Raw genomic sequence first — 57,671 nt, 5'->3', positions numbered from 1 at the left:
TGATCAAGTAGTACAAATCTAAACCTGTTTGCGATCGCTTAATATATTTTTCTTCAGAGTGGCGTTGTCTTAAATCAGCACTGCGCCAAGCACTATTGAGTAAAACATCGTAAAGATAAATGTTTACTCCTGCTTCTGGTGTAGCATTATTCAGGCGATCGGGTCTCACAGTTGTCACCCGCGCACCATCTATATCTACTTGGACACTGGCTTGCAATGTTCTTTGTAGCGTTGCGGTGATGGTGGCTATGGCTAAATAGTTGCTCATTTTTATAGTGCTGAGTGCTGAGTGCTGAGTAAATGATTATGGTGTGATGTAATAAAGAAAGTGAGACATTAAAGTTTTTTGAAAGTAAAAAGTAATGATTTTAGTTGAATAATATTTAACAACTTGTCTCTCAACATTTTTCTGATAAACTCCCTTTTCTTACTTAATCAAATACTCAGCAATCAGCACTAAATTATGGACAAACTAAACCTAGTTTTAATGCTTTGACGATGGCTTGAGTGCGGCTGGTGACACTTAATTTTTCAAAGATAGCTGTTAAGTGGGCTTTAACTGTGGCGACTGTAATATATAGATTGCCAGCAATTTGTTCGTTAGAAGCACCTTGAACTAACCAATTTAAAACCTCTTGTTCTCTTTCTGTGAGATGAATACAACTATTACTAGAGTTTAATGAGTGTCCTGTGTAGTAGTGAAACAGTCTAAAAAAGGCAGTTGCTACATCTGGTGGTAAATAAACTTGATGATTAATCACAGTCGTAATTGCTTCACACAATTGAGTTGCTAATTGGTCTTTAAATACATAACCACAAGCACCAGCTTGCATGGCGCGAAATATCCATTCATCTTGTTGATGAGCCGATAAAATTAAGACTTTACCGTTATAAGATAATTCTCCCAGACGTTGCAGCGCTATAATGCCATCTTCTGGGGGTAATTCTAAATCTAGTAATATTAAAGCGGGGTGTTGTTCCGCAGTTAATTTCACTGCTTGCTCAACAGATGCGGCTTCTCCAATCACATTCAAACCCAGACTACTACTAGTTGTATAAAAATTTAATAAGGTGCGTATACCTTTACGAAAATGCGGTTCGTCATCGACGAGCAGAATAGAGATAACCTCTTTTTTAGTATTCATAGTAGATAGTGTGCCTGGTATATAAAAGAGAAGTCAGTAGCTAGAATTCAAAAGTCAGAACTTATCTGAATTTTGGCAGTTAAATTAAGTTGGTTGACAAGAACAGCAGAGCATATTTTGATTAAGCTCAGTAACCATTTAAAACTGTGAAAAAGCTGGCAGTATAAATCTTATTTCTTTTTACTTTTACCTTTTTACTTTTGCCTTTTATGCGGTAATGTAAAGGAAAATTGTGCGCCACCTTCTGGGAGATTTTCTACCCATAAGTTACCTTGATGTGCCAGGATAATTTTTTGGGCGATCGCTAGTCCTAAACCTGTACCACCTAAACGCCGAGAATAATAAGGCTTAAATATTTGCTTCAATTCCTCTGGGGCAATTCCGGAACCGCGATCGCAAATTTCAATTATCACTTCATTACTGTAGGCATACCAATTGCAAGTTATTGTCCCGCCACGAGGACTAAAATGAATTGCATTGGATAGTAAGTTATCAAATACCTGTTTCATCTGCCAGTGATCTACTGTCACATACACAGGTTTCTCAGGATAGTTAATGTTTAATTCTTTTTCTTTTAATAAATGCTGTAAAGTTTTAATACATTCACCAATAATTGTTTGCAAATTGTGTTTTTTAAATTTTAGATTTGCCCGTTGTCCACGGTAAAGTAAATCAGTTAATTTAGTGCTGAGTTCATCTACAGTTTGCCGAATTAATGTGGCTTGTTCTTGTAAATCACCCTGTGGTAATGCCAAGCGGAGATTTTCTGCATAGAGATTAATCAATGCTAAAGGATTCCGCAATTGATGTTCAGCTTGTCCGAGTGTTTGAGATAAAGCAGCAATTTCTTGTTGTTGGCGCGATCGCTCTCTATACATAGCTAAATAATTACTCAGTATTTGAGCATTACTCAGCAGTAATTGTTGCTGTTCAGCGGACAGTGATTTACTAGTACAAATCAATAAATAATCGGCTGTTGTCACACTATGTTTGCTAATTCGGCAAACATAGCTGTGATAAAAATCCGATGTTGTGAGTTCCGTAATTTTGAGAACGGGAAAATCCTCGCGCCACCAAGTTTCTGCTTGCAAAAATGTACAATCCGAGTTGAATTGTCCAGCCACAAAGTGGTTGGTTTGCCAAGCTTGTTCTGCTAAATATTCAGCCACTAAGTGACGTTTTCCTTTTTCCAAATCGTGATAAACAGTCCAGATAGCCACAGTCGGCAATAAGGCAGTTAATTGTTGAATAATTAGCTGACAAATTTGGTTAAAATCTGACTCTGGCAGCTTACTCTCTGAATTGTTTACCAACAAAGGTAGCGGAAATTGAGAGGTTAATTTTTGTGTAGCCACCCTCATCCTGTTTTACACTCCGAAACACTCTAACAGCGAAGAAGCATTATGGATGCTACTCAATCTCAGATATTTTCTACTGGGAGAAATTATGCTTCTTACTGTATAAATACGGACGAGTTTAGCTTACTCTACAGCTTTGGAATTTGGGGAATTTAAAACAATAATTTTACAATATCGACCAAAGTCTAATAACCGCCAGCCAGCTAGATCCCTAAGCTAGAAAGAGTTAGCCCAATAGTGGCAAATTAACCAGCAACCAAGCCTAATTCAAAGGTTTATTTTGTGCTGTCAGCCCTCTGCCTTCCGTAAGTTAGGTAGCAAAGTAGTCACTTTCTGCTGCCTACATCAGGAACTCTGGTAAGGACGCTTCAACCTCCATAGATTCATGCTGGCGGTAAAAATACACCCGCCAGACTGATTAAGGGAGCATTTCAGTCACCCTGCTGTTGTGTCTTATGATCCCAGCTGCTACCCAGACTTTAGCAAAAATTTTAGCTGGCGGGATTTCCCTGCTCAGTACAGAACAAATTGATTTCAACCACCCTGGTGTGGAACAGAATATCAACCCTAGGCTGAATTTATACTGTTACAACATTCAAGAAAGTGTTGACAAACAACAGTCCAATTGTCAGCAAGCCGCAGACAAAAGGAAATTAGTCTTATTCACACCGAGGTGGTTTGATGTCTCATTTTTGGTGAGTGCTTGGGATTTTACCAGTTTGGGTGAACAGCGTCTCTTGTCTGAGGCATTAATACTACTTTTGCATCATCACTCATTACGAGAGGAAGTGCTGGCTCCCACACTTCGCGGTCATGGCGAATTAGCAATGACCGTTTGTGCTATTCATCCTTTGGATGCTGCGGCTTTGTGGAATGCTCTAGGAGTACCATTACGTCCAGCTTTGTATGTGACATTAACAATTCCCTTGAACCTGGAAAGTTACTCTGTGACTGAGCCAAGGTCAACTGATTGTTCAAAACCAACTCAAAAAGTATGAAGTGTGAAGGCAAAAGGCAGGAGGCATGATTTTAACTTCATACTTCAAACTTCGCACTTCATACTTCAAATTTAGGAAAACCAAGTGTTATGCCAAGATTAGATTATTTTGCACCTGGTGTCTACGTTGAAGAAGTAGACCGAGGTAGTCGCCCAATAGAAGGGGTGAGTACCAATATCGCTGGCTTTATCGGGTTTACAGAAGATGTCCGTGGTGATGCGGAATTATTTAAACCGATGCTAGTGACATCGTGGAACGAGTACCTAGAATACTATGCTAAACAGGGTTCGGACGGTTTCACAGATTTTGATGCTTATTTACCCTTTGCGGTGAATGGTTGGTTTCTCAACGGTGGTGGACGTTGTTGGGTCGCTAGTATCGGCACAAAACTCCCTGGTTCTCAGCCACCACCACCAGAAGAAACTGCTTTAAAACTACGTACTACAGGGAATCGTCCCTCTTTAAGCTTTGTCCTGAAGCCTGCTGAGGGTGACGATGATGGTGGTGCAGAAGGCAGAATAAATGTTTCTGTCACTGAAAGTCAACCGCGTCCGCCAGAAAGCCCAGAAGCAGAACCACCAGCCAATACTGGGGAATTTTTCAAAGTCGTAATTAGCCGGAATGGGGAAATTCTGGAAGAATACGACAATCTTTCTATGAATCCCCAAGTGGAAGCACAGCTAGGTGCTTATGCGGTGACAGCTTTGCAAGAGTCGCAATTTGTGACTGTGGCTGACTTAGAAACACCGGGACAACCCCTGTCGCGTCGTCCTGCAAATGGTACTTATGAAGTTAGTCCCCCGCCAGTAGTTTCCACTCCTGACCGTTTTCCCAGAGATGTGCAAGGTGTACGAGACGATCGCACCGGGATGCAAGGTATCTTTGAAATTGACGAAGTTACCATGATTACTTTTCCTGACTTGATGCGGGCTTATCAAAACGGCATCTTGGATTTGGATCAGGTTCACGGCATCATGGAAGCGATGGTCAGTATGTGTGAAAATACTGCCCCTAACCGGATGGTAGTGTTAGACCCACCACCGTGTAAAGGTGGTGGTGCGCCTGTACCTCCTACCCAGGTGAAGCCCCAGCATATTGCTCAGTGGTTGAGTGCATTTAATCGGCGATCGCAATTTGCCGCCCTCTACTATCCTTGGATTAAAGTCCCCAACCCCCGTAACGGAGGGAGACCAATTTTGATTCCTCCCGCTGGTCATATGTTGGGCGTTTGGTGTCGTACCGACGAAACCCGTGGTGTATATAAAGCACCCGCTAACGATACGCCCAGAGGTGTTATTGGTTTAGCCTACGAAACCAACCTACGAGAACAAGAACTACTTAATCCATTAGGTATCAACTGTATTCGTACCTTCCCCAACCGTGGTATCCGCATTTGGGGCGCTCGCACTTTGGTAGAACCAGATAACGTGCAATGGCGTTATATCAGCGTTCGCCGCTTGATGAGCTATATCGAGAAGTCTGTAGAACTCGGTACGCAGTGGGTAGTATTTGAACCCAACGACCAAGATTTATGGGCGCGTGTCACCCGCACCGTGAGTAATTTCTTAGAAAGACTCTGGCGGGAAGGTGCTTTGTTTGGGGCTTCTGCCGCAGAGGCTTTTTACGTCAAGTGTGACGCGAGTATCAACACCCACGAAACCATGATGTTGGGTCGGTTGTATATCGAAGTTGGTGTATGTCCTGTGCGTCCAGCAGAATTTGTCATCTTCCGCTTTAGTCAATGGTCTCCTAACCAATAAGGGTTTAAGGGTGTAAGGAAAATGATGATGGTGTGATATTTCTACACCCTTCACATCTCTACACCCTTTCTAAAACAAAATTTCGAGATTTTTAGAAGCAAGGAGCTAAAAATATGCCTGATTTAAAACCGATTGCTGCCAGTAATTTTTACTTTGAAATTGATAGCATGACCGATATGGCTTTTAGCAAAATCGGTGGTGTTAAATTTGAAGCCAAAGTTCAAGGTCAAGATAAACCTTTAATGTCTACTAAAGGTGGAAATACTGTTAGACAAATTAACTCTGCCGGGTTTGAAGGACTATTCAATATTGAAGTCACAACTTTAATGAGTGGTGATAGTGATAGCACCAGCAAAAAAATGTATGATTGGTTCAAAAAATGTATGCCGAAAACTGAAAAAGGTGAAGGTAAATGGGCAGATAGCAAAAAAACTGGCTCTATAGTTGCCTACGATACTGATGGCAATGAGGTTATGCGTTGGGACTTAAAAGAAGCTTGGCCTTCTCAATATAAAATTGGAGATTTTGATGTTTCTGGCAATGGCTATGTTGAAGAAACTTACACCCTAACTTGTGAAAATATAAATCGTAAAAAATAAATTTTGCCTAGTTTTCTGGTTAATCAATCATTAAGTAGTTATCTGGAGGTTTGTTTATGCCAGAGTTTATTTCTAATGCCAAGTTTTACTTTGAGGCTGATGGCTTAACTGATATTCTGGTGCAGAAAATCAGTGGTATGCAAATGAAAATGGTCGTAGCTGGTGGAGATGCACCGATTGGTGTCACCAAAGATGGTAAAACTCAAACCAATGCTACTATCGGTGGCGTGGAATGCTCAGAAATTACCGTTGAATGTGTAGCAACGGCAGATTCTAAACAACTGCTTGATTGGTACAATAAATGTCATGCAGAAGCACTTTCTGGCGGTAAAGCCGAAGGACGCGCCAGCCGTAAATTAGCAAAACTTGCTATCTATGATGGAGATGGTAACGAAAAAGTTCAGTACGAATTTACGGATGTTTTCCCTACTAGCTATGGAACAGGAGATTTTACAGCAGGTAGTGGTGATTTGCTTACTGAAACAGTCACCATTGGTTTTACCTACTTTGAGAGGAAGAAATAAGTAGAAGTATGAAGTATGAAGTATGAAATTTTATCTTTCATTTTTTAGACTTCATACTTTTCTCTATCTGATTTTTTTTATATAGTAAATATAATGGCAGATTTTCCCGAAATTCTGACGAATAGCCGTTTTTATCTCGAACTAAAACTGACTGGTAGCCAAGAACCAGTAGATGGCTATTTTATGGAATGTCAAGGGTTTAAAATTAATCAGCAGGTAATAGAAGTTGCCGAAGTTACACCACAAACCTGGGGTAAGAATGGTAATACTAGTGGTAGAGTTGTCCGCACAAAAATTCCGGGCAATATATCTTATTCCAATATAGTTTTGCGCCGTGGTTTAACTATTTCTATGACAATGTGGAATTGGTTAGCTGCTGTGCAAGAAAGTAAATGGGGTGATGAAAGAAGGGATGGTTCTTTAGTTATTTATAATCAAGCAGCGACAGAACAATTTAGGTTAGAGTTTAAAAATGCTTGGCCTGCCAGTTATAAAATTAATGATGTGAATGCAGCTGGTAGCGAACACGAAATTGAAGAAATAGAAGTGGTTGTAGAAGAATTGAAACGAGTGAAAATAGCTTAGAATGTTGCAAACTGAATTTGAATTTACTTTACCGAAAGGATATTTGGATACAGATGGTAATTTACATCGTAAAGGAGTGATGCGTTTATCCAGAGCGATAGATGAAATTGTGCCTTTACGTGACCCGCGTGTAAAATCAAATCCAGCTTATGCGACAGTCATAATTTTATCTCGCGTGATTACTCATTTAGGTGCATTAGATGAGGTAACACCTGCGGTTGTGGAAAATTTTTTTGCTTGTGATTTAAGCTATTTACAAAACTTTTATCGCCACATTAATGAATTAGAAGAATTAGGGAGTGGAGAGTAGGAGTATAGAGGAGAATAACACATGACCAATATACAGACAGAATTTGACTTTATCCTCCCTAGAGGTTTATTAGATGCTGACGGAAATTTGCATCGCCAAGGTGTGATGCGTCTAGCGACAGCCAAAGATGAAATAATTGTGCAGAAAAATCGGGCTGCTCAGGAAAATACGGCTTACGCGGCGATCGCAATGCTATCACAAGTAATCACTCGTTTGGGCGACTTAACAGACATAACGCCTGGGTTACTAGAAAATCTTTTTTCACGAGATTTGGCATATTTGCGAGAGTTTTACAATCGAATTAATCAGCAAGGAGATGCTTATATTCCGGTGCAGTGTCCCCAATGTAATAATAACTTTCAAGTGGAGTTAGCTTTAGCGGGGGAATCATAAGCTACCCCTCAGACTTACTACACGAGGAGGTAGCCTGTATTGCGTTTCATTTCCACTGGAGTTTAGCAGATATTATCAATTTAGAACATTCTGACCGTCAGCATTGGGTCGAGGAAATCGGCAAAATGGTACAGCCAGAATAGCTGAGAAATGCTCTATCACATTAGCAAATTATTGGCTACATACTATAGGAAGATGCTCTGATATTCAACTCGTTCTAAATTAATTTTGGTGTGTCAAATAACTGCTTTCTACAGAGGTTTAGCACTGCGCTAAACCTTTTTTATAATTTATAGTTTTGTAAAAAAATAATTACTCTAGCACAAGCGCGATCGCAAGATAAATTTTATCATCGAAAGCTAAATATAATACACTGGGTTGTCATCTGAATTTTTTCTATCCTTCGATAGATAGGTGCAATCAATTATTTTCACAGTTAATATTTGGCCTCATAATGCCTGAAAAACGTGTATTCACCCTGGACGTAAATCCAGGGTTTTTCTCATTAATTAAAAAAATAAATATAGCAACAGCCAAGGTAATTAAAACATAAACACATCGTAAAACCTAGATAATATAAGATTTTTACTCCTGTCACCTGCTATATATAGCCATAAGATTTGATTTATAAATAGGGGTAGAACCTAGCATAGTTTCTGATTTTTATCCACAACTGAAAGGAAGATGAACTACATCTAATAAGGAGATAAATTATCTAGATATGGTAAACACCTGGTATATATAGGCTTGGACAATAAATGGCCAAGCCTTTTTCATCTTTTTGAGACAATAAATTTATATATAAAATTGCTATTAGTAAGCCCATATAGTCATATTTCTGTACTTAAAAATAATAGCCTAGATTTATAATAAATAGAAATCAAGAAGTATGCTTTTTGGCTACATCCTAAAGATAGATGAAGTATCTGAGTAGAAAGTAATAAATTAAATTTAGTACGTTGTTAAGCACAGCAATTTTTAAGGTTTGGCTAATGACCAAACCTTTTTTGTAATTAAAAAAATATAGGAATTTTGGCTGGATAATTTTGGTGATATATTTTTATTCCTAGATTATTTCAGAATTTAAAATATCATTTATATATCTGGCAATATCAGTTATTAAATCATTTGTATACATCCTTTAGGAAGATGAACTAAAGGATTACTTAGGATAAATTAAGCTTGGTGTAGTAAATGCTTGGTATACATAAAGGCTTGGTTAAACCAAGCCTTTTTTTGTACTCTTTCAAGAGTCTTATTATTACTAAATCTTATCTGTTCACTAATCGAATCCAAGTATATCTAAATGACAGCCCAAAAAAGTTTAAATGGGCTTTTTTGGTGTGCTTGAGATTATCAATACATAGGGGAAACTAGTAACGCTATGCAAAAGTTGAAAAGCTTATAGGGCAACCTTTTTGAGAATTTGCAATGAGTTGTTTATTTAAACCTCACTATACTAGCGATCGCCTCAAGTCTAAATCTATTTATATTAATTGCACTTAAAAAGTCTACCCAAATATTTTACATCAGTAATACTGGCTGAATTTACGAAAAACTCTTGAAATACTTACATTCCGACGCATCATCGTACGTGTTAGACAAAGAAGTCCGGCAAATAAACTGTTGAAGTTTCATTAAGAAGATTAATATTTCTGCTTTCCGTGGGAATCATATGGACAATTGCACTAACAGAGGCTAGAAGTGATTGCATCTAATGAATTTATGTGAATCTCCGGTAATCTTACTTAACTAAACATTACATTATATCTGGTTTGGGCAAAGCTGAGGTTTTTTAAGTGTAACTACTGAGAAAAATCTAGTTAAATTTTGCTAATTTAGCAGTATTCTTTCAGATTGGCTTATCTAAAAGTTGATTAAAGACAAGGGGATTGTTTTAATTTTTACTGTCTGTGAAGTTAATTTTCTTAATGCTGAAGAATTTCAAGGAGAGTAATTAATTTAACTTTTAATTGCCCGTATAAAAAAGATGTAAACATCAAAAATCCATAGCATCAAGTTACCTACGCCCAAAATTTATCTTAATTATTTGTAGTATATTTTACACAAAAAGCTAAGTCTTTCTGGGGATAGTAACTAAAATACGTACGAATTGATATGAAACGTCTTGAATTTAGCTGAAGTAAATGCAAAACCTAACTCCTATGAGTAGTCATCGGTTAATCCAAAAACTACATCCACTATCTTTATTAGCACAGTTAACTAGTCGGCGTGCTACGGGGTGCTTACGTGTATTTACTGGATCAACTTCATGGTCAATCCATCTAGAAGAAGGTAAACTTACTTATGCTTCTTCATCTGATAAGGTGTTTGAGCGACTTGATAATCAGTTGCGGCGCTTGAGTCTCAATATTCCCACACTCAATAGTGCTACTCGTGTGCAGATGCGACTGATGTTTGAACCAGCCAGTGAAAACCTGTCCATACCATATCCAGACTACCAAGCTATTTGTTGGTTGGTAGAGCAGCGTTACATCAGTTCTATGCAAGCAGCTACCTTAGTAGATGAATTAGCTAAAGAGGTGCTGGAGTCATTTTTAATTTTAAAAGAAGGAACCTACGAATTTTATCCTGATAGTTCATGGAATGAACTACCAAAATTCTGTCAGTTAGACTTGCGTTTACTAGTGGAATATTGTCAAAGACAATTACGTCATCGCTATCATATCCAGTCACCAGTTAATGTTACTAAAGGTTCTCCAGTTTTACCTGCAATTAATTCCCTATCTAATGGCAAGACGTTAAGCAAGAATAACAGTTTTGACTCTGGTGACAATAGCAATCACAAAAATTTTAAGCAATTAGAAAAAAATAGCTTATATACTGTTGCTTGCATTGACGATAGTCAAACTGTGTTAAATTCCATCAAGCTCTTTTTGGATGAAAGTACATTTTCAGTGGTGACAATTAATGATCCAGTTAAGGCATTAATGCAGATTCTCCGCAGTAAGCCTGACTTGATTTTACTAGATGTAGAAATGCCTAACTTAGATGGGTATGAACTTTGTTCATTATTACGCAGGCATTCAGCATTTAAAAATACACCCATCATTATGGTGACTGGTAGGACAGGATTTATTGATAGAGCTAAAGCCAAAATGGTCAGATCATCTGGGTATTTGACTAAGCCTTTTACTCAATCAGAATTACTGAAAATTGTGTTTAAACATATTAAATAATGTGGTCTTTAGCTCAAAAGGAGAATGAGGAGTGAGTCTGACTTTGGTTGGCACAATTTTAATTGTTGAAGATTCGCCCAGCGAATTAGAACTTATGAGCCATTATCTTAAAGAAAGTGGTTACAACGTGATTAAAGCAAGCGGTGCTAAAGAAGCTTTAGAACAAGCAGCTTTGCAAAATCCTGATGCAATTGTGACTGATGTTGTGATGCCGGGGATGAGTGGTTTTGAGTTATGTCGTTCACTAAAAAAAAATCCAGCAACTCAAAAGTTACCAATAGTTATTTGTAGCTCTAAAAATCTAGAAATTGATAGATTATGGGCTATGAAACAAGGTGCAGATGTTTATCTTACTAAACCATACACACGAGAACAGTTATTAAGAGCTATTAAATCAGTGGTGATTTAAATCAATGAATAATTCTAAAGTTATACTTGCTGAAAAACCTCTCCAAAATAACTTAGGAGATGGTTATCTGAAGTTTCAGCTAAATCAACAAACTGCTGCTATGTTGGCAATGAGTCACACTCAAGAAGCTGTGATTTTGCCTGTAGAAGCGATAACTCCGATGCCGAATATGCCTGGGTGTATCTTAGGATTAATGAATTGGCGTAGTCGGATAATTTGGGCAATTGATTTACCACGAATGCTCAATTTAGAAGCTATAGATACGCGAAGGCAGCAATATAATGTCATCGTTGTTAAGGTTGAATCACTGCTTTTAGGTTTAGTTGTTCAAGAAATTAAAGGGACAACTAAAATTATGCTTGATGATATTCATTCGCCCATTGGACAAGTAGCATCTAGTTTAGTTCCTTATTTGCGTGGATGCGTTGTGCAACAAGAAGAAATATTGCTGGTATTAGATGCACAAGCAATTGTGCAGTCTTCTATTCTCCGCAGTGATTAAGTTATTTGGAATACAGATAACTTTAGATATTTTTAATGTACCTATGCAGGAGAATTTCAGATGTTTAATAAAACTGACATGGCTAAGAGTGGGGATGGTAAAAATCGAGCTTCTTTGATTGCATCTACCAAAGTTTCTGAGAGTAAAGTTCCCGTAACAACTATTTCTAATGCAGCACAATCTGATGGTAAGATGCCGCATCATCTAGGTGGATATGTAAAACGGCTAAGTTTAGAAACAAAAGCCACAATTTTAGCGATCGCCATCAGTACTATACCAGCTTTATTCATTGGGGCGATCGCCTATACTTTGGCTAGTAAATCACTGACTAAGCAAATTACCCAATCGCAAACGGCTGAAGCTGTTGGCTTAACAGATAAAATTAACCGCTTTATGTCAGCAAGATATGGAGATATTCAAATACTTGCTAACTTGCCTTTATTTGTGAATAACAACTTCACAAGAAATACTAATACTCCCGAAAAGCAAGCATTACTAGATAAAATTCTGGCAGCTTATCAAACTTATAGTAGTATAGCTGTCTTGGATACTGACGGTAATGTGATCGTCCAATCTTCTGGGGAACCGTTAGATAACCAAAAGGCTAATAATTATTTCCAAGAAACTCTCCAAAAAGATGCTGCGGTTATTAGTCAACCCGAAAAATCTGCTGATATTTATCTAGCGGCACCAATTAAAGATACAGTCACAGGTAAAACGCTGGCAGTTATTAGAACCAGCCTACCGACTAAAGCTTTAGAAGAAACAATCAAAAACTATGCTGTTAACGGTTATCAATACACTTTACTAGATAATTCTGGCAAAGTTTTCTTAAGTTCACGCCCAGAACTATTAGGCAAAGAAGCAAAAGCTGAGTATCCTGGTTTAGCAAAAATTCTCACAACAAGCAATATTTCTACCCTAACAACTGTTCCCCAAAGTCATCATAAACGCCAATTAGTGAGTTACGTACCAGCACCAAAAATTGCCGGTTTAGCTAATTTAAATTGGCAGGTATTACTCACTACTGATGCGGCAATTTTATATGGCACTCAACGGCAATTGTTTTGGATAGTTACCATTGGGACAGGATTAATCGGATTGATTGTCGCAGCGATCGCCGCATGGTTAGCCAAGCGTACCACACTGCCGATCATCAATGCCACCGCTGCCGTCGCCAAACTAGGACAAGGTGAACTCAACACCCGCCTGGCATCAGAAAGAGAAGACGAGCTAGGTGTATTGAGTGCGAATATTAACAATATGGCTGCCCAATTTCAGGTATTAGTCGATGAACAAGCCGAAATTGCCCAAACTAAGACTATTATTCAACCAACTTCCAGCGATGAACGGCCAACGCAAGAAGCCCTACAACTGCAACTCTTAGAACTACTAAATGATATCGAAGGTGCAGCTAGAGGCGATTTAACAGTCCGCGCTGATGTGACAGATGGCGAAATTGGCACTGTTGCCGACTTTTTCAATTCTATTGTCGAAAATTTGCGGGATATTGTCACCCAAGTTAAGCAAGCAGCCACTCAGGTAAATACTGCCATTGGTTCTAACGAAACAGCTATCCGCCAACTGGCTGACGAAGCACTGGTACAAGCTGAGGAAATTAACCGCGCCCTGGATGCTGTTGATAACATGACTAGTTCCATGCAAGCAGTTGCGAATAGCGCTGAACAAGCTGCCACTGTAGCGAATAACGCTGCCCAAAACGCTTCTAAGAGTGAAGAGGCAATGTATTTAACAGTGCAGAACATCCTCTCTCTGCGGGAAACCGTTGGCGAAACAGCCCAGAAAGTCAAACGCTTGGGAGAATCTTCGCAGCAAATTTCCCGCGTGGTGTCCTTAATTAATCAAATTGCCATGCAAACCAACTTACTCGCCATTAACGCAGGGATAGAAGCCGCCCGTGCTGGTGAAGAAGGCCAAGGTTTTGCTGTGGTAGCCGAAGAAGTAGGTGAGTTAGCAGTCCGTAGTGCAGCTGCTACCCAAGAAATTGAACAAATTGTCGAGAACATTCAACGAGAAACTAGCGCTGTTGTCCAAGCGATGGAAATTGGTACTACCCAAGTAGGCGAAGGTGCGCGGGTAGTAGAAGAAGCCAAACAAAATCTCGGACAAATTTTCGATGTCTCTCGGCAAATTGATTCTTTAGTACAGTCTATTTCTTCTGCAACCGCATCTCAAGTGCAAACATCGCAAACTGTCAGCTTATTAATGAAAGAAATCGCTGCCATTTCTCAACGCACTAGAGATTCTTCCAGTGTAGTTTGCCAATCTCTCAAACAAACTGTAGAGATTTCTCATAAGTTGCAAGAGACTGTTGAGACTTTTAAAGTTAGTTAAATAACTGTCCAGTACTAAAAGTCAATAGTCCAATTTTGACTTTTAACTATTGACTCTTAATTAATAATAAAAACAATGTCACAAGATAAAGAATTAGAAATCCAGATGCAATTTCTGGAAGAAGCAACAGATTACCTGAATACTTTAGAAGGCGTATTGTTGGAAATCGATACCAGCCATCGCATAGATTTAGAAAAAATTAATGGCGCACTCCGCGCTGCCCACTCAATTAAAGGTGGTGCAGCAATGATGGGGTTTCGGGTGTTAAGTGATTTAGCACACCGTTTAGAAGATGCTTTTAAAGTATTAAAAACTAGAAAAAGTTCTCTAGAGATTGACCAACAGTTGCAAAGTTTATTGCTATCGGCAATTGACTGGATGCGTCAAATTGTCGATTTACTATCAACAGAAAGTGTCATTGAGGAACAGTGGTTAACCAGCTTTTGTTTTCCAGTTTTTGATGAACTCCATCAACGTTTGGGTGATCCTAGCCCTGAAGATGCGACAACTATGTTGTCACCAGAAGATGGACAAAATATTATTCCTTTATTATTTGAAACTGAAGTTGAAGGCTGCTTACAACGGTTAGAATCTGTGTTGGCTGATAGTCAACAACCTTGTTTGCAAGAAGAAGTAGTGATTATGGCCGCCGAGTTAGGCGGTTTGGGAGAAATGCTGCAATTAACAGCGTTTACTCAACTGTGTGATTCCATCAAACGCTGTGTTGAATTTGCTACACCAGAACGCGTTCCCGAAATTGCCCAAATTGCATTGCAAACATGGCGGCGATCGCAAGCTTTAGTGTTGACAAATCAATTAGATAGTTTACCTAGAGCCATTGAGTTGAGTGAAGCACCAATTACCTCAACAAATTATCATCAATTTGAGCAACTTTCAACCGCAGATGCGATCGCACAATTTCTCGCTACAGATAACGGTGTTAACCAAGAAGTAGAACTAGCAGAAATACCATTTATTAATCAAGAAGAAATAATCACTGTTAGTAATTTCATCCCCTTAGATGCAGAAATCAATCAAAATATTAGTCTGCCGGAAATTAACACAATTATTGCCGAACACAAAACTGAACCAATTAGTATTGGCAAAGACCGCGAACATTCCGAAAACTCAGTCCGCGTTCCTAGTAAACAACTAGAACAAATTAATGATTTATTTAGTGAATTGATAGTTCAAAGAAACGGTCTACATTCACAACTAGAAAAATTACGTAAGCTTTCACGGAATCTCAGCCAGAGGGTGCAAACTCTTGATCGAGAAAATCAAGAATTACGCATGGCATATAACAGAGTGATATCATCTAATGCGCGTCAGTATCAGATGGCATCATTGGACAACTCAGATACTAACTTAGGACAAGAACCCTCTGCTAATCAGCACTCACTAGATGAAATTAATTTGCGATCGCAAGATGTTATCGAAACGATTGTCCAGGTACAAGAAGTTTCCACAGATATTCAATTAAGTGTAGATGATGCCGATCAAATTGCTCGCAAATTAAACAAAACATCCAAGCAATTACAAACCAAGATTAATCAAGTGCGGATGCGGCCAATTTCCGAGTTAGTTGAGCGTTTTCCTAGAGCCATCCGCGATTTAAATGTGGAGTATGGCAAAAATGTCCAATTAAAAATTGAAGGTGGCAACACTTTAATTGAACGGAGTATTTTAGAAGCATTAAATGACCCTTTAATGCACTTATTAAGGAATGCTTTTGATCATGGCATTGAAGAATCAGCTACTCGTCACAGCTTAGGTAAACCAGAACAAGGATTAATCGAAATTCATGCCACTCACCGTAGTAATCGGACAATTATTACGATGCGGGACGATGGACAAGGTATTTCTTTAGAAAAAATTCGTTCTCGCGCCTTAGCAATGGGATTAGATAGTTCTTTATTAGAAAGTGCAAGTGATGATGAACTACTATCACTAATTTTTGAACCAGGGTTTAGCACCTCCGAAAAAGTCACCGCCTTATCTGGCCGTGGTGTGGGGATGGATGTGGTTCGCAACAACCTCAAACTGGTGCGCGGTGATATTACAGTTCATACAGAACCAGGAATTGGTACGACTTTCAGCCTATCAGTACCATTTACCCTTTCTGTGGCGAGAGTCCTGTTAGTCGAAACAAGTAAAATATTGCTGGCATTTCCCACAGATGTGGTTTCGGAAATATTTTTACTCCAAAGCGATCGCATTATCTCAATGGGCGGTAGCGAAGTCCTCAATTGGCAAGGTACAATGATACCGTTGATTCGCCTGGGACAGTATTTGGACTTTAATTGTCCGCGTTACGACAGCCCAGAACTGGAAACACCCGCAGCCATTAACGCTACTAGCGTGTTAATAGTTAAAGGCAACAATCAAACAGTCGCCGTCCAAGTAGACCGTTGTTGGGGTGAACAAGAAGTTGCTATCCGCCAAGTTGAAGGTAATATTTCCCTACCGGAAGGCTTTAGTAACTGCACAATTCTCGGTGATGGTCGAGTTGTCGCCTTAGTTAGTGCTAACGAATTATTATATTGGATTGCCACTAACCAAAACACTCCCAAAAACAATCAATTACCTTCGGTTAGATTAAAAACACCGTTCCTATTTGTTGATAGTGAAAAACTCGCAGCCTTACCTCCTAAACCAAAAGGCAAGATTTTAATTATTGATGACTCAATTAATGTTCGCCGCTTTTTGGCACTTACCTTAGAAAAAGGTGGCTACCAAGTAGAACAAGCCAAAGATGGCCAAGATGCCTTAGAAAAATTAGAAACAGGCTTGAAAATCTCTGCTGTAATTTGTGATATCGAAATGCCTCGTCTTGATGGTTATGGATTTTTAGGCAAAGTCAAAAACAACATTGATTGGAAAAATATCCCAGTTGCAATGCTAACTTCTCGCAGTAGCGATAAACACCGACAACTTGCTATTCAACTAGGTGCTAGAGCCTATTTTTCTAAACCATATAACGAGCAAGAATTACTCGGTACTCTAGAGCAACTCATTAGTAATGTCGCTGAAACAGCAGCTTCTAATTGAATACAACCTCAATAAATGCTTTGATTAATTCCCAGTCTCAAGCTGGGAGTTATTTTTTTGCTTTGAATATTTGTTTAACAATGGCGATCGCAACTATAGGAATCATATTTGATTTGGAGAAAAAACGTAAGTGTTCAGGAGTCAGAATTCAGGAGTCAGAAGGTTTAAAGAATCAGGAGAAAGATTTGATGAATTAATTTGCTCATCCTATAGATACTTCTAAATTCTGACTTCTGAGTGCTGAATTCTGACAAAAAAACTCAGTACACCTCTGTTACGTCTTTTCCTGTTCCCTATTCCCTTCCTACACAAGTAATTTCAATAATCAAGTCGGATTCCTATATAACGATATGATCAGTAAAATCAACTTCAGCATCGCCTGATAGTATAACTTCTACCCATTGCATAATCAGTCATAAGTAACCTGATAGATATATGTACAACTTAGCTAAAATTCTTATATTGGAGGATGTATCGAGCTTAATACCCCTTTAGCATTATTTTTAGCTGAAAAAAGTTAATTTAGTTACATTTTTCTAGGCTTAGTTAGTATACAGTTATTACCAACTTTACTGGTATTGCTTTTCAGGAGTATGATTTCTCAGATAGTTAGCATCATCCGAATCGTCGGCATCCCTGTATCTATGCTTACTTTGTCTTTACACAATATGTGCTAAAGTTTCTCAACTGCTGATGTTTAATTAAACTCTCCAAATTTAAATAGTTATGACAGAGCAATCAGATTTTCTATCTAATCTCTCTGACTTTCTTTATCCCCGTAGTTGCTATTACGGTCAGTTCAAGCCAGAATATTTAGTATTTAACGCCAACTTACAAGAATTCGCCCAAAGAGTCAGCTACATTAGTAACTTGCAAACGAATGGTAAACTTTCTCCCGAAGAAGCTTACCACCAAATCAAGGCTCTGTGGAAACAATTAAAACGTGCTAAAAAACAACTAGAAATTAGGACAGATGTCTTAGATTCTAACAATTCTTAATAATCGCACATCATGTTGAATAAAAAAACTTTGTGTTCTTGTGCGTTAAAAAGTTATTGTACTCGGCTTTACTCCAATGGGAGAACATCATGGAAATGGTTGTAGTCGATGTAACGATTTCCATCAGATGTGTGATGCAGTATATCTACAAAGCGATGATTCCATAAAATCTCGTTAGTACCATAGCTATGACGTGCATGAACAACTTGCGCCACTGTTTCATCAATGCCACTCAAAGATACCATCAATACACAGTTAGTTTGACTTAAAGATTCTGGTGTCATTCCATATAAAGGACTAGACTGATCAATTACATGGATTACTGACCAACTTAAGGCAAAACCAGGAGTTTGTTGTCGCAAAAGTTTGAGATCATAGATGCGACGCATAAAATCACCTTCTGCGGTAACTTCATCACGCATTAAATACACCCGCATCTGTGCTTCCAAAATTAAATTTCGTCGTTGGTTAGCAGTCCGAAACATGAGAGTCGGCTCACCATCATGGGGTACAATTACCGCCACACGACTAAAGATGACACGGGCTGTTGGACGAGAAAACCGCGCAAAGGCTAACCCTGTCATCACAGCAATTCCCATCACACCCGCGATCGCTTCTACCGTAACAATAATATTGGCATAAGTTGTTTTCGGATACATTGCCCCATAGCCAATTGATGCTAGGGTTTGCACACTAAAGAAAAACACATCTAAAAAAGAACCTGGACGAGCATTAGTAATGCAATCTCCCCCTAATAAATAAGCCAAAGCAAAAAGAGTATTAATAGCTACATAAAAAACAAAAATTAATAGTACAAATCCAGTCCAAGGGACTGTCAGGAGTAAATGGTAAGGATCACGCCAGTAGGAGTACCACAAACCTAAGCCCTTAATCTCGACATTACCATTGTTATACTTGAGGTGAATAATGGGTTCTGAATGCTTTCGTTGCTTTCGTGCAAATCTTTTGAGTTGAAATTTCATCGGGTGTAGCCAAAAGAACGGCGAATCATTGCTATAACTAAGTTTAATAGCCGCTATTATCTGATACATTACATTGGCTAAGTAATACTAGCTGCTTTGACACTACTTATGAATCGAAAGTCATAGATTACTGCGTTAGTTTTCTTTATTAATTTCCTCAGCTTGACAATTTTAATTCCTATTATCTAAGTAAGCTGATGGAAATAAACCAAAATATATTACGAAACATAAATAAGCTAGAAAATCTTACGAATTACATATGAAAAATGAAAAATAGCAGTCTTAACCAGAGAATGTGCAACTTTAACGCACACTAGCTTGTTAGCATTAAAAATGCTGTAGCTCTGGAAATAGAGTTAATTGGTTAGTAACCTAATCTATATAAATTTAATTTTGTCAATAGTATAAATTACAAATTATCTAAAAATTTAAACAACAACCTCATAATAGCAATGCCAAGAATCATAGATAACTATGATCTTTATCTAGACTAAGCCTGACAAATTTAACTTAGATAAATATGAATCTTGTAAATACTGAATTCCCATTTATGGTTTAGTGGATCTTACATAAAAATATATCAAGAATTGGTAAAGATTTTCAGAAACTCTCAGTATACTTACTATTAACAGCTAACCTTAACATTAAAAGGTTTTTGCTACTCAAATTTAATGGATACACAAAAAACTCAATCTTTCTTACCAGCACCTACGGGTAAGTTCCAAGTGCCTGAGTTTCCACCTAGTAAGTCGAGTGTTATTAACCAGCAGCTTCAGTTTTCCCTAGTAATTCCTACTTATAAAGAAAGTAAGAATGTTCGGAATGTTGTTATAAGATTGACGCAAATTCTAGACGAATTTATACCAGGAGACTACGAACTAATTATAGTAGACGATGATAGTCCAGACCGTACTTGGGAAGTAGCATTGTCTTTAGTCGAAGAATATCCTCAATTACAGGTAATGCGCCGTCAGCATGAACGAGGATTATCAACAGCAGTAATTCGTGGATGGCAAGTCGCCAGAGGTAACATTTTAGGTGTAATTGATGGAGATTTACAACATCCACCTCATGTATTAAAACAACTATTAAGCGAAATTTATCAGGGAGCAGATTTAGCCGCAGCCAGTCGTCATATAGAAGGCGGTGGTGTCAGTAGCTGGAGTTTTATTAGGCGCTTTTTATCGCGTGGCGCACAGTTATTGGGATTGCTCATTCTCCCTAAAGTATTAGGTAGAGTTTCTGATCCTATGAGTGGTTATTTTCTAGTACAGCGCAATTGTTTGGCAAGCGTCACTTTAGACCCTGTAGGATACAAAATTTTATTAGAAGTAATTGGCCGGGGTAAGATAGATAAGATTGCAGAAGTTGGTTATGTGTTCTGCGAACGCTATGAGGGTGAGAGCAAAGTTACTTGGAAGCAGTATGTAGATTACATACATCACTTAATACGGTTACGAATTTCCACAGGAAGAATTGGAAGAGTTAGTCAACGTTTTCCCCTTAGTAGATTTGTTCGCTTTGGTTTAGTGGGACTAAGCGGTGTGTTTGTCGATATGGTGATACTCTATCTACTAAGTGATCCAACAACACTAGCCTGGCCTTTAACACGTAGCAAAATCATTGCATCTGAATTTGCAATTTTCAATAATTTTTTGTGGAATGATGCCTGGACGTTTGCAGATGTGAGTATGCAACAACAAGAGTTGCATCAGCGTTTGAAGCGATTTTTGAAATTCAATATTATTTGCCTAGCAGGACTAGTATTGAATGTATTTTTCTTAAACTTAATATTTAATTTTCTCATTCCCAACCGCTACATAGCAAACCTAATTGCGATCGCAATTGCTACTATTTGGAACTTCTGGGTGAACTTGAAACTTAGCTGGCGAGTCACACAAGTTAAGTAAAAAACTTGTTTTAAGACTTCCCAAAATTAGATAAGTGTGTAGAAAGTAATTTTTTGTAATACAAATACCCACGAACATTACTCAAAAAATGAATTTTTATTCAGCTTCTATACGTTTTTTGATTATTTCCGTATTGGCTTTGGGATTATTCTTTCGCTTCGTAAATTTAGATAAAAAAGTTTATTCCTATGACGAAACCTTCTCATCATTAAGAATTTCTGGATATACAGAAGCAGAGATAGCGCAACAGGCATTTAATGGAAAAGAAATTAAAGCCAGTGATTTACAGAAATTCCAGCGTCCTAACCTCGAAAAAGATGTAATAGATACAGTTAAAGGACTAGCGCAAGAAGAGCCTCAACTCACACCCCTTTACTTTGCTATAGCTCGGTTATGGACAGGATTATTCGGTGGTTCTGTAGCTGTAACCAGAAGTTTATCTGCTGTCATTAGCTTGCTGGCGTTTCCCTGCGCTTACTGGTTATGTCGAGAGCTATTTGAATTACCACTAGTTAGCTGGATGGCAGTTTTACTGATGGCAGTATCTCCTTTGCATATATTATTTGCACAGGAATCACGTATGTATAGTTTATGGATAGTCACCACATTGCTATCTGGTGCTTGTCTTTTGCGAGCTATCAGACTTAATACCAAAACGAGTTGGGTAATTTATATAGTTACATTAGCATTAGGGTTATATTCTCATCTTTTAACTCTATTAACTGCTATTGGACATGGAATATACGTATTTCTAACTGAAAAATTCAAATTAACCAAAACAACAATTAGTTACTTACTAGCATTAGTAAGCGGAATACTACTTTTATCCCCTTGGATTTTTGTGATTGTTACAAGTACATCTGAGGTAGAAAGCAGGTTGGCTTGGGCAAATACAAGAAAAAGCTTGTTTTTTTTAGTTAGATCTTGGAGTTTTCAATCTAGCCGTCTTTTCTTTGATGTAAATGTTAATCGTGACTCAAACCCCTGGTTAATATTTTTAATCAGCCCAATAACTATATTGCTATTAATTCTTGTGGGCTATTCAGTTTATTTTCTTTACAAGAAATCTTCCAAATATTCATGGCTATTTGTGACAATCTCACTGTTCATTAATCCACTAATTTTCATTACTAAAGATTTATTACAAGGAGGCGTATCATCAACTTACATTAAGTATTTTACTCCTAGCCTTCTAGCTATTCAAATATCTGTTGCATATCTTCTAGCGATGAAAATTGCCGATGCTTCAGTTAGTTCGCTAATCCAAAAGTTTTGGCGGTCAGTTACGGCCGTTATACTGATATGTGGAATTTTTTCATGTGTACTTAGCTCTCAGGCAAGTAATTGGTGGAATAAAGGTGAAGGTGATAATAAATATAATATACAAGTAGCCCAAATAATTAACCAATCAGTTCAACCTTTAGTGATAGGTAGTGGTTTAACCCATAATGATAAGAGTTTTGTTGGCATTATGTTATCTCTTAGCCATCTGCTTGAACCGCAGGTCAGACTTAGACTTACAGTTGAGCCAAAAATTCCTCTAATACCTAATGATTCTAGTGATGTATTTATTTACAGGCCATCAACTTCACTACTGCGTAAGCTTCGAGATGAATATGAGATCAAGCCAGCTATAGAAAGTAAAGATGTTTGGCTCTGGCAACTAAAAAATTAACTTTACTAGGCAAAAAATCTGATTTATCAACTAATTAAAAATATGCTTGAGCATAGCAAAATACCTATCTTATCTTTAAGTAGAAATGACCAATTTATTTTGTTAATCAACCCAGCAAAACAATTATTTACTTGGCTGGCTAATTATCCCCATCTCTACATATATTGGCTCGACAATTTTTTTGATAATGGGCATTTGTCTAGTAAAATAATAAGCTCCTATCATGCAACAAGTACCACCAAATAATAGTGAATTTGCTACACCAATTTGACCAGCTAAGGCTCCAAAAAATAAGTTACCAAAAGGTAGAATACCTAAAAACCCAGTTGTAAATATACTAGTTACTCTGCCTCTTTTGTCTTCTTCTACTAAAACTAACTGCGTAAAATTATTAATAGAAGCTAGGGTAAGTGTATTAGTCATACCAATAATGAATATGAGTAATAAACAAACTTCTAATTTATTTAATCGGGAAAATATCATTAAAGATAATCCTAGAATAGTGGCTGAAAATGCCATAATTTTCACTAAAAATGGTGCTTTTTGCCCCGATATTAAATAAAGCCCTGCAACTATCGAACCTAATGCTGAAGCTGTCATTAAAAATCCCATTGTTTCAGCATTACCCTGCAATACCTCTTGGGCAAAAATAGGAATTAAGTTGACATGGGTCATAGCCATAAAGCAAATGATAATTTGCAGTACTAATGCATATTTAATTGGCAAAAATTGATAAGCAAAAATAAAGCCTTCTTTTAGATTTGTCCAAATTTGGGCTTTTTGGCTAAAAGACTGATTGGCAACTGGTTTAATATGAATAGTTAAAATTGCCGATAAAAAGGGTAAGTAACTAATAGCATCCATTAAAAAACAAGAAGCTGGGCCACTTCTGGCAATCATTACTCCTCCAATCATAGGGCTGACAAACTTCGCTGTATTAATTAAGAATGAGTGGGAAGCCATTGCACTATAAGTATCTGCTTTTTTCTCTACAAGTCGGGGGATGATTACTTGACGTGCAGGTAAATCGAAGGCTTTGACTATTCCCTGAAGTGTCCCAATAATAATAATCCAGGCAACATTGATGTTACTGTTAATAGTTAAATAAGTAAGTGTGGCAGATAGCAGAATAGATACTAACTGTGTAGTTAATAAAACATATCTTAAGTTCCAGCGATCTAATAAGACACCTACTAAGGGAGTAATAATTAGTCCCATCGCCTGATTCGTAAATCCAGCTACACCTACTAATACTGCTGAATTTGTTAATTGATAGACTAGCCATACTAAGGCAATTTGAGTCATCCAAGACCCGAAAAAAGATAGGCTTTCACCAATTACAAAGCAAGAAAAATTTGCAGATTTTAATGCAGGCGGAATTTTCAAAAAAGTAACTGAAAGTTTATCTTTCTGGTAGTTTTTTTTACTACTTCGTTGCATAACGATTTCCTGATAACCGGCTGTTAGTGTTTCAACAGATATGTATTGATAGCAGAATTAAGGAACCGGAATCTTTGGGGTTTCTAAATCCTAACTCTGCTTCGCCAATCTAATTAGTAAAGCTGAATATTAGTAATGCATAAATTTTGTATGCTTACTATTAGTCCAAAAAAAATATCCAGTTAAGTTATCTTCTAATAATTGAGATAAATAAGTCCTCCCAATTCTGTTATTGCATAGATATCTCCGCCAGTGTAAAGACTAGATATTAACAGTTTGCTTGGTACTAGATTTTCCATGATTTGGACGGTGAACAATATACAACGGTATCTCGCTTTATATACCGGAGTATGCATTTATGAGATTTACACAGATTTAGTAAAAAAACAAGGGCTAGAGAGAAGATATTTTTATTTTTTTGTGAAGTTATTGCTGTATCACAATTTGTCAAAATATGTAGTCAATTTAACGACACTTTAATAAAAAGTAGCATATACTCGGTGTTATAAGCCTCCGAGAAAGAAAAATAGCGGAGGATTTAAACCTAATCAGCAGGTAAATCCTATGCAAACAGTATGGGAATCAACAGAATTAGAATATGCCTTTCTGTTCACCTTAAGAAAGGTAAATTCAATTAATCCCGAAGGTTTTGAGCCATTTTTTCATAATTTGCCAGTTGATCCTTATATCAAGGGCAATTATCGTTTAAGAAGATTATCTCGCTTTACTGTGTCTGGAAATGAGTTAATTAAACTACCACACGGTTATCTCTTGCAAAGTAAGACTTATAACCCTTTAGTGGGAGATATTAAAAGAGAATTCTCGGAATTGGAAGATGGCATCATTGAGCTTGATATCTTTAAAAAGATGGTCTTAGCCTTTAGTGATTCTTGTAAGCTGCACCCAGAAGCAGAAATAGGCGTTCATCAAATTAGAACGATCTGTTCGGCTGAAAATATGGGTAATCCAGCACCTGAAGGTATCCATCAAGATGGTACTGATTTTATCGGCATATTCTCTGTTGCGCGAGAAAATATTCAAGGGGGCGAAACCCATTTATACACTGCGAAAAAAGAGAAGCCTGTTTTTAGCAAAGTCTTGAATTCTGGTGAACTGTTATTGGTTAACGACCACGAATTTTTCCATTTTACCACTCCCATTAAACCGCAAACTAATGGGTTAGGTATTAGAGATGTGTTTGTATTAACTTCGCCTAGTTTGTTAACCGAATAATTATTGCCAAAGTAAATTCATTTTATAGAGATGAAGCAGAGTTTGTTTATTTGTCCTTCCCAACATTAATTTATGGCAAATATGGGGAATTGACTATGTTCAATTCCCCATATTTTTTATTTGGATGTTGAATTGCTAAACCTACTTTAATTAATTGCGATCGCCTGCTAAACTGACTCTGCAATTTTAAAAAAATCTTTGTCGTTCTCGGCTCAGTTCCCAACCTCTTTTATCTCGGTTAATGCAAGTTAAGCCTGTCTTTCTGGATGTGCAAGTAAAACCTTGATAACGCAATATTTTACCATATTGTAAAACAGGACTATTTGCATCTGCTACTGTGTCACCATAACAACCCCGATAACCATTACCTCGCTGATTCAGATTAAATACATGACCCCAATCTAATTCACAGTCTTTGGGTTGAGGGGGGATTCTTCCAGTAATTTCTAAAACATCACAACGAATACTTTCATCTGCAATTAAACAGTGAATATTCCGAGAAGGTGTTTGAAATTGGGTTTCTGCTTGGGCGATCGCTGGGAAATATATGCAGGAAAATATAGTTGTTGTTAGGATGGTCAAAAGATTTTTGCGCTTCATAAAAAATGCCTTGTCAGAAAAAAGTTCTTGATAGCAAATTTGTCTCTTAAAGGCTGGTGCTACTTTTTCTAAATGCACACACTCCTTTGTCTAATTTGCCAGATTTAATTATATTCGTGATTATTAATACTAGCCAATACTTAGAATATCCGGTACAGATTAAAGCAATAAATCTTATAATACTTACTAGAAATTGCTTTTACGCTTTTAGTAAAAATCACTGCAAATCAGTAGCGGCAATTCATGTAACTTTTATAGCATAAAGTCGGATTTGTGAGAAATGAAGTAGAAGTTAGCAGCTAAGAATAACCGCTTGAGAGAGTTATGACTTAAACTCCCACCTCTACAAATTAGCAGCAAGAGCAAGGCAGAATAATTCCTATCTGTAATTTAGTGCATTGTCATCAGTTAAACTTTACTTATTCACATCATGAGTCCTGAAGACATCACTGCTCAAACTACTTCTGGAAACAACCATGACCAACCGATTCATCTCTCTGGGTCGATACAGCCGCATGGTTTATTACTCGCACTCAATGCTGAGTTAGAAATTTGGCAAGTTAGCAACAATACTCAGAACTATTTGGATAAACAACCCCAAGAGTTGCTTGGTAAACCATTGAGTTGTTTACTAGCTACTCAACAGGTAATAACTATTAAACAGTGCTTAGAGAAAAAAATTGGTAGTATTACAACTTTAAAAATACCAATCACAACTATTAATGGGGAACGATACTTTGATGGTATTGTTCATCGAACAAGCAATGCGATAATTTTGGAACTAGAGCCAAGAGACAGTGATGATGAGGTGAGTTTTTTAGGTTTTTATAGTTTGGTGAGTGAAGCGATCGCTCAATTGCAAAATACCTCAAACCTGGAAGAATTTTTGCATTTAGTTGCCTCAGAATACCGCAAAATCACCGCTTTTGACCGAGTAATGGTCTATCAATTTGATGAACAAGGTGCAGGTACGGTGGTTGCGGAAGTCAAGCGCGAAGATTTACCGCCTTATTTGGGGCTTCACTATCCTGCTATAGATATTCCTGAACCTGCAAGACAGCTATATATTCAGTGTTGGCAGCGATTTATCCCCAATTTCATCGCCCAACCTGTGGAGTTGGTTTCCCAAAATTCAACTGACTCAGCACCCGTTGATTTAAGCTGGGCTGTATTGCGGAGTGTTGACCCTTGCTGTGTTACATATCATCAAAATATGGGCGTAGCAGCTATTTTGGTGATTGCTTTAATTAAAAATCAGCAGTTATGGGGGTTAATTTCTTGTCATCATCAAACACCCAAATATCTAGCTTATGAAGTGCTGAAAATCTGCGAATTTTTAGGACAGATTGTCTCGTTAGAGTTAGGACACAAAGTTATTCACTCAGAATTAGACTATGAAGTCAGGCTGAAATCTCTCCAGGCGGAATTTGTTGAGTTAATTTCTCAAGCGGATAATTTTATTGATGCGTTAATTAAACCGCAACCGAGTTTATTAGCTCTAGTTAGTGCTACTGGGGCGGCGGTATGCCTAGATAATGAAGTTACCCTGGTGGGTGAAACACCAAATATAGAACAAGTGCGATCGCTAATTACTTGGGTAGACAGTCAAGTTAGCAATCGTATTTTTGCTACCGATTCTTTGCCAAAACAGTACCCAGAGGCGATTCAATTTAAAAATACCGCCAGTGGCTTACTATTGTTACGCATTTCCCAAATCCAGCGTTACTATATTCTCTGGTTTCGCCCGGAAGTTGTGCAAACTATTAATTGGGCTGGAAATCCCAACGAGTCAATACAGACAAATACAGATGGTAGCGTGATTTTTTGTCCGCGGACATCCTTTGAAAAATGGCAAGAAATAGTCCAGTTAACTTCTCTACCGTGGAAACAGTGTGAGATTGATAACGCCTTGGCTTTAAAAAATGCGATCGTCGGGATTGTCCTATCCAAAGCTGAGGAATTAGCCAAAATTAACCAAGAATTAGAACGGAGTAACCGCGAACTCGCCTCTTTTGCTTATGCGGCTTCTCACGACCTTAAAGAACCGTTGCGGGGCATTTATAACTTCTCGACAATTTTAATCGAAGATTATGCCCAAGTTCTTGATGAAGATGGGATTGACTACTTACAGACTGTACTTTCTTTGTCTGTGCGGATGGAAACTCTGATTAATTCCCTATTACGTCTCTCCCAATTAGGACAAACAGAACCCGATTTCCAACTGACAGATCTCAATGAATTACTCAACCAAGTGATTGATGTGATTAGTGCTAGTCGTCATAATGCTGAACTAAATATTCAGATTCCTCGCCCTTTACCAACAGTTCAGTGTGACGCGGTATTACTCAACGAGGTTTTTACTAATTTGATCATCAATGCCTTGAAATATAACGATAAACCAGAGCCATCAGTAGAAATTGGCTTTATCAGCGACAAAGAATCAGATAAACTCCCAAAATCTGCCTTATTGCCTGTCTTTTATGTTAAAGATAACGGTATTGGCATTCAAGCGCATCATTACCAAACCATCTTTCGCCTATTTAAACGGCTGCACTCTCAAGAAAAGTATGGCGGCGGAACGGGAGCCGGACTAGCCATTTCTAAAAAAATTGTTGAGTTACACAATGGTCAAATTTGGGTTGAATCCACTGTGAGTATAGGTTCTACCTTTTATTTCACCTTGGGGCAATAGTTTAAGATAATTAAAATTTTTTGTTACATTTTTTAAAATCTCTGATGACGAAAAAACTTAACAAACCTCTGTTGGTTGTTGAGGATAGCAATGAAGACTTTAAAATGTTGCAACGCCTGATGCGGCGGTTGGCTGTCCAGAACCCCATATACAGATGTACAAATGGGGACGAAGTTTTAGACTTGCTTTATCAAGAAGAAAGTTCGCAAAACCCTAACAGCATACCAACGCCTTCTGTCATCTTGCTTGACCTGAATTTACCAGGGATTGATGGCCGTGACATCCTCGAACGGCTCAAGCAAGATATATGTTTGAAGAAAATCCCTATTGTGGTTTTTACTACCTCATCCAACCCCAAAGATATTGAATTTTGCTACCAGAAGGGAGCCAATGGCTATTTAGTCAAGCCGATGGATGCTCAAGAACTACAAAAGACGGTTCAAGCATTCGTTGACTATTGGTTGGAAAGTAATACTGTACCGCCTGGGGATTAAAGGTAAGGGTGTAGGGGTTTAAGGGAAAGCTGTTGATATTTTTTCTAGCCCCTAACCCTTAAACTTTTAAATTTAATATTTTATTTATATTTTTGTAATGATTAATTAACAATTGCAGTAATGTATGGGATTGTGAGTGAAGGAGTGTAAACATTCTCCCCCATTCTGAATATGCCGGACACTTGGACGCTACTCATCATTGATGATTGTGCCGAGGATCGGAAAATCTATCGTCGATACTTATTAAAAGATCCTCAAAATTCATATCAAATATTCGAGGCAGATTCTGCGGAGGAAGGGTTGGCGTTGTGCCAATCAATACACTGCGATGTGATTCTACTGGATTTTTGCTTACCTGATATGAGTGGGCTAGATTTGCTTGAGCGTTTGAAAAAGCGTAAGGTTGAAGCTCCTGTTTCCATAATTATGTTGACAGGGCGTGGAGACGAAGCAGTTGCAGTACAAGCTATGAAACGAGGCGCTCATGATTATTTAGTTAAACAGCACCTCCAGTTAGATGTATTACAATTAGCAGTTCGCAATGCCATTAAACAATCTTGCCTAGAAGTTAAACTCAGCAAAACTCAAGAACGACAGCGTTTAATTGCGACGACAGCACTTCGTATTCGCCAGTCGCTGAATCTAGAAGAAATTCTGCATACGGCTGTTGTTGAAGTACAGCAACTTTTGAAGTGCGATCGCGTGATGGTCTATCAGTTCACTTCTGATATGGATGGTAAGATAGTCGCATCATCTGGAGAACCTGAGCAAATATGCAATAATCTCTGGGATACTTGCTATCAAGAAGAAAGCAGCTTTGTGACTACACAAGTAGCTCATAGTACTATCACGACTAAACAAAAAAACTTAGTCGTGGCTTACAGCGATCTTGGCGAAAATCATCGTTGGCGATGCAGACGCAGAATTTCCCATAACCATGAAGCAAGTTTGAGCCATTTGTGTTTCCAGACAAAAGAACAACTGAACCCTCAAGTAAATTTAGTAGTTCCCATTAATCTGAACCAAAACAATAACCCCAACCCAAAACTTTGGGGGTTTTTAATAGCCCAACCTATTTCTCAAGATAGACTATGGCCAGCTGATGAAGTAGAGATTCTCAATCAAGTATCAGTCCAATTAGCGATCGCTATTCAACAAGCAGAACTTTTGGCGATGACTCAAGCTGCACTGATAAAAGAAAAGGAACTCAACAAATTTAAATCTCAAATCGTCACCATAGTTTCTCACGAATACCGTACACCCTTAGCTTCCATCTTGGCGGCTGCATCAACAATTAAGCAACACGGCGCACAACTGAATGAGTCGAGAAAAAACCGCTTCTTACAAATCATTGAGCAAAAGACTAGGCATCTTTCCAAACTCGTGGATGATATGCTGTTAGTCCATCAATTAGAACTCGACAAAACCAAATTTAAGCCGCAGCAGCTAGATTTACTGCAATTTACTTCCGAGTTAATTGAAGATCAGCAAGAAGTATTAGGCGATCGCCATGAATTAATTTTACAGATTACAGGCAATCATCAAAGCTTTTGGGGCGATCGCGGACTTTTACGGCAAATACTATTGAATTTATTATCTAATGCCATCAAATATTCCCCAGAAGGCGGCAATATAGAAATTTATTTGAATGGTAAAGAATCAGAAATTCTCCTAGAAATTCAAGATAAAGGCATTGGTATTCCCTTAGCAGATCAAGAAAACCTGTTCAAATCCTTTAGTCGTGGAAGTAATGTTGACACCATACCAGGAACAGGTTTGGGTTTAGTCATTACTAAAGCTTGTGTAGAGTTACATGGCGGCAGTATTAGTTTATCTAGTCAAGAGGGACAGGGAACTAAAGTTACCGTTAGATTGCCAAAGCAGCATTCTAATTGTTGACATATTCCCTACCGAGTACACACAAAGATTCCTGTCGTTCCGCCTCAGAATTAATTTTGAGTCTCATAGCACTAGTTATCTCCAGATGACTCAACAAAAAATGTCTTACAGTCCACTTAAGTGGACTTATGCTATGAGCCTGGAACTTTAGTTCTAGGCGGGATGTGCCTAAACATGAAAATTCTTGACTTGTGTGTAGACTATAGGTGCTGAGTAGAGAAATATTAATCAGCACTTTTAAGAGTCTGTAACCCTTGAAACCCTTACAGATAGTACTTGTGTGTACAAAGTCGCAACCACGCTGGCGGTGTATTTTGCAATACTCATTAAAAATTGTGAATATTTATTAACTTATGTGATATTTTTGTAACAGGTCACAAAAGCTTGAACGTTCAAACGCTCTCGCCTGCGTCCTTTTGCTAGTTGTAAATACAATTAAGGTTAGGTGTGTAAATATGCCAATTACAATTGACTCGGCTCGTGGTATTTTTCCAGAAACCCTATCTGCTGATGCAGTACCAGCCACAATTGCGAGATTTAAGCAACTCAGTGCGGAAGATCAGCTGGCATGGACTTGGTTTGCTTATTTAGAAATGGGTAAAACAATTACTATTGCGGCTCCAGGCGCTGCTCGTATGCAGTTTGCCGAAGGAACTCTCGATCAAATTCGGAAAATGACTTTTCCTGAGCAAAGTCAGGTTATGTGCGATTTAGCCAACAATGCTGATACACCTATTTGTCGTACCTATGCTACTTGGTCGGCAAACATCAAACTAGGTTTCTGGTATCAACTTGGAGTATGGATGGATCAAGGTATTGTTGCACCAATTCCTGCTGGCTATCAACTTTCCGCCAATGCTTCGGCAGTACTGCAAGCAGTTAGAGAACTGGATCAGGGACAACAAATTACCGTCTTACGCAATTCTGTAGTTGATATGGGATTTGATCCAAACAAGTTGGGCGACTATACCAGAGTCGCTGAACCTGTTGTTGCGCCTAAAGATGTGTCGCAACGCACTCAAGTCACCATTGAAGGCCTGACAAATGCAACAGTGCTGAGTTATATGGACAACCTTAATGCCAATGATTTTGGGGCATTAATTGATTTGTTCGCACCTGATGCAGCTTTGCAACCTCCTTTCCAAAGACCAATCGTTGGCAGAGATGCTATTCTGCGATTTTTCAACGAAGAATGCCAAAACCTCAGCTTGCTTCCAGAAAGAGGCGTTGCTGAACCAGCAGAAGAGGGTTACACCCAAATCAAAGTTACAGGTAAAGTCCAAACTCCTTGGTTTGGTGCTGGTGTTGGGATGAATATGGCTTGGCGATTTTTAATTAATCCTAAAGGCAAAATTTTCTTTGTAGCAATTGATTTGTTGGCATCTCCTAAAGAACTATTAAATTTAGTTCGCTAGAAGAAGTACTTTTTAATAGCTATACCTTGAATGATGGTGTGAGCGCTCTCTAGTCAAGGGCGCTCCTATTTTTTGCAGCAAATGACCCATTGATAAAACAATTAAACGCATAAATTTTAAGGTTCGGAATGCAAGTGAGTGAAGTTGAATGGTCTAAGACCGAGGAAGAAATAGCGAAACAAGCTTTTGAAAAAGCATATCAGCGAGAAATTGAGGCTGTGATCCAAGAAGTTCAGCAAAGATCCAGTATAATGACCCAGGCTGATGAAATGTGGCAGTTACATGATTTCTTAAGCGCGAGAAGGCATGAAATAGATGGTAAATACGAATACAGATATTCAGTTCTCATCTTTGTCTTTGCTAGGTTGATCAAAGAGGGTTGGCTGCATCTTGATGAACTACAAGGACTGGAAAAAGATAAGTTAACCAAAGTAGCAGTTATGACTCGGATGTAAAAAGTGACCCAGCCGCATACTTGATAGCAGCAGACAGACAGAGATGTTTTCTGCTGCATTTCTTTTGTACCAGCACTTCGCTTTGATTAAATTCCGCAACACAGCTTTTAATATGGTGCAAGATAGAAGTTATGGTGGGCAGATTGCAACATACACCTATAAATTAGCAATTATGAGTAATCACGAACTCTACTTACAGGGGTTAGAAAAAGCCAAACAAAAAGATTATAGTGGGGCGATCGCAGATTTTAGCCAAGTAATACAGCTGATGCCATTCTATACTGAGGCTTATCTGCAAAGAGGTTTGGCATATTATGATTTAGGGCAGCTTCTCCCGGCAGTTTCTGATTATACCGAAGCCTTAAAAATTGATGCTAAATTCGTCGAAGCTTATTATAGTCGGGCATTGGCGCGAGTAGCGTTGAAAAATTTCCCTGGCGCGTTAGATGATGTAGAACGGGCGATTAATCTGCGTGGTAATTATGCCGCAGCTTATAATTTGCGGGGAATAGTGCGCCGCAAACAAGGATTTATTCAAGATGCGATCGCCAGTTTTAAACAAGCCGCAGAATTATATTTACAACAACAAGATAAAGAAAATTGTCGTCTCTGTCTAGAACAGATTAAACAGTTACAACCGCCAGCTAAAGCAGCCGTACAAGAGCAGAGTTCGGTAACTACACCTATCATCTCCACTAAAGATTATTTTACGCAACTATTAGACAAAGCCGAAAAGGGAGATACACGCGAGGCGATCGCAGATTTAAACTGGGTATTACAAGCAGATCCGCAAGATGCTCAAGCTTATTGCTGTCGGGGTGTGGTACGTTGCAAAATGGGGAATTACCGCGAGGCGATCGCCGATTTTAACCAAGCACTGTTACTCAACTTTCAAGATGCTATCGTCTATCGCAACCGAGGTAAAGCCCGTGCTTTGTTGGGAGATCATCAAGGTGCGATCGCCGATTTTAACCAAGCACTCAAAATACAACCCCAAGATACCTTGATATATGTTGCCAGAGGCAATGTCTATCGAGCAACGGGTAATTATCTAGGTGCAATTCAAGATTACACTCAAGCCCTACAAATTAATCCTCATGATGCCTCAGCTTATTACAATCGTGGCATTGCTCATACATTACTCGAAGAAATGCAAAGTGCTGTAGAAGATTATCAACGTGCAGCTAGTATTTATTGTGAACAAGAAGATTGGGATAATTATCAACAAGTTTTAAACAGTCTGCAAAAAATTCAGACAGCTTATCCTGAATCTAAAAAGCAAAAGTATAATTTATTACGCCAAAAACTTTTGCGCTTAGTTGGTGGTTATTGGGAAATTGCTCAACGATTAATTGACCAAAAACAAGATAATTATCCCGGAAGACCAGATGAATGGTATATGCAAAAAGTAATTGAAGATTTAGAACGCGATCGCGGTAGATAATACTAATTGTATACCGCCAGATTTTCAATTTAACGGGATATTAAAGCTAGTTATTCATTCACTATTCAGACAAAAATTAATTGAATAATTCTGGCAACTGACTACTAAATTCAATTTAGATAAATCAACAGCCAAAATTGAGTTAATTGATGAATAATCAACAATATCAAATTATCAAAAGACACAATATCAGGACTTATGTCTAAACATTTGCCCCCTTAGACTTGATTTTTCAGATGATGTAGATAAGAATAAATATTACTCTCATACAGAGTAAGCGATCTTGGTGATAACCTAACCTTATCCAATGTCCTTAGTCCGCTAACGCGGACTTTTTTTGTGCCAAAAATACTCTGATTATTACTCGATATAAATTCCGAAATCTCACATGAGTTATGTCCGAAAAATAATTTATAAATCTTGTTTCTGCTAATTAAATTGGCAAGTATGAAAAAGCTATTTGGTATATTTTTTGCTTATATAAGTAATACAAGGGGAGAAAGATGTGCGAGTGTATGGTCATAGTAGAAAGAGTATTTTTTTTATTTATTGTTAGTGTATAATTATCCCTTTGATATGCTCCTGTTTTGTACCATTTACAATAATCGTAGGGTAGCAATAGTTACAATGTAAAAATAACATTTTGATCGATTTTTCTGCCTTGCCTACCTAACTTGAATTACCATCAAATAGCTGATAATAAATATCAGTATAGGTAGTACTTGCCAGAATATAGAGTTCTAAAAAACACCAATTCTATTAAGTGAAGGCTACTATTAGCTTAAATATTTTTATACTTTTATGTATATAATTTTATGTAAAACCAGCAGATAGCATGATATTTGCTAGTTATGAGTGACAAGCTATGACTATCTATGATGTTCAGTCTCGTGGTCAATCTTCCACTTTAAACGCTGTATTCCAATCTTGTTCGCAAAAAACTAGTATTGCAGTCATTTTAATTGGCTGTTGTGTCATTGTGGGGTGGATCAAAGACATTACAGTTCTTAAGAGTATTGTGCCGGGATGGATAGCAATGAAAGCCAACACCGCTATCTGTTTAATTTTCGGAGGAACATCTTTATGGCTTTTCCAATGGACAACTTACATAACACGTCGAGTGGCTCAATTCTGCGCTTTCTTCGTGTTAGTAATTGGGCTGTTGACATTGATTCAGTATGCCTTCAAGGTAGACCTTGGGATTGATCAACTTTTATTTAAGACTAGCATCGACCCTTTAGGTGATGTAGCGCCTGGTCGGATGGCTGTTCATAGCGCCGTTATTTTCTTGCTGCTAGGCCTAAGCCTACTACTGTTAAATTTGGCACAACCCAAGCATATTGCAGCGCAGTTATGTGCAATAGTGGCATTTTTTATCGCCGACATGGGGCTATTAGGCTATGTGTATGGTAATGCTTATTTCTATAAATTTGGTTCCTTAACATCTATAGCAATACATACAGCAATTGCATTTATCTTACTCATTTGTGGCATTCTGTTTGCTTGTCCGAACCGTGGGTTAATGGCTGTAGTCAGCAGTAAAAATGCAGGTGGGATAATGGCAAGGAGTTTATTACCTGCTGCAATTATGTTTCCGCCAGTCATCTGCTGGCTAGTTCTGTCTGGGTATCGAAGGGATATTTATACTGCGGAATTTGGACTGTCTATTTTAAGTGTTTTGAATATTATTGTTTTTGCAGTACTGATTTGGGGAAATGCCCGATCGCTGAATATGATTGATCATCAGCGCAGGCGATCGCAAATAGCGCTAAAAAAAGCCAATGAAGAACTCGAAGAAAGAGTTATCTTCCGCACACATGAGTTATTAAGAACTCTGGAACAGTTACAAAGTGAAATTGCTGAACGTCAAACTATTGAACAAGCTCTATTTCAAGAAAAAGAACTAGCTTTAGTTACATTGCAATCAATTGGAGATGGAGTAATTACAACTGATGCCACGGGTTTGATTAAATATATTAACCCAGTTGCCGAGTTACTCACTGGCTGGAGTCTAAGCGAGGCAATGGGTATGCCTTTGGCAGAAGTTTTTCAGATTATTCATGAAAATACCCGCGAAGCCGTAGAAAACCCAGTAGAACAGGTGTTGAATTCTGGCGTGGTTGTTGGTTTAGCCAATCATACTGTGCTGATTACTCGCAATGGTAGAGAATTATCTATTGAAGACTCTGCCGCGCCAATTCTTACCAGAGAAGGGCAAATTGTTGGTGTTGTGCTTGTGTTTCATGATGTTACTCAAAGCCGCAACATGGCACGTTTATTATCCTGGCAGGCGAGGCATGATAGCTTGACAGGACTGGTTAACAGACGCGAATTTGAACAGCACCTTACCCAAGCTGTGACTAGCGCGGGGACTGGTGAAGAACAACACGCCTTATGTTATTTAGATTTAGATCAATTCAAAGTTATCAATGATACTTGTGGTCACGTTGCTGGCGACGAACTCTTATGTGAAATTGCTAATTTGTTTCAAACTCATATCCGTTCCTATGATACTCTTGCACGTTTAGGTGGGGATGAATTTGGCATTATCTTCAACAATTGTTCTTTAGAAGCAGCAGTATTTATTGCTAATACCTTACGAGAAAACACGCAAAAATTTCGCTTTGTCTGGAAACAGGATAAAGTTTTCAATCTCAGCATCAGCATTGGCTTAGTTGCTATCAACGCCGATACACCAAATATGAATAGTGCCTTAAGTGCTGCTGATGCAGCTTGTTATGTAGCAAAAAATCAAGGGCGTAATCGTGTACATATTTATCAAGCGGATGATCTGGAGTTAGCCAGGCAGCATGGTGAAATGCAATGGGTAGGAAGAATTACCCAAGCACTAGAAGACAATCGTTTTCGGCTCTATTACCAGTCCATCGTTCCCGTTACTCAACCCAAGTCGTTAACAGAACATTATGAAATCCTCTTACGCTTGATTGATGAAACTGGTAAGTTAGTCTCACCAATGGCATTTATTCCCGCTGCTGAACGCTACAATCTCATGCAAACTATTGACCGTTGGGTGATTAACACGTTTTTTACACATCTAAGACAATACGTAGATTTTCAACAACTTTATTGTCCATTACTAGAATACTCTCGTGGTTGTTTATATACCATCAACCTTTCTGGCGCTAGTATTAATGATGATCAATTTATTGATTTTGTTTGTGATCAGTTTACATTACACCAAATTCCCCCCGGCGCCATCTGCTTTGAAATTACCGAAACTGTCGCCATCAAAAACTTAAGTAAAGCGGCGGTATTTATTCGCACACTAAAAGATTTTGGTTGTTGCTTTGCTTTAGATGATTTTGGCAGTGGGATGTCTTCTTTTGCTTATCTCAAAAATTTACCAGTCGATTATTTAAAAATTGATGGCAGTTTTGTAAGGCATATTGTGGAAGAACCAATTGATTTGGCAATGGTAGATGCTATCAATAAAATTGGTCAGGTAATGGGAATTCAAACTATTGCTGAGTTTGTCGAAAACAACGACATTTTAAAAGTAATCCAAACTCTGGGGGTAAATTATGCCCAAGGTTATGGTGTTGCTAGACCGGCTCCTTTTGATTTATTTCAGCTAAATTATGATATGGCAATTCTATCCGAGTTGTGAAAAATATTCTTTTTAACGAACCGCAAAGGACGCAAAGAAAGAGAATTTCACAAATGATTTAGAATTGCTATAGCAATCTGATTTGATTTCTGAACTTACTCGTGAAGGTAGGGAACAGGGAACAGGGAACAGGGAATAGAAACTGTACTGAGTTTTTTCAAATATCAAATATGAGTCCTATATAGGGATTAGAAACTAGTATTATTACTCAGCACTTTGTTATAAATTCTGCTCGCAATTGATTAACAACGCGATCTAAACCTACAGAATGCGCTGCTTTAAATAAAATGCGATCGCCTGCTTGCATAAATGTTTTGAGTCGCGCGACTAAATCACCGTGACTAACAAAGCATTCTGAAGGTATTCCTTCAGCACTTTTGGCGATCGCTTCGGCATCTTGTCCATCTACTAAAACTAGCAACCCGTCCAAATTCAAGTTACGCACAGTTTCGCCAACTTTTTGGTGTAATTGCGGCGATCGCTCTCCTAATTCTTTCATTGCTCCCAATACGGCAATTTTACGCTTTCCGGGAGTGTCTGCTAATAATTGCAAAGCGGCTAACATTGCTTCTGGTGCAGCATTGTATGTTTCATCTAAGAATACAACATCATTGGGTAAAGCATAACGTTGCGATCGCCCAGTCGGCATATCCACTGTCACACCATTAGTTAAGGTAGACCAATCAATTCCCAATACCTTGGCCACAGCTAAAGCGGCTAAAAAATTTGTGGCATTATGGCGACCAACTAAAGGCAAAGGTAATTTCAGTCCGGCAACTTCTATAGTTTCACTATCAATTAAATTTCCTGAGATGTCACCACCAGATAAACCATAGGTTAAAATTTCACCCGACCAAACTTTTTTCGCTGTGTCGATTAATAAAGGATTGTCGTAATTGAGAATTGCCACATTATCTTGGGGCATTTCGGCTAATAATTCACATTTAGCCTCAGCGATCGCTATTTCTGAACCTAACAACTCAATATGCGCCGTCCCCACGTTAGTAATTACGCCAATAGTTGGGCGGACAATATGTGTTAGTTCGGCAATTTGTCCTCTACCCCGCATTGCCATTTCAATCACAGCAGAATTATGGGCTTGATCTAATTCCAAAAGAGTTTTCGGTACACCAATTTCATTATTGAAATTCCCGTAAGTCTTGTGAACTCTCCCTTGGGTAGATAAAACAGCCGTGATTAATTCTTTGGTTGTAGTTTTGCCCACAGAACCCGTTACCCCAATCACTGGGATATCAAAGCGATCGCGCCACCATCTGCCAATTTGTTGATAAGCTGCGAGGGTGTTTTTCACCTGTAACACTGGGAAATCGGAATTTTCGTAGTCAAAATCCACAATTGCGGCTAATGCACCTTTAGCGATCGCTGTGGGAATAAAATCATGTCCATCAAAATTTTCCCCACGTAAAGCCAGAAATACCTCTCTTGGCTGAATAATTCGCGTATCTGTTTGGATACCACTACTAATTTGAGTTAAAGCAGTTGCCGATAAGTTGCTAGATTGTGCCGAGATAACTTGCAGCAGTTGGGATAGGCTAGAAGACCAAGACATAAATATTTTGGGATGATTTTTATCAAAAATGATTATCTTTTTTCTTAACTAAATCGTCCATAAAGGAGAAGACGATGAAAAAAAATCATCGTATAATTCTGTTGAGAAAAATACAAAGTATCATATTGTTTCTGCACCGTAAATTTTTAGCGCTCGTTCAGGAAGTTAATTATTTTCTGAGACAAAATCTCATTTGTTAATTTAACCATGACACAGCATATCTCACTGCCTAATTTTGTAATCATTCATACTAAATTATCTATAAAATTGCTCATTAGTTGTCATGTTTGGCAAGTCATTTGGCTACAATTTTGGCAAAGTAACAAAATCCCTTTCTTTTGGTAGTTAATTTTTTAATGATCAGTCCACATTCAGGGAAAATAAGTGTAACATCTTTGATCAAGGCTACCTAATGCTAATGATAGATGTTTTGTCTTTAACTCTCCCTACAAATTTAATATTCATCAGGCGAACTATAGCATTACCTATCTACAATCAACCACAGAGGAAGACATGATATCACATAGTTCAGGGTTGTATATTCTACTAGTCAGTGTTCACGGCTTGATTAGAGGTAAAAACCTGGAATTAGGCAGAGATGCTGACACCGGTGGACAAACAAAATATGTAGTTGAACTTGCCTGTACATTAGCCAAAAATCCCCAAGTTGAAAGAGTAGACTTAGTGACGCGTTTAGTAGATGACCCAAAAGTCAGTTCAGACTACGCTAAACCCGTAGAAATGCTGTCAGACAAAGCCCAAATCATTCGCTTGGCTTGTGGCCCACGACGCTATCTCCGCAAAGAAGTTCTCTGGCCGCATTTAGATACCTTTGCCGATGAATTACTCAGACATATTCGCAAAATTGGCAGAATTCCCAATGTCATTCATACGCACTACGCTGATGCTGGATATGTTGGTTGTCGAGTTGCTGGCTGGCTGGGAACACCGCTTGTGCATACAGGTCATTCTCTGGGCCGAGTTAAACAGCAAAAATTATTAGAACAAGGAACCAAACTCGAAACAATAGAAGATCACTTTCATATTAGTACCCGCATTGAAGCCGAAGAAATTACCCTGGGCGGCGCAGCCTTAGTCATCGCCAGCACTCATCAAGAAATTGATGAACAGTACAGTGTTTATGACCAATATCAACCAGAAAGGATGGTAGTCATTCCACCAGGGGTGACATTAGAAAAGTTTTATCCTGCGCCAGAAAATTGGCCAAATCCCCCAATTTACAAGCAGTTGCAGCGATTTCTCAAAGATCCAGAAAAGCCAATGATTATGGCAATTTCCCGGCCAGCGATGCGGAAAAACGTCAATCGTTTGATCAAGGCCTTTGGGGAAGATCGCGAACTGCGTCAACTAGCTAATCTTGTAGTCGTGCTAGGACAACGAGACGACATCTCGACGATGGAATCTGGGCCGCGTCAGGTGTTTGCAGAAATATTTCAGTTAATCGATCGCTATGACCTTTATGGTCACATAGCCTATCCCAAACACCATAATTCTGATGATGTGCCTGATTTATATCGCTTGACAGCGAAAACTCGTGGAGTGTTTATTAATCCTGCACTTACAGAACCATTTGGGTTAACTTTGATTGAAGCCTCTGCTTGTGGTGTGCCGATTATTGCGACATCTGATGGTGGCCCACGGGATATTATTGGCGCTTGTGAAAATGGTGTGTTGATTGATCCGCTGAATATTGAAGACATCCAAAATGCCTTGCGTAATGCGTTAACCGATAGCGAAACATGGGAGCGTTGGTCTAGTAATGGCTTAGTTAATGTTTGCCAACATTTCTCTTGGGAGAGTCATGTAGAGCAATATTTAGCGAAAGTGCGTTTATTTCCCCAACAGAAAATTCAATCTTTACTCAGTCCGGTGCGAGAATTTCCTACACGCGATCGCCCAGACTGGAAAATCCCAGAAACCAACCATCTACCAACCGCCGATCGCTTCCTAGTTTCCGAAATTGATAACACCTTATTAGGTGATCAGGAAGCTTTGCACAAATTAATCCAGCGTATTCATACTGAAGGACATACAACAGGTGTTGGTATTGCTACAGGCCGCAACCTGGAAACTACTTTAAGTATGTTAGAAGAATGGGAATTTCCCATGCCTGATTTACTCATCACCTCAGCCGGAAGCGAAATCTACTACGGCCCAAAAATCGTTACAGATACAAGTTGGCAAAAACACATCAGCTATAATTGGCAACCTGCGGCAATTCGAGAAGCGATGAAAGCTATTCCTGGACTGGAATTACAACCACCAGACACCCAAGGCAAGTTTAAAATTAGCTACTTTGTTGATGCTGATCAAGCCCCAAATTTCCGCGAAATCATCCGCCACCTGCGCCAGCAACAACTCCCCGTCAAAGGCATCTTTAGCCATAATATGTATCTTGACTTATTGCCATTTAGGGCTTCTAAGGGCGATGCATTGCGCTATGTAGCTTTAAAATGGGGATTACCTGTAAAACAGTTCTTAGTAGCAGGTGCATCCGGTAATGATGAATCTATGCTGGCGGGTAATACCTTAGCCGTTGTTGTTGGAAATTACAGCAAAGAAATCCACAAGTTACGCGGTTATCCCCAGATTTACTTTGCTCAAGGGCGCTATGCTTGGGGTATTTTAGAAGCTTTAGATCACTACGACTTTTTTGGTAATTTATCTGCAACAAGGACAGAACCGGAAATGATGGCAGTGTAATTTATTCGTTTCACGCGTATGTAGGGGGTAAGTTTTTACTTTTTTACATACGCGGGATTCAATCCGATTCTAAAAGTTGGCTAAGTTTATGAGCCGCTTCATGTGAATTGAGGAGAGACCAAAGTGAGTATGTTGCTCCAGCTTGTAAGGTTGGCTCTTCTTCTTTAGCTAACTCTGCAATTAAAAATTGCATAACTTTCAATTTTTCTGGGCGAGGTAAATTTCTGAGAGTTGAAAACAGGTCTACTGTTGTCATAAAACGAGAAAAACATACAACTTTTTTATTTTCTCATCACTCTATCTCAGCAGGCTGGCGATAGTAATGGCTAACTGTGATGGTTCAATAGGTTTAGCAAGATGCTTTTGAAAGCCTGCGGCCAATGCTTGCTGACTATCTTCATTTTTAGCATAGGCAGTGAGAGCGATCGCCGGAATTTTTCCTCCCTGGTCTGCTGCTAGTTTTCTAATGCGGCGAATTAAACTGTAGCCATCTTCACCAGGCATCCCAATATCGCTAATCAAGATATCTGGTTGAAATTGTGACAACATTTCCCCGCCTGTGGCTGCATTTGCGGCGGCTATAACTGTGGCACCATATTCTTCTAGTGCAAAAATCAAAAAGTCGCGGGAGTCAGGATCATCCTCCACAACTAAAACGCGCACACTAGTCAAATCTATCACTGGATGAATAGATTTACTCTCCTGCGGCTTTTGTGACTTGGCAGACAATAATGGCAGCATCACTGTGAAAGTTGCCCCCAAACCCTCACCTGGACTAGTAGCATTAACTGTACCACCATGCAATTCTACTAAATGTCGCACGATCGCCAATCCTAATCCCAAACCACCGAATCTCCGGGTGATGGAAGCATCAGCTTGGCGAAAATAGTCAAAAATGAATGGTAAAAACTCTGGTTCAATACCTTTACCCGTATCACTCACCGTAATTTGCGCGTATTTGCCCACTCGGTTTAACTGAATTGATACCTGTCCATTATCAGGGGTGAACTTAATCGCATTCGAGAGTAAATTCCAAATAATCTGCTGTAACCGCGCCGAGTCACCAGCAACTTGTCCTACTTTCTCTAATTGAGTTTGTATGACAATGGATTTGGCAACAACAGCAGTTTGCATTGTTTCCATCGCCGACTCAATAATGAATAATAAATTGACTGGTGCGACATTCAGGTTGAGTTTACCACGCAGTATCCGTGACACATCTAACAAATCATCTATTAGTTGAGTTTGTAATTTGGCATTGCGCTCGATAGTTGCTAAAGCTTCCGCCGTTTTGGCTGCATTTAATTTTTGCGTTTGCAGTAATCTTGACCAACCTAAAATGGGGTTAAGTGGGGAACGGAGTTCGTGAGAGAGAATGGCTAAAAATTCATCCTTGACGCGATTTGCTTCCTCTGCTTGGGCGCGTGCAGCTTGCTCTAGACTGAGTAAATTATTGCGTTCTTGTTCAATTTGTTTGCGATCGTGAATATCTGTTTCTGTACCAATCCATTCCCTAACTGAACCATTGGCATTGAGAACGGGAACACCACGAGTAATAATATAACGATATTGATTACTTGGATGATGCCACAATCTTGCTTCTATTTCGTAGAGTCTTTTATGGTCTAGTGCTTGTTGCCATTCTCTTTCTACTCTTGCTTGATCATCTGGGTGAATCATTTGCAACCAACCCAAACCAGCATACTCATTCCAACTTTGCCCTGTGTATTCTTCCCAAGAGGGCTGTACATCAACAAATTCACCAAAAGGATTGGTAATCCAAACTACTGCTGATGTAGCAGCTATCAGTGAACGATAACGTTCCTCACTTTGGTACAATGCTGACTCTGCCTGCTTGCGGTCTGTAACATTTGTAAACATTCCTAATGCGCCGATAATATTTCCTTGTCCATCCCGAATTGGACTGGTACAAGCTAAAACGAATAATTCTTGGCCATTCTGGTGGCGGAATCGAAAATCAAATTGGTCAACATTCCCATTCAAATTTCTCTGAATATGTTGCTGTACAGATGGAATATCTTCTGGGAAACAAAACTCTATCACGGGAATGTTAATGATTTCTGTGGCAGCATAGCCGAGCATGGTTGCCATTTGGTCATTAACATAGAGTGTCTGAGCATTGTTATCAATTAACCAAACTCCTTCATTGGCTGTTTGGATGATATTACGGAATTTTCCTTCACTTTCGCGTAGTGCTAACTCCGAGCGTTTACGTTGTGTGATATCTCGGAAATAAACAGCTAGTCCATCAGGTGAAGGATAAGCATGAACTTCTAGCCACTTATCTAAAGGCTTAAGAAATTCTTCTAAAACCACAGTAACTTGTTCATTAATGGCCCGGTGAAGTTCTTGATAACTCAGCATTCCGACTAATTCAGGAAATACTTCCTCCCAAACGTGCTTACCGAGCATTTGTTCGCGGGTTTTTTGCAACAGCTTTGTAGCTTGCTCATTCACATAGGTGTAACGCCACTGACGGTCAAAAGCAACAAACGCATCGGTGATACTTTCCAGAATGGTAGCAATTTGATTCCGGGCTGTCTCCGCTTCTAGACGTAATCTCTGCTCATAATGGGCAACTTCTTGACGTATTTGTGCCATTTTCAGGTTAGCGTCAATACGAGCTAATAGTTCACGGGCAGAGAAGGGTTTAATGAGATAATCGTCTGCTCCAGTAGCTAATCCGTTAACACAAGATTCTTCTTCCGCACGAGCAGAAAGCAGAATAATCGGTAAAGCTTTTGTTTGAGGATCAGCCCGCAACTTTTGTAACAAGCCAAAACCGTCTAGTCTCGGCATCATAATGTCCGTGAGAACAATATCCGGCTGTTTTTGGCGAATAGCTGCTAAAGCTGCAACTCCATCTCCAACTGCCTCAACTTCATACCGCAGACTTAATAAACGCTGCACATAGTCGCGCATATCTGCATTATCGTCAACTAACAGAATGCGGGCAGAGGAAGGTGACAGGTGAGAGGGGATAGGTGATAGATATAATTCTTCGGCTTCGTTCCCTTCTTGAGGTAGGCACTGTAGGGCTTCCGTAATATAGGTAGTGCTGGCCTGAATGATTGGCCGGAGTGGGGAGGTGGTGGCAACGTCAGATATGCGATCGCTTGGTAAGTGAGCGCATCCTGTGGGGATGGAGATCATGAAGCTGGTGCCGCGCTCAATCATACTAGTAACTGTGACAGTGCCTTGATGCAGTTTAACTAGTTCTTGAATTAATGACAGACCAATCCCTGTACCTTCATAGGTGCGTCCTTTAGCAGATGGTACGCGATGAAAACGCTCAAATATGCGCGGTAATTCCTCGGCGGGGATACCTATACCTGTGTCTCGCACTTCCAGTTCGATATGATCTTGGCAATAGCGCAAGTCCACAGAAATTTCCCCGGTAAAGGTAAATTTAAAGGCATTGGAAAGTAAATTAAGTACTATTTTTTCCCACATTTGGTGGTCAACATAGATTGCTTCGGGTAAGGGGGGACAGTTGACTAAGTAGCTGATTCCGGCTTGTTCAATTGCTGACCGAAATACAGCAGCCAAATCTGCGGTTAAGATGGCTAAGTCCGTTGGCTGGTACTCTGCTTGCATCCGTCCAGCTTCAATGCGGGAAAAGTCTAGTAGGGTATTGACTAGCTTGAGTAAACGCAGGGAGTTTCGATGGGCAATTTCCAGTTTTTGGCGATCGCTCGGCAAAGGCCCCCTAGGGTTGGCTAAAGTTTCTTCTAATGGCCCCAACATCAAAGATAAAGGGGTGCGAAATTCATGGGTAATATTACTAAAAAATATTGTTTTCGCCCTGTCTAATTCTGCTAATGCTTCGGCGCGTTGACGTTCGGCTTCGTAAGCATCAGCATTAGCGATCGCTGTGGCAATATTATTCACTACTAAATCAAAAAATCCCTTGTATTCATCATCAAATGCCCGTTGCCGACTAATACCCAGGACAATTATTGTGGCTAATTCGGGTTTGCCTGATTGGGCGATGGGCATAACTAATGCCGATGATGTGGAATTGAGGCCTATTCCTTCAGGTAAATTTTGAATTAACTTGGCTTGTTTTGTCTGCTTAACTTCTGTCAAATGCCAAGGATCATTTTCTGCGGTGAAGTCAATTTGTTCAGGAGTGGCAAAAGTGCCAGATGCTATGCCTGATGTCCCGACTAAGCGTGCTTGTGTGCCAGCGGCTTCGACTCGATACAGTAAAGCAAAGGGAATGTCAGCGGTATTTTGAGCTAGAGTTTCTGCCACAATCCGATAAGCTGCGGTGACTGTTTTTGTGGCGGCGGTGTTAGAGGCCAGTTCTCTGAGTGTACGGAGACGACGCTCATTAATTACCCGTTCGGTAGTTTCAATGACTGCACAAAAAACTCCACCTACACCCCCTGTTTCATCGCGAATGGGGCTATAGGAAAAAGTAAAGTAAGTTTCTTCCAGGTAGCCGTAGCGATCTATCATTAGTTGCAGATTATCTGACCAGGTAGATTGACCTGTAGTCAAGACGCTCTCAGCTAACGGCCCGACAATATCCCAGATTTCTATCCAACAATCTTTAGCCGACTGTCCTAAAAATTGCGGATGTTTACTAGCACCCAGAATTGGACGGTAAGCATCATTGTAGAGATTGGCGTATTCTTTACCCCACCAAATAAACATGGGGTAACGAGAATTCAAAATAATACTAATCGCTGTTTTTAAACTTTGCGCCCATGTTGATGCTGAACCTAAGAGGGTTTGCGACCAATCAAGCGATCGCATCAGGGAACCCATTTCTCCACCACCGGCAAAGACATCCTCAGAAATATTTGTCTTCATTGGATGAGTCACGGTTTTGGCTCCACTATTACAAAATCTTGCTGGTAGAGGGTTTGGCAGTGTTTTTTGGGGATGAGTTTGAGTGTGTCCAGATTTTTGCATACTGGTTTGGTAGATGCGATCGCCAATGAATCTGAATGTTTATGCTGATAATTGCGCCAATTACTGCTCAAAGGTGCAATTATCAACACAGTTAACCCCTCATCTATCAACTGTCGAAATTGACTAATTAGTTGACTTGCTTTTGTTAACCTCAGTAATGCGTTTTTTCTAGATCTAACTACTTGAATAACATCTTGCATCTGCCTTGAATGAGCAAGAAAACAACAACTACGTATTTTATTTTTGTATTTAATTATTCAATTGACTATCTACCTTGAGATTTAATTTTTGAGATTTTTTCTTCTATCTTGCATCATTCTAGGGTAGGCAATGTCCTCAACGTAAAAATCAGAGTTTAGCTGAGTTTTCCCAATGCCCATCTAACTTTGATGACAATAAAGCATCTAGAGTAAGATTGTAATTTATACCCATAAAACAGCGATATCTATAGCAGTCTACCAGCTAAAGGCGGAAAATTTCATAAAATTCCGACTTTAGCCAAATTTATCCCAATTAAAGCGGATACTGTGATCTGAAAAATTCCCTGTTTAAACAAAGGGTATAGGGCATAAGATCAGGATTTTCTCTTACACCCTATACCCTAAGACTTGAATTTTTACACTTAATTCCTACCGTAACTGGTGGTAATTAACCGATATTAACCTTGACAACTTTTTGTCTTTCCGCTTCAGATTTTGGCAAAGTTAAGCGGAGAATACCATCTTTATATTCAGCTTGTACTTTGTCATTTTGAACTAAAGAAGGTAACGTAATTACCCGTTGAAATCTGCCGTAACGGAATTCAGAGCGGCTTAGACCTTTTTCTTCAGTTTTAGTTTCATATTTGCGTTCGCCGCTAATAGAAACTGCCTCTGGTGTAACTTCTACATTGATGTCTTTTGCTTCTAGACCAGGTACTTCTAGCCGCAGATGAATGGCATCATCTGTTTCTTCTATTTCCGCAGGAGGTACGAAATTAAATGCTGTTCTTTCACCACCGTCTGTAGGAGCTAATCTATCAAACAGACGATTCATTTGTCGCTGTATAGTTTCAATTTCCCGGAATGGTTCTAAGCGTTCAATATCACGAAACGGTTCCCAACGAATAAGTGCCATATCTGTCACCTCTAAGATAGAGTATTTAGGATGATGAAGCTGAATTTAAAGCTTATTTGTTGGTTAACAATAGTTTGATAATTTAAATAGAGTAAAGCTCAATTTCCAGCTTCTTAATTACACATTAGAGCAAGATTAAACAGCAGGTGGTTCGGTTTTATAACAATGCGCGATCGCAATAACCGTACCACTGATTATTTTCATATTTTGTAACAGCGATTGTCAAAATAATCAATAAAAAGATATTTTATTTCGCTGTTTAGTTTTTTAAATTGAAATGATTTCATCCTTGCAGAGGTAAGCTAATTGTAAAAGTTGCTCCTTGATTAGGGATGCTGTTGGCAGTAATACTGCCTTGATGAGCTTCGATAATCCGTTTAGCGATCGCCAATCCCAATCCATTACCGTTACCTTTGCGCGAAGGATCTGTGGTATAAAATTGCTCAAAAATCCGGGGTAAGTCACTGTTGCTAATACCCCTACCCTGATCTTGAATTTGAATAATTGCTTTTTTTTCTTCGCTATAACCAAATATAGATACTTGAGAATTGGGCTGTGAGTGTTTAATTGCATTATCTAATAAATTGAGAATTGCCTGTAACAACCTCTCTGGATCACCCTGTAGTTGTAGTTCAACGACATTTATGCGTACAGTCACACCCGCAGCTTGCATTCGCGGTTCTACTGCATTCACAGTCCGATTAATCAACCCCTGCAAAGAAATAGATTGCTTTTCTAATGCAGTGACTCCTGCTTCCAAGCGTCCTAAATCGAGCAAGTCATGAATTAAGCGTGATAAACGTTTGGTTTCGTTCTCGATAGTTTGAAAAAAGCGATCGCGTAATTGCGGTTCTTCGTAAGCACCATTCTTCAGTGCATCAACTGTCACCTGTACATTACTGATAGGTGTGCGTAATTCATGGGACACATTAGCTAAAAACACTCGGCGTTCTTGGTCTAAGGATGCTAATCTTTCACTCATCCGATTGAGTTCTGCGGCTAACTGATCTAACTCATTATTTTGGTGGATAATCAGTTTGTCACCAAAATGCCCACTACCCAAGCGAATCGCAAAGTTACGCATAATCTCAATTGGCTTTGACAGACTGCGTGCAAAGCGGCTGCTAATTAATGCACACAACAAAATTGTCACTGCTAAAGTTCCTAACACACTCCAAATTACAGTTAAAAACTGACGCTGAAACTGTTGGAGTGTAATGGACATTCGCAATACACCTAAAAATTGACCATGACGCTTAATTGGTCTGGCAATATAAAGACGATCTTCGTTAGTTAATACTCCTTTAGCAATGCCTTTCGCGGCAAAATTTTGGAAAGCTTGCTGCATTCCTGGAACTTGGTACCAGTCTGCTACCTGTCGATCTAATTTGGGGTCAGATGTAGCGATGAGAATGCCTTTATCATTAAAAACACGCAGTGTTACTGTCTGTGGTGCGCCATAACGTTCTACTAGTAAATTTACTTTTGGAACATCATGTTCTTCCAACGCATCAGCAACACTCTCACTCAACGCACTTGTCCAGTTTTCTAAATCCATTTGTCGTGTCCGCATGAAGTACACATGAAACGACCAAAGGATATAACCAGCCATTAGTGATGTACCAAAAGCTGTCAGCATCAAATAGGTAGCTAACAACTTGGCATGAATTGTATTTAATTTAATCTGTGGCCTCCAGCCTTTCATAAAGGCTATTCCCCAGAACGACGACGCAACACAGCTTTTATCCTGGCTACGAGTTCGCGGGTGTTAAATGGCTTAGTGACATAATCATCCGCGCCTGCTTCTAAACCCCAAATTTTATCTATATCTTGATCCTTAGCCGTCAGCATAACAATAGGCACATCAGAAAATGCCCGAATTCGCCAGCAAACTTCCATCCCGCTAACTTCTGGCAGCATGATATCGAGCAAAATGACATCAGGTACTTGTTTATGGAATTGTTTGATCGCACTATGCCCATCGATAGCTGTCGTCACAGTGTAGCCTTCTTTTTGTAGTGTGTAGCTGAGACTGTCACACAGGGCTGCTTCATCATCTACGAGTAGAATATGGGGCATTTTCCATTACTAAAGTTAGTTTCTAATTCTAGCTTGTGTAGTCGGTGATGGGTTTGGCATCCTTCTGGGGGTACAGAATCTCGGAATTGCAGAATAATTTAGAAGTCAGAATCAATTATTGCTACGACAGAATAATATTTCTCGTAAATTGACGAAGGTATTGGATTTTGGTGGAATTTTATTTTTTCTGGGGGTTCACTTCCCCCTATTGTTTACCACCTTATGTTCTCAAATTCTTGCTACGTCTCATCTTCACCTGCTTTGTCACCCGTTAAGAAATAACATTAAAGTTCCTTTGGGGTTAAATAATGTTTAGGATGCGAAGTTTTCCTCTAACCCTGATAAAATCAGGAGCAATGACACTTTCAATGGCGAAGCAGGTGATGACATGCCGTAAGAGAGCGTTCTGGTTCTAGAAGAGGACAAAGCCAATGCCAGAAACATCAGGACTGTTTACGCCCGTGAGACTAGGTTCGCTTGAGTTGACCAACCGTATCATCATGTCTCCCATGACCCGACTCCGGGCTACAGCTGAATGTGTACCTACCCCCTTAATGGTCGAATACTACACCCAGAGAGCTTCAGCCGGACTCATTATTACGGAAGGCACGCATCCAAGTCCAATGGGGCGGGGCTACACAACTTGTCCTGGGCTGCACAACGAAGAGCAGGTTGAAGGCTGGCGAAAAGTAACAGATGCAGTTCATGCGGCTGGCGGTCGGATATTTGTGCAACTGATGCACGCAGGACGGGTATCACACTCCTCCCTATTACCAAACAATGCCCTACCCATTGCACCTTCGGCTATCCCAGTGGTGTCTGAAGAAATTCACACTTGGGATGGCAAAGTCCCTTTCGAGACACCCCATGCTTTAGAGTTGTCCGAAATACCCAAAATAATAGAAGAGTACCGCACAGCAGCAGAACTCTCTATCAAAGCAGGTTTTGATGGTGTGGAACTTCATGCTGCAACTGGATATCTCCCAAACCAGTTTCAAGTCAGTGGTTCCAACCAACGCACCGATGCCTATGGTGGCACACTGGAGAATCGAACTCGCTTCACACTCGAAGTAGTCAATGCTCTGTGTAGCGTTCGGGGAGCCGAACAGATTGGTGTCAAAATTGCCCCAGGCTTCACAGTCAACGACACATTTGATGAGCATCCTGCCGAAACTTACACTTATGTCGCAAAAACACTCAGTTCACTGGGTTTGGCATACTTACACGTTGGCTATGACCGAGGCTATGGCAGAGGAACTGCACCGGATTTCAACCCGATTGATCTCATACGTAGCGTTTACAAAGGAACACTGCTGGCTGTTGGTGGGTTTGATCGACAACATGGTGATGAAGCAATTACAAGCGGACGGGCTGATGCCATAGTTTTTGGGCGCTCATTCATCTCTAACCCTGACTTAGTGGAGCGGCTACGGCTTAATGCCCCTCTGACTATTGGTGATGTCAGGGGGTTCTATGGTGGTAATGAAGATGGTTACACAGACTATCAAACCCTGTCGCAACTCCATTGAGTGGCATAACAAGACATTTTGATAGTTTTAGTGTGGAATATTACTTTGAAGTATTGGCAATTCTTCAAAGCAGAGGTAGAAGCACTGTTAATTGCAGTAGGACTTACGCAAAAAACCTCTCAAACTCTCATTCCTCTGTATCCTCTGCGTCTGGAGTGGTAGCCTGCGGCAAGCCGCTATCGCGTCTACGTTATTCCGTAACTCGTGCGTAAGTCCTATGCAGATTAGAAGGAAATCCTAAGCGCTTGGGATAAAAAGATATGATTAAGTGTGCATTGTGAATTGTTGATATGCTTACTCTGTCTCCCAGCTTACAAGCTAGACTCTCCCAACCTTTAAAAATCGGCTCTTTTGAAGTTAAAAGCCGGGTTCTGCAATCGCCTTTATCTGGGGTGACAGATTTGGTGTTTCGTCGTTTGGTACGTCGCTATGCACCAGATTCGATGATGTATACCGAAATGGTCAACGCCACGGGACTGCACTATGTGAAGCAGTTACCCAAAATCATGGAAGTAGACCCCAACGAACGCCCTATTAGTATTCAGTTATTTGACTGTCGCCCTGATTTTTTAGCTGAAGCAGCCATCAAAGCTGTTGCTGAAGGGGCTGATACTGTTGATATTAATATGGGATGTCCAGTCAATAAAATTACGAAAAATGGTGGCGGTTCTTCTCTGTTACGTCAACCGGAAGTCGCCGAAGCAATTGTGCGCGAAGTTGTCAAAGCTGTTAATGTACCAGTCACAGTCAAAACCCGTATTGGCTGGAATGACCAAGAAATTACCATTCTCGACTTTGCCAAGCGGATGGAAGATGCTGGGGCAAAAATGATTACTGTACATGGCCGCACCCGCGCTCAAGGTTACAATGGTAACGCCCGTTGGGAATGGATAGCGCGTGTGAAAGAAGTGCTTTCTATCCCAGTAATTGGTAACGGTGATATATTTTCCGTGGAAGCAGCCGTGAGATGCTTAGAGGAAACTGGCGCTGATGGTGTGATGTGTTCGCGCGGAACTTTGGGTTATCCCTTTTTAGTAGGCGAAGTTGACCACTTCTTGAAGACTGGGGAAATATTACCGCCGCCAACCCCAATTCAGCGTTTAGAATGCGCCAGAGATCATTTACAAGCTTTATGGGAATATAAAGGCGATCGCGGTGTCCGTCAAGCCCGTAAACATATGACTTGGTATGCTAAAGGATTCGTCGGTGCAGCTGAATTACGCGGACAGTTAAGTTTAATTGAAACAGTCCAGCAAGGTTTAGATTTAATTGACCGCGCCACTGACAAATTAGCATCCGGTTATGAACTGGTAGAAGAAGCCACTAATTTTCAAATGGCATAAGTCTTTTGTCATTTGTCATTTTTCCTAGGTAACGGGTTCACCGGAAAAATTGTAGGGTGGGCGATGTCAACAACCAACAAATTAAGTTTTAACCAGATTGCATTGTCCATCGGCAATTAATAGCAATTAAGCAGCTGGTGCAGATTGCTGATAATTTTTAATTGCGAACATGAATTTGGAAATTTAACTCAATATTTAAAATTTCGTTACAAATTTTGAGTTGTTTGACAATTCATAGTAATTAACCAATCAATACCATCGATAACTCAAATTACTTTGTTTTATTGCCACTTTGCCTTCATATATCTTTACACCAAAAATGGAGCATAGCGCCCAAATGAGGTAAACACGCTGCCGTCTTGTAGCTGATTTATAAGGAAACAGAGAAATTTCGCAAATTTTAACTTTAAAAAGTGCCTATTACATTGTTTGAAGTTATGTAGCCTTTTACTTACTGTGGATGAGCCACTGCGGTAAACTATGCCTTGATTATGAATTCTTTCGCAGAGAAGAGAACTCGAAAGGAGCCTTTTTTCAATGTCTCATACCGTAAAAATCTACGATACCTGTATTGGCTGCACTCAATGCGTTCGCGCCTGCCCCACTGATGTGCTGGAGATGGTACCCTGGGACGGCTGTAAAGCTGCTCAAATCGCCTCCTCACCCCGCACAGAAGACTGTGTAGGCTGCAAGCGTTGTGAAACTGCCTGTCCCACCGACTTTTTGAGCATCCGGGTTTACCTGGGCGCTGAAACAACTCGTAGTATGGGTCTAGCATATTGAGGAATTTGCCCCAAATTTCTCATCAGACTCACAATTAACCGTTTCCATAGCAAGCTTTTTTAGCATCGTAGGGTGGGTACTGCCCACCTTACTAGGTGACTTTTAAGCGTACAACTTCAAAAACCATAAAAATACCTTAGTGGCACAAGGAGCATCTTGCTCCTTTTTTTTTGAGGAAACCAGCAGTAAAAGTTCTTTATTTTCCAAGCCATAGCAGGTAACAGGTAATAGGTAAATACGGTTCAGTTAAGGTGATGAGAGTTGATTTCTCAATTTCTGCTTACTTATCAGACAATGAGCAAGATTTGGGGGAGAATCCCCCAAACCCCCAATCGGGGGACGGTTGCGTCCCCCAAACCCCCTGCAAAATAATTCTTTCGTTTTTTGTTGAGTAACTATAGCGTTTCCAATTCTGGTATGGTACAAAATTACCCCTCCCCAACCCTCCCATTGGCAAGGGGAGGGTGCGCGAAAGCGCGGGTGGAGTATATTTCATGTGCTTGGGAATTGCTATATTTGTTGGTTGTGTTGTGATTTAGTTTTCTTCTCTGAACCGTATTGGGTGATAGGTGACAGGTGAGAGAGTTAAAAGTCTTTATTGTCTAAGTTTTATCGCTTACCGATGTCTTAACTACCTTGGCTACAGCTATAAAAACTTGTGACAAAACTTCACCTTTGTGCTAAACACTATACTGGATCTAATAATCCTAAAACCAAAATGGTGTGAGCAATGTGTGGAATCGTTGGGTATATAGGCACTCAAGCAGCAACAGAAATTTTACTGTCTGGTCTGGAAAAACTAGAGTACAGAGGCTACGATTCTGCGGGAATAGCCACAATTTGGGAAGGTGAAGTTAATTGCATCAAGGCAAAAGGTAAACTACATAACCTGCGTTCTAAACTCGAACAGGTAGACAACCCATCATCCATTGGCATTGGTCACACTCGTTGGGCAACTCATGGTAAACCAGAAGAACATAACGCCCATCCTCATCTAGACATGGTGGGGCGAATAGCAGTTATTCAAAATGGTATTGTTGAAAATTACCGCGAATTAAGAGAAGAATTAAAGCAAAAAGGATATGAGTTTCGTTCGGAAACTGATACTGAAGTAATTCCCCATTTAATAGCCGAATATTTAAAGAATCCCCCATCTCTCCCTCTCGCCTCCTCCCCTTCGCCTTTTCTAGAAGCGGTACGCCAAGCGGTAAACCACCTAAATGGGGCATTTGCGCTGGCAATTATTTCGGCTGACTATCCCGACGAATTAATTGCTGTGCGCCAACAAGCACCTTTAGTGATTGGATTTGGTCAAGGGGAATTTTTCTGTGCTTCGGATACACCAGCGATCGTTGCTTACACCCGCGCAGTATTACCCTTAGATAATGGGGAAATTGCCCGCCTTACACCTTTAGGCGTGGAAATCTATAACTTTGCTGGCGACAGGTTGAAAAAGCAACCCCGAATGCTTAACTTGAGTCCCACAATGGTAGAAAAACAGGGATTCAAACACTTCATGCTCAAAGAAATTTATGAGCAACCAGGAGTAGTCAGAGCTAATTTAGAAGCTTACTTTCATAATTCGGGCGATACATCTCATTCCCCTATTAATCTTGGCTTATCTGAGTCACTGTACGCAGATTTAGAACAAATTCATATCGTCGCCTGTGGTACAAGCTGGCACGCGGCTTTAGTGGGCAAACACTTATTAGAACAATTGGCAGAAATTCCCACTCAGGTACACTATGCTTCTGAATATCGCTATGCACCATCACCATTAACACCAAATACATTAATTATTGGTGTTACCCAGTCTGGGGAAACTGCTGATACTTTGGCAGCTTTAGCAATGGAAAAAGAACGCCGCCAAGGGAAAGACGCAAAATATCAAGCACGACTTTTAGGTATTACTAATCGCCCAGAAAGCAGCCTCGGTCACATGGTACCGCATATCATCAGTACCTTAGCCGGAATTGAAATTGGTGTTGCAGCCACCAAAACTTTTATCGCGCAATTAATGGCGTTTTATGCTTTGGCATTGGATTTAGCTGCTCGTCGTCAAACAGTTTCTCAAGTAACTATAGAGAAAATTATTGCGGGATTGCGGCGAATTCCTCAAGAAATTGAAGAAACTTTAGCCAGCCAAGAACGTTTAACTGAACACCTAGCCCACGAATTTGCTGATACTCAAGATTTCATTTTTTTAGGTAGAGGGATTAACTTCCCCATTGCTTTAGAAGGGGCTTTGAAATTAAAAGAAATCAGCTATATTCACGCCGAGGGTTATCCGGCTGGAGAAATGAAACATGGCCCCATTGCGCTATTAGATGCGAAAGTTCCAGTTGTGGCGATCGCAGTTCCTGGTAGTGTGTATGAAAAAGTAATTTCCAATTCCCAAGAAGCCAAAGCCAGAGATTCTCGCTTAATTGGTGTAACTCCCGTTAAAGACGGCGAAGCAGCAGAAATCTTTAATGATTTACTCCCCGTTTCATCAGTCGATGAATTACTATCGCCTATCCTCACAGTTGTACCTTTGCAACTACTGGCGTATCACATCGCCGCCCGTCGTGGTTTAGATGTCGATCAGCCCCGGAATTTGGCAAAATCGGTAACGGTTGAGTAAATTAATTCTGGTTTTCTTTAAATAATATTTGTAGAGTAGATGAGATTAATTCTGGATGCGATTATTATATTACATCCAGAATTATTTTTTTGGGCATTGTCTACAGCATTGTTGTGTCTATCTCGCCAGCACTGATTTGTTAGATGGTAATTTCAGCTTGTCTAGCCACATACCAACTCCCATAGCAAATTGATTGCATATCCAATATATTCGGAATCTTGATGTTCGTTAATCCATTGAGAAAGAGTAATGACTACACTATGAGTTTTTTTGTCGATTTTATTCAGCGCAACTGCGGCTCTAGAACGCACAATATATTCTGAGTCTTTGAGGAGTTCTATTAACCCAGAAATTGCTGCTTCTGTACCTATATTACCTAACGCAACTGCGGCTCTAGAACGCACATCAGATTCTGAGTCTTTGAGGAGTTCTATTAACCCAGAAATTGCTGCTTCTGTACCTATATTACCTAACGCTTCTGCGGCTCTAGAACGCACATCAGATTCTGAGTCTTTGAGGAGTTCTATTAACCCAGAAATTGCTGCTTCTGTACCTATATTACCTAACGCAACTGCGGCACTAGAACGCACATCAGATTCTGAGTCTTTGAGGAGTTCTATTAACCCAGAAATTGCTGCTTCTGTACCTATATTACCTAACGCTTCTGCGGCTCTAGAACGCACATCAGATTCTGAGTCTTTGAGGAGTTCTATTAACCCAGAAATTGCTGCTTCTGTACCTATATTACCTAACGCTTCTGCGGCTCTAGAACGCACATCAGATTCTGAGTCTTTGAGGAGTTCTATTAACCCAGAAATTGCTGCTTCTGTACCTATATTACCTAACGCAACTGCGGCACTAGAACGCACATCAGATTCTGAGTCTTTGAGGAGTTCTATTAACC

General features: G+C 39.5%; 43 protein-coding genes (1 of these 43 running past the window's edge). 30 read left to right on the top strand and 13 right to left on the bottom strand.

Going from position 1 to position 57,671, the window contains the following annotated elements:
* The 3 genes from IQ244_RS07070 to IQ244_RS07060 all read right to left on the bottom strand — a co-directional run.
* Window positions 1–268 carry the 5' end (the start) of a DUF4255 domain-containing protein gene (locus IQ244_RS07070; RefSeq protein WP_193891231.1) on the bottom strand. It extends 998 nt beyond the left edge of the window, so only the first 268 of its 1,266 coding nucleotides appear in the window; the start codon lies at window positions 266–268; its stop codon lies beyond the left edge, outside the window.
* Between the two features lie 193 nt (window positions 269–461).
* Entirely contained in the window at window positions 462–1,145 is a 684-nt protein-coding gene (locus tag IQ244_RS07065; RefSeq protein WP_193891228.1) for a response regulator, read from the bottom strand.
* Between the two features lie 194 nt (window positions 1,146–1,339).
* Complete coding sequence (locus IQ244_RS07060) at window positions 1,340–2,506, bottom strand: sensor histidine kinase (RefSeq protein WP_193891224.1); 1,167 nt, start codon at window positions 2,504–2,506, stop codon at window positions 1,340–1,342.
* 452 nt (window positions 2,507–2,958) lie between these two features.
* Between IQ244_RS07060 and IQ244_RS07055 the strand changes: the two genes are divergently transcribed.
* The 15 genes from IQ244_RS07055 to IQ244_RS06990 all read left to right on the top strand — a co-directional run bounded on the left by IQ244_RS07055 (window position 2,959) and on the right by IQ244_RS06990 (window position 18,188).
* Entirely contained in the window at window positions 2,959–3,501 is a 543-nt protein-coding gene (locus IQ244_RS07055) for a Pvc16 family protein (protein ID WP_193891221.1), read from the top strand.
* An 89-nt stretch (window positions 3,502–3,590) separates the two neighbouring features.
* Entirely contained in the window at window positions 3,591–5,261 is a 1,671-nt protein-coding gene (locus IQ244_RS07050) for a phage tail sheath family protein (RefSeq protein WP_193891218.1), read from the top strand.
* Window positions 5,262–5,374: 113 nt separating this feature from the next.
* The gene (locus tag IQ244_RS07045) at window positions 5,375–5,860 is read left to right on the top strand and encodes a phage tail protein (protein WP_193891214.1); all 486 of its coding nucleotides are present in this window, start codon (window positions 5,375–5,377) and stop codon (window positions 5,858–5,860) included.
* A 56-nt stretch (window positions 5,861–5,916) separates the two neighbouring features.
* Entirely contained in the window at window positions 5,917–6,384 is a 468-nt protein-coding gene (locus IQ244_RS07040; RefSeq protein WP_193891211.1) for a phage tail protein, read from the top strand.
* A gap of 93 nt (window positions 6,385–6,477) precedes the next feature.
* Window positions 6,478–6,969 (top strand): phage tail protein, encoded by a 492-nt coding sequence (locus tag IQ244_RS07035; protein WP_193891208.1) that lies wholly within the window; start codon window positions 6,478–6,480, stop codon window positions 6,967–6,969.
* A gap of 1 nt (window position 6,970) precedes the next feature.
* Window positions 6,971–7,279, top strand: coding sequence for a hypothetical protein (locus IQ244_RS07030; protein ID WP_193891205.1), 309 nt, complete (start codon window positions 6,971–6,973; stop codon window positions 7,277–7,279).
* A 21-nt stretch (window positions 7,280–7,300) separates the two neighbouring features.
* On the top strand, window positions 7,301–7,672 hold the full coding sequence (locus IQ244_RS07025) for a phage tail assembly protein (protein ID WP_193891202.1): 372 nt from the start codon (window positions 7,301–7,303) through the stop codon (window positions 7,670–7,672).
* The gene (locus IQ244_RS33185) at window positions 7,666–7,815 is read left to right on the top strand and encodes a DUF6760 family protein (RefSeq protein ID WP_322746035.1); all 150 of its coding nucleotides are present in this window, start codon (window positions 7,666–7,668) and stop codon (window positions 7,813–7,815) included. Before IQ244_RS07025 ends, IQ244_RS33185 begins: the two co-directional genes overlap by 7 nt.
* Window positions 7,816–9,819: 2,004 nt before the next feature.
* Window positions 9,820–10,872, top strand: a complete 1,053-nt coding sequence (locus IQ244_RS07020; protein WP_193891199.1) for a response regulator — start codon at window positions 9,820–9,822, stop codon at window positions 10,870–10,872.
* A gap of 31 nt (window positions 10,873–10,903) precedes the next feature.
* The gene (locus IQ244_RS07015; protein ID WP_193891196.1) at window positions 10,904–11,281 is read left to right on the top strand and encodes a response regulator; all 378 of its coding nucleotides are present in this window, start codon (window positions 10,904–10,906) and stop codon (window positions 11,279–11,281) included.
* 4 nt (window positions 11,282–11,285) lie between these two features.
* Window positions 11,286–11,783 (top strand): chemotaxis protein CheW, encoded by a 498-nt coding sequence (locus tag IQ244_RS07010; protein WP_193891193.1) that lies wholly within the window; start codon window positions 11,286–11,288, stop codon window positions 11,781–11,783.
* Window positions 11,784–11,843: 60 nt separating this feature from the next.
* Entirely contained in the window at window positions 11,844–14,138 is a 2,295-nt protein-coding gene (locus tag IQ244_RS07005) for a methyl-accepting chemotaxis protein (RefSeq protein WP_193891189.1), read from the top strand.
* A gap of 75 nt (window positions 14,139–14,213) precedes the next feature.
* Window positions 14,214–17,189: a hybrid sensor histidine kinase/response regulator gene (locus IQ244_RS07000; protein ID WP_193891185.1), complete on the top strand. Its 2,976-nt coding sequence runs from the start codon at window positions 14,214–14,216 to the stop codon at window positions 17,187–17,189.
* Window positions 17,186–17,386 carry a hypothetical protein gene (locus tag IQ244_RS06995; RefSeq protein ID WP_193891182.1) on the top strand — a complete coding sequence of 67 codons (201 nt, stop codon included), beginning with the start codon at window positions 17,186–17,188 and terminating at the stop codon, window positions 17,384–17,386. Before IQ244_RS07000 ends, IQ244_RS06995 begins: the two co-directional genes overlap by 4 nt.
* 529 nt (window positions 17,387–17,915) lie before the next feature.
* Window positions 17,916–18,188: a hypothetical protein gene (locus IQ244_RS06990; protein ID WP_193891179.1), complete on the top strand. Its 273-nt coding sequence runs from the start codon at window positions 17,916–17,918 to the stop codon at window positions 18,186–18,188.
* Window positions 18,189–18,256: 68 nt separating this feature from the next.
* Here IQ244_RS06990 and IQ244_RS06985 read toward each other — a convergent pair whose 3' ends face one another.
* Window positions 18,257–19,171, bottom strand: coding sequence for an ion channel (locus tag IQ244_RS06985; RefSeq protein ID WP_193891534.1), 915 nt, complete (start codon window positions 19,169–19,171; stop codon window positions 18,257–18,259).
* A gap of 671 nt (window positions 19,172–19,842) precedes the next feature.
* On the opposite strand from IQ244_RS06985, the gene IQ244_RS06980 reads away from it, so the two are divergent.
* The gene (locus IQ244_RS06980) at window positions 19,843–21,081 is read left to right on the top strand and encodes a glycosyltransferase (RefSeq protein WP_193891176.1); all 1,239 of its coding nucleotides are present in this window, start codon (window positions 19,843–19,845) and stop codon (window positions 21,079–21,081) included.
* Window positions 21,082–21,169: 88 nt separating this feature from the next.
* Window positions 21,170–22,756, top strand: a complete 1,587-nt coding sequence (locus IQ244_RS06975; RefSeq protein ID WP_193891173.1) for a glycosyltransferase family 39 protein — start codon at window positions 21,170–21,172, stop codon at window positions 22,754–22,756.
* Between the two features lie 123 nt (window positions 22,757–22,879).
* Here the strand turns inward: IQ244_RS06975 and IQ244_RS06970 are convergent, their stop codons facing one another.
* Window positions 22,880–24,196 (bottom strand): MFS transporter, encoded by a 1,317-nt coding sequence (locus tag IQ244_RS06970; RefSeq protein ID WP_193891169.1) that lies wholly within the window; start codon window positions 24,194–24,196, stop codon window positions 22,880–22,882.
* A 564-nt stretch (window positions 24,197–24,760) separates the two neighbouring features.
* On the opposite strand from IQ244_RS06970, the gene IQ244_RS06965 reads away from it, so the two are divergent.
* Window positions 24,761–25,429 (top strand): 2OG-Fe dioxygenase family protein, encoded by a 669-nt coding sequence (locus IQ244_RS06965; protein WP_193891166.1) that lies wholly within the window; start codon window positions 24,761–24,763, stop codon window positions 25,427–25,429.
* Window positions 25,430–25,615: 186 nt separating this feature from the next.
* On the opposite strand, the gene IQ244_RS06960 is transcribed toward IQ244_RS06965, so the two are convergent.
* Entirely contained in the window at window positions 25,616–26,029 is a 414-nt protein-coding gene (locus tag IQ244_RS06960; protein ID WP_193891164.1) for a DUF6636 domain-containing protein, read from the bottom strand.
* A gap of 430 nt (window positions 26,030–26,459) precedes the next feature.
* On the opposite strand from IQ244_RS06960, the gene IQ244_RS06955 reads away from it, so the two are divergent.
* The 7 genes from IQ244_RS06955 to IQ244_RS06925 all read left to right on the top strand — a co-directional run bounded on the left by IQ244_RS06955 (window position 26,460) and on the right by IQ244_RS06925 (window position 38,056).
* The gene (locus IQ244_RS06955; protein WP_193891161.1) at window positions 26,460–28,721 is read left to right on the top strand and encodes an ATP-binding protein; all 2,262 of its coding nucleotides are present in this window, start codon (window positions 26,460–26,462) and stop codon (window positions 28,719–28,721) included.
* Window positions 28,722–28,765: 44 nt separating this feature from the next.
* Entirely contained in the window at window positions 28,766–29,215 is a 450-nt protein-coding gene (locus IQ244_RS06950; protein ID WP_193891146.1) for a response regulator, read from the top strand.
* A 171-nt stretch (window positions 29,216–29,386) separates the two neighbouring features.
* Window positions 29,387–31,114, top strand: a complete 1,728-nt coding sequence (locus IQ244_RS06945) for an ATP-binding protein (protein ID WP_193891131.1) — start codon at window positions 29,387–29,389, stop codon at window positions 31,112–31,114.
* Between the two features lie 455 nt (window positions 31,115–31,569).
* Complete coding sequence (locus IQ244_RS06940; RefSeq protein WP_015112657.1) at window positions 31,570–32,529, top strand: orange carotenoid-binding protein; 960 nt, start codon at window positions 31,570–31,572, stop codon at window positions 32,527–32,529.
* 128 nt (window positions 32,530–32,657) lie between these two features.
* Window positions 32,658–32,984, top strand: a complete 327-nt coding sequence (locus IQ244_RS06935; RefSeq protein WP_193891128.1) for a hypothetical protein — start codon at window positions 32,658–32,660, stop codon at window positions 32,982–32,984.
* 172 nt (window positions 32,985–33,156) lie between these two features.
* Window positions 33,157–34,428: a tetratricopeptide repeat protein gene (locus tag IQ244_RS06930; RefSeq protein ID WP_193891532.1), complete on the top strand. Its 1,272-nt coding sequence runs from the start codon at window positions 33,157–33,159 to the stop codon at window positions 34,426–34,428.
* A gap of 865 nt (window positions 34,429–35,293) precedes the next feature.
* Window positions 35,294–38,056, top strand: a complete 2,763-nt coding sequence (locus IQ244_RS06925) for an EAL domain-containing protein (protein WP_228058786.1) — start codon at window positions 35,294–35,296, stop codon at window positions 38,054–38,056.
* Window positions 38,057–38,264: 208 nt separating this feature from the next.
* On the opposite strand, the gene IQ244_RS06920 is transcribed toward IQ244_RS06925, so the two are convergent.
* The gene (locus tag IQ244_RS06920) at window positions 38,265–39,626 is read right to left on the bottom strand and encodes a UDP-N-acetylmuramoyl-tripeptide--D-alanyl-D-alanine ligase (protein WP_193891125.1); all 1,362 of its coding nucleotides are present in this window, start codon (window positions 39,624–39,626) and stop codon (window positions 38,265–38,267) included.
* 513 nt (window positions 39,627–40,139) lie between these two features.
* Here IQ244_RS06920 and IQ244_RS06915 point away from each other — a divergent pair.
* The gene (locus IQ244_RS06915) at window positions 40,140–42,350 is read left to right on the top strand and encodes an HAD-IIB family hydrolase (RefSeq protein WP_228058785.1); all 2,211 of its coding nucleotides are present in this window, start codon (window positions 40,140–40,142) and stop codon (window positions 42,348–42,350) included.
* A gap of 58 nt (window positions 42,351–42,408) precedes the next feature.
* Here the strand turns inward: IQ244_RS06915 and IQ244_RS06910 are convergent, their stop codons facing one another.
* From IQ244_RS06910 to IQ244_RS06890, 5 genes are all read right to left on the bottom strand, one after another.
* Entirely contained in the window at window positions 42,409–42,606 is a 198-nt protein-coding gene (locus IQ244_RS06910; protein ID WP_193891122.1) for a hypothetical protein, read from the bottom strand.
* 41 nt (window positions 42,607–42,647) lie between these two features.
* Entirely contained in the window at window positions 42,648–47,294 is a 4,647-nt protein-coding gene (locus tag IQ244_RS06905; RefSeq protein ID WP_228058784.1) for an ATP-binding protein, read from the bottom strand.
* A gap of 648 nt (window positions 47,295–47,942) precedes the next feature.
* Complete coding sequence (locus IQ244_RS06900; RefSeq protein WP_193891119.1) at window positions 47,943–48,410, bottom strand: Hsp20/alpha crystallin family protein; 468 nt, start codon at window positions 48,408–48,410, stop codon at window positions 47,943–47,945.
* A gap of 283 nt (window positions 48,411–48,693) precedes the next feature.
* On the bottom strand, window positions 48,694–50,115 hold the full coding sequence (locus tag IQ244_RS06895; protein WP_193891116.1) for an ATP-binding protein: 1,422 nt from the start codon (window positions 50,113–50,115) through the stop codon (window positions 48,694–48,696).
* Window positions 50,116–50,120: 5 nt separating this feature from the next.
* The gene (locus IQ244_RS06890; protein ID WP_193891113.1) at window positions 50,121–50,489 is read right to left on the bottom strand and encodes a response regulator transcription factor; all 369 of its coding nucleotides are present in this window, start codon (window positions 50,487–50,489) and stop codon (window positions 50,121–50,123) included.
* Between the two features lie 431 nt (window positions 50,490–50,920).
* Between IQ244_RS06890 and IQ244_RS06885 the strand changes: the two genes are divergently transcribed.
* From IQ244_RS06885 to glmS, 4 genes are all read left to right on the top strand, one after another.
* Window positions 50,921–52,018, top strand: coding sequence for an alkene reductase (locus IQ244_RS06885; protein ID WP_193891110.1), 1,098 nt, complete (start codon window positions 50,921–50,923; stop codon window positions 52,016–52,018).
* 290 nt (window positions 52,019–52,308) lie between these two features.
* Complete coding sequence (gene dusB / locus IQ244_RS06880; protein ID WP_193891107.1) at window positions 52,309–53,361, top strand: tRNA dihydrouridine synthase DusB; 1,053 nt, start codon at window positions 52,309–52,311, stop codon at window positions 53,359–53,361.
* Between the two features lie 537 nt (window positions 53,362–53,898).
* Window positions 53,899–54,144, top strand: a complete 246-nt coding sequence (psaC, locus tag IQ244_RS06875) for a photosystem I iron-sulfur center protein PsaC (protein WP_012411495.1) — start codon at window positions 53,899–53,901, stop codon at window positions 54,142–54,144.
* A 730-nt stretch (window positions 54,145–54,874) separates the two neighbouring features.
* The gene (gene glmS, locus IQ244_RS06870) at window positions 54,875–56,767 is read left to right on the top strand and encodes a glutamine--fructose-6-phosphate transaminase (isomerizing) (protein ID WP_193891104.1); all 1,893 of its coding nucleotides are present in this window, start codon (window positions 54,875–54,877) and stop codon (window positions 56,765–56,767) included.
* 161 nt (window positions 56,768–56,928) lie between these two features.
* Here the strand turns inward: glmS and IQ244_RS06865 are convergent.
* The coding region (locus IQ244_RS06865) for a HEAT repeat domain-containing protein (protein WP_193891102.1) at window positions 56,929–57,671 on the bottom strand (743 nt) is incomplete at its 5' end.

It is taken from the genome of Nostoc sp. LEGE 06077 (assembly GCF_015207705.1).
Lineage (GTDB): Bacteria > Cyanobacteriota > Cyanobacteriia > Cyanobacteriales > Nostocaceae > Nostoc_B.
Note: the sequence above shows the minus strand (reverse complement) of the source record. Positions and strands in the feature narration are given on the sequence as shown.

What these genes read in the sequence shown, in the direction of transcription:
- IQ244_RS07065 (WP_193891228.1), bottom strand. Translation starts at nt 1,145, where the DNA reads ATGAATACTAAAAAAGAGGTTATCTCTATTCTGCTCGTCGATGACGAA.
- IQ244_RS07060 (WP_193891224.1), bottom strand. Translation starts at nt 2,506, where the DNA reads ATGAGGGTGGCTACACAAAAATTAACCTCTCAATTTCCGCTACCTTTG.
- IQ244_RS07055 (WP_193891221.1), top strand. Translation starts at nt 2,959, where the DNA reads ATGATCCCAGCTGCTACCCAGACTTTAGCAAAAATTTTAGCTGGCGGG.
- IQ244_RS07050 (WP_193891218.1), top strand. Translation starts at nt 3,591, where the DNA reads ATGCCAAGATTAGATTATTTTGCACCTGGTGTCTACGTTGAAGAAGTA.
- IQ244_RS07045 (WP_193891214.1), top strand. Translation starts at nt 5,375, where the DNA reads ATGCCTGATTTAAAACCGATTGCTGCCAGTAATTTTTACTTTGAAATT.
- IQ244_RS07040 (WP_193891211.1), top strand. Translation starts at nt 5,917, where the DNA reads ATGCCAGAGTTTATTTCTAATGCCAAGTTTTACTTTGAGGCTGATGGC.
- IQ244_RS07035 (WP_193891208.1), top strand. Translation starts at nt 6,478, where the DNA reads ATGGCAGATTTTCCCGAAATTCTGACGAATAGCCGTTTTTATCTCGAA.
- IQ244_RS07030 (WP_193891205.1), top strand. Translation starts at nt 6,971, where the DNA reads ATGTTGCAAACTGAATTTGAATTTACTTTACCGAAAGGATATTTGGAT.
- IQ244_RS07025 (WP_193891202.1), top strand. Translation starts at nt 7,301, where the DNA reads ATGACCAATATACAGACAGAATTTGACTTTATCCTCCCTAGAGGTTTA.
- IQ244_RS07020 (WP_193891199.1), top strand. Translation starts at nt 9,820, where the DNA reads ATGCAAAACCTAACTCCTATGAGTAGTCATCGGTTAATCCAAAAACTA.
- IQ244_RS07010 (WP_193891193.1), top strand. Translation starts at nt 11,286, where the DNA reads ATGAATAATTCTAAAGTTATACTTGCTGAAAAACCTCTCCAAAATAAC.
- IQ244_RS07005 (WP_193891189.1), top strand. Translation starts at nt 11,844, where the DNA reads ATGTTTAATAAAACTGACATGGCTAAGAGTGGGGATGGTAAAAATCGA.
- IQ244_RS07000 (WP_193891185.1), top strand. Translation starts at nt 14,214, where the DNA reads ATGTCACAAGATAAAGAATTAGAAATCCAGATGCAATTTCTGGAAGAA.
- IQ244_RS06990 (WP_193891179.1), top strand. Translation starts at nt 17,916, where the DNA reads ATGACAGAGCAATCAGATTTTCTATCTAATCTCTCTGACTTTCTTTAT.
- IQ244_RS06985 (WP_193891534.1), bottom strand. Translation starts at nt 19,171, where the DNA reads ATGAAATTTCAACTCAAAAGATTTGCACGAAAGCAACGAAAGCATTCA.
- IQ244_RS06980 (WP_193891176.1), top strand. Translation starts at nt 19,843, where the DNA reads ATGGATACACAAAAAACTCAATCTTTCTTACCAGCACCTACGGGTAAG.
- IQ244_RS06975 (WP_193891173.1), top strand. Translation starts at nt 21,170, where the DNA reads ATGAATTTTTATTCAGCTTCTATACGTTTTTTGATTATTTCCGTATTG.
- IQ244_RS06970 (WP_193891169.1), bottom strand. Translation starts at nt 24,196, where the DNA reads ATGCAACGAAGTAGTAAAAAAAACTACCAGAAAGATAAACTTTCAGTT.
- IQ244_RS06965 (WP_193891166.1), top strand. Translation starts at nt 24,761, where the DNA reads ATGCAAACAGTATGGGAATCAACAGAATTAGAATATGCCTTTCTGTTC.
- IQ244_RS06960 (WP_193891164.1), bottom strand. Translation starts at nt 26,029, where the DNA reads ATGAAGCGCAAAAATCTTTTGACCATCCTAACAACAACTATATTTTCC.
- IQ244_RS06955 (WP_193891161.1), top strand. Translation starts at nt 26,460, where the DNA reads ATGAGTCCTGAAGACATCACTGCTCAAACTACTTCTGGAAACAACCAT.
- IQ244_RS06950 (WP_193891146.1), top strand. Translation starts at nt 28,766, where the DNA reads ATGACGAAAAAACTTAACAAACCTCTGTTGGTTGTTGAGGATAGCAAT.
- IQ244_RS06945 (WP_193891131.1), top strand. Translation starts at nt 29,387, where the DNA reads ATGCCGGACACTTGGACGCTACTCATCATTGATGATTGTGCCGAGGAT.
- IQ244_RS06940 (WP_015112657.1), top strand. Translation starts at nt 31,570, where the DNA reads ATGCCAATTACAATTGACTCGGCTCGTGGTATTTTTCCAGAAACCCTA.
- IQ244_RS06935 (WP_193891128.1), top strand. Translation starts at nt 32,658, where the DNA reads ATGCAAGTGAGTGAAGTTGAATGGTCTAAGACCGAGGAAGAAATAGCG.
- IQ244_RS06930 (WP_193891532.1), top strand. Translation starts at nt 33,157, where the DNA reads ATGAGTAATCACGAACTCTACTTACAGGGGTTAGAAAAAGCCAAACAA.
- IQ244_RS06925 (WP_228058786.1), top strand. Translation starts at nt 35,294, where the DNA reads ATGACTATCTATGATGTTCAGTCTCGTGGTCAATCTTCCACTTTAAAC.
- IQ244_RS06920 (WP_193891125.1), bottom strand. Translation starts at nt 39,626, where the DNA reads ATGTCTTGGTCTTCTAGCCTATCCCAACTGCTGCAAGTTATCTCGGCA.
- IQ244_RS06915 (WP_228058785.1), top strand. Translation starts at nt 40,140, where the DNA reads ATGATATCACATAGTTCAGGGTTGTATATTCTACTAGTCAGTGTTCAC.
- IQ244_RS06910 (WP_193891122.1), bottom strand. Translation starts at nt 42,606, where the DNA reads ATGACAACAGTAGACCTGTTTTCAACTCTCAGAAATTTACCTCGCCCA.
- IQ244_RS06905 (WP_228058784.1), bottom strand. Translation starts at nt 47,294, where the DNA reads ATGCAAAAATCTGGACACACTCAAACTCATCCCCAAAAAACACTGCCA.
- IQ244_RS06900 (WP_193891119.1), bottom strand. Translation starts at nt 48,410, where the DNA reads ATGGCACTTATTCGTTGGGAACCGTTTCGTGATATTGAACGCTTAGAA.
- IQ244_RS06895 (WP_193891116.1), bottom strand. Translation starts at nt 50,115, where the DNA reads ATGAAAGGCTGGAGGCCACAGATTAAATTAAATACAATTCATGCCAAG.
- IQ244_RS06890 (WP_193891113.1), bottom strand. Translation starts at nt 50,489, where the DNA reads ATGCCCCATATTCTACTCGTAGATGATGAAGCAGCCCTGTGTGACAGT.
- IQ244_RS06885 (WP_193891110.1), top strand. Translation starts at nt 50,921, where the DNA reads ATGCCAGAAACATCAGGACTGTTTACGCCCGTGAGACTAGGTTCGCTT.
- dusB (WP_193891107.1), top strand. Translation starts at nt 52,309, where the DNA reads ATGCTTACTCTGTCTCCCAGCTTACAAGCTAGACTCTCCCAACCTTTA.
- psaC (WP_012411495.1), top strand. Translation starts at nt 53,899, where the DNA reads ATGTCTCATACCGTAAAAATCTACGATACCTGTATTGGCTGCACTCAA.
- glmS (WP_193891104.1), top strand. Translation starts at nt 54,875, where the DNA reads ATGTGTGGAATCGTTGGGTATATAGGCACTCAAGCAGCAACAGAAATT.